The organism is Sideroxydans lithotrophicus ES-1 (genome assembly GCF_000025705.1).
In the GTDB taxonomy this organism is placed as follows: domain Bacteria; phylum Pseudomonadota; class Gammaproteobacteria; order Burkholderiales; family Gallionellaceae; genus Sideroxyarcus; species Sideroxyarcus lithotrophicus.
In genome coordinates, this window is the sequence record NC_013959.1 from 1982539 (window position 1) to 2039535 (window position 56997).

General features: G+C 56.6%; 57 protein-coding genes, 1 tRNA gene and 2 pseudogenes (2 of these 60 cut by a window edge). 37 read left to right on the forward strand and 23 right to left on the reverse strand.

The genetic code is table 11. The annotated features are described in order from the left end of the window. Nucleotides 1-1082 carry the 3' portion of a recombinase family protein gene (locus tag SLIT_RS16390; protein ID WP_013030095.1) on the forward strand. 493 nt of this gene lie to the left of the window's left edge, so 1082 of the gene's 1575 nt are visible here — the last part of the coding sequence; its start codon lies beyond the left edge, outside the window; its stop codon occupies nucleotides 1080-1082. Here the strand turns inward: SLIT_RS16390 and SLIT_RS09840 are convergent. Next, nucleotides 1039-1115: transfer RNA gene (locus SLIT_RS09840), tRNA-Met, on the reverse strand. The two genes, SLIT_RS16390 and SLIT_RS09840, sit on opposite strands and share 44 nt — an antisense overlap. Before the next feature lie 161 nt (nucleotides 1116-1276). Here SLIT_RS09840 and SLIT_RS15980 point away from each other — a divergent pair. The 8 genes from SLIT_RS15980 to acs all read left to right on the forward strand — a co-directional run bounded on the left by SLIT_RS15980 (nucleotide 1277) and on the right by acs (nucleotide 11043). Next, nucleotides 1277-1654 (forward strand): hypothetical protein, encoded by a 378-nt coding sequence (locus SLIT_RS15980; protein ID WP_150102993.1) that lies wholly within the window; start codon nucleotides 1277-1279, stop codon nucleotides 1652-1654. 139 nt (nucleotides 1655-1793) lie between these two features. Beyond that, nucleotides 1794-2882: an efflux RND transporter periplasmic adaptor subunit gene (locus SLIT_RS09845; RefSeq protein WP_013030097.1), complete on the forward strand. Its 1089-nt coding sequence runs from the start codon at nucleotides 1794-1796 to the stop codon at nucleotides 2880-2882. Further along, a complete protein-coding gene (locus SLIT_RS09850; RefSeq protein ID WP_013030098.1) occupies nucleotides 2882-5956 on the forward strand; it encodes an efflux RND transporter permease subunit in 3075 nt (1024 codons plus the stop codon). The genes SLIT_RS09845 and SLIT_RS09850 overlap by 1 nt, the downstream gene beginning before the upstream one ends. Further along, entirely contained in the window at nucleotides 5953-6264 is a 312-nt protein-coding gene (locus SLIT_RS09855) for a DUF3240 family protein (protein ID WP_013030099.1), read from the forward strand. Before SLIT_RS09850 ends, SLIT_RS09855 begins: the two co-directional genes overlap by 4 nt. Continuing rightward, complete coding sequence (locus SLIT_RS09860; RefSeq protein WP_013030100.1) at nucleotides 6261-7520, forward strand: TolC family protein; 1260 nt, start codon at nucleotides 6261-6263, stop codon at nucleotides 7518-7520. The genes SLIT_RS09855 and SLIT_RS09860 overlap by 4 nt, the downstream gene beginning before the upstream one ends. Beyond that, complete coding sequence (locus tag SLIT_RS09865) at nucleotides 7520-7774, forward strand: SemiSWEET transporter (protein ID WP_013030101.1); 255 nt, start codon at nucleotides 7520-7522, stop codon at nucleotides 7772-7774. Before SLIT_RS09860 ends, SLIT_RS09865 begins: the two co-directional genes overlap by 1 nt. A gap of 61 nt (nucleotides 7775-7835) precedes the next feature. Further along, nucleotides 7836-9047, forward strand: coding sequence for an HD-GYP domain-containing protein (locus SLIT_RS09870; protein ID WP_013030102.1), 1212 nt, complete (start codon nucleotides 7836-7838; stop codon nucleotides 9045-9047). Between the two features lie 28 nt (nucleotides 9048-9075). Then, nucleotides 9076-11043, forward strand: coding sequence for an acetate--CoA ligase (gene acs, locus SLIT_RS09875; RefSeq protein WP_013030103.1), 1968 nt, complete (start codon nucleotides 9076-9078; stop codon nucleotides 11041-11043). 209 nt (nucleotides 11044-11252) lie between these two features. Here acs and SLIT_RS16395 read toward each other — a convergent pair whose 3' ends face one another. Beyond that, nucleotides 11253-11504 (reverse strand): pentapeptide repeat-containing protein, encoded by a 252-nt coding sequence (locus tag SLIT_RS16395; RefSeq protein WP_502525950.1) that lies wholly within the window; start codon nucleotides 11502-11504, stop codon nucleotides 11253-11255. Between the two features lie 9 nt (nucleotides 11505-11513). Further along, nucleotides 11514-11579 (reverse strand): annotated as a pseudogene (locus SLIT_RS16440) (hypothetical protein); the annotation flags it as partial. A 222-nt stretch (nucleotides 11580-11801) separates the two neighbouring features. Here SLIT_RS16440 and SLIT_RS09880 point away from each other — a divergent pair. Continuing rightward, nucleotides 11802-12965: a lytic transglycosylase gene (locus tag SLIT_RS09880; RefSeq protein WP_502525951.1), complete on the forward strand. Its 1164-nt coding sequence runs from the start codon at nucleotides 11802-11804 to the stop codon at nucleotides 12963-12965. A 53-nt stretch (nucleotides 12966-13018) separates the two neighbouring features. On the opposite strand, the gene SLIT_RS09885 is transcribed toward SLIT_RS09880, so the two are convergent. The 6 genes from SLIT_RS09885 to SLIT_RS09910 form a co-directional block, all read right to left on the reverse strand. Continuing rightward, complete coding sequence (locus SLIT_RS09885; protein ID WP_013030105.1) at nucleotides 13019-13306, reverse strand: YqjK-like family protein; 288 nt, start codon at nucleotides 13304-13306, stop codon at nucleotides 13019-13021. Continuing rightward, the gene (locus SLIT_RS09890; RefSeq protein WP_013030106.1) at nucleotides 13299-13679 is read right to left on the reverse strand and encodes a phage holin family protein; all 381 of its coding nucleotides are present in this window, start codon (nucleotides 13677-13679) and stop codon (nucleotides 13299-13301) included. The genes SLIT_RS09885 and SLIT_RS09890 overlap by 8 nt, the downstream gene beginning before the upstream one ends. A gap of 1 nt (nucleotide 13680) precedes the next feature. Continuing rightward, on the reverse strand, nucleotides 13681-14010 hold the full coding sequence (locus tag SLIT_RS09895) for an ElaB/YgaM/YqjD family protein (protein ID WP_013030107.1): 330 nt from the start codon (nucleotides 14008-14010) through the stop codon (nucleotides 13681-13683). A 114-nt stretch (nucleotides 14011-14124) separates the two neighbouring features. Next, nucleotides 14125-16116 carry an ABC transporter ATP-binding protein gene (locus SLIT_RS09900; protein ID WP_013030108.1) on the reverse strand — a complete coding sequence of 664 codons (1992 nt, stop codon included), beginning with the start codon at nucleotides 16114-16116 and terminating at the stop codon, nucleotides 14125-14127. Beyond that, nucleotides 16113-17465, reverse strand: a complete 1353-nt coding sequence (locus SLIT_RS09905; RefSeq protein ID WP_013030109.1) for an ABC transporter permease — start codon at nucleotides 17463-17465, stop codon at nucleotides 16113-16115. The genes SLIT_RS09900 and SLIT_RS09905 overlap by 4 nt, the downstream gene beginning before the upstream one ends. Next, a complete protein-coding gene (locus SLIT_RS09910; RefSeq protein ID WP_013030110.1) occupies nucleotides 17462-18439 on the reverse strand; it encodes an ABC transporter permease in 978 nt (325 codons plus the stop codon). Before SLIT_RS09910 ends, SLIT_RS09905 begins: the two co-directional genes overlap by 4 nt. 143 nt (nucleotides 18440-18582) lie before the next feature. Between SLIT_RS09910 and SLIT_RS09915 the strand changes: the two genes are divergently transcribed. Both SLIT_RS09915 and SLIT_RS09920 read left to right on the forward strand, forming a co-directional pair. Then, nucleotides 18583-19221 (forward strand): NADPH-dependent F420 reductase, encoded by a 639-nt coding sequence (locus SLIT_RS09915; protein ID WP_013030111.1) that lies wholly within the window; start codon nucleotides 18583-18585, stop codon nucleotides 19219-19221. Nucleotides 19222-19248: 27 nt separating this feature from the next. Then, nucleotides 19249-19884, forward strand: a complete 636-nt coding sequence (locus tag SLIT_RS09920) for a DsbA family oxidoreductase (protein ID WP_013030112.1) — start codon at nucleotides 19249-19251, stop codon at nucleotides 19882-19884. Nucleotides 19885-19899: 15 nt separating this feature from the next. Here SLIT_RS09920 and SLIT_RS09925 read toward each other — a convergent pair. Beyond that, nucleotides 19900-22021 (reverse strand): annotated as a pseudogene (locus SLIT_RS09925) (ABC transporter substrate-binding protein). A gap of 78 nt (nucleotides 22022-22099) precedes the next feature. Here SLIT_RS09925 and ygfZ point away from each other — a divergent pair. Next, complete coding sequence (ygfZ, locus tag SLIT_RS09930) at nucleotides 22100-23152, forward strand: CAF17-like 4Fe-4S cluster assembly/insertion protein YgfZ (protein ID WP_013030113.1); 1053 nt, start codon at nucleotides 22100-22102, stop codon at nucleotides 23150-23152. Continuing rightward, entirely contained in the window at nucleotides 23149-23817 is a 669-nt protein-coding gene (locus SLIT_RS09935; protein WP_013030114.1) for an energy-coupling factor ABC transporter permease, read from the forward strand. Before ygfZ ends, SLIT_RS09935 begins: the two co-directional genes overlap by 4 nt. Here the strand turns inward: SLIT_RS09935 and SLIT_RS09940 are convergent. From SLIT_RS09940 to tadA, 3 genes are all read right to left on the reverse strand, one after another. Continuing rightward, nucleotides 23803-24240, reverse strand: coding sequence for a GNAT family N-acetyltransferase (locus tag SLIT_RS09940; RefSeq protein ID WP_013030115.1), 438 nt, complete (start codon nucleotides 24238-24240; stop codon nucleotides 23803-23805). The two genes, SLIT_RS09935 and SLIT_RS09940, sit on opposite strands and share 15 nt — an antisense overlap. A 64-nt stretch (nucleotides 24241-24304) precedes the next feature. Next, entirely contained in the window at nucleotides 24305-24784 is a 480-nt protein-coding gene (locus SLIT_RS09945; RefSeq protein WP_013030116.1) for a L,D-transpeptidase, read from the reverse strand. After that, entirely contained in the window at nucleotides 24781-25257 is a 477-nt protein-coding gene (tadA, locus tag SLIT_RS09950) for a tRNA adenosine(34) deaminase TadA (RefSeq protein WP_041421220.1), read from the reverse strand. The genes SLIT_RS09945 and tadA overlap by 4 nt, the downstream gene beginning before the upstream one ends. Before the next feature lie 132 nt (nucleotides 25258-25389). Between tadA and trhA the strand changes: the two genes are divergently transcribed. The 8 genes from trhA (at nucleotide 25390) to SLIT_RS09990 (ending at nucleotide 30816) form a co-directional block, all read left to right on the forward strand. Next, nucleotides 25390-26058 (forward strand): PAQR family membrane homeostasis protein TrhA, encoded by a 669-nt coding sequence (gene trhA / locus SLIT_RS09955; RefSeq protein ID WP_013030118.1) that lies wholly within the window; start codon nucleotides 25390-25392, stop codon nucleotides 26056-26058. Nucleotides 26059-26129: 71 nt separating this feature from the next. Next, the gene (locus tag SLIT_RS09960; protein ID WP_013030119.1) at nucleotides 26130-26585 is read left to right on the forward strand and encodes a peroxiredoxin; all 456 of its coding nucleotides are present in this window, start codon (nucleotides 26130-26132) and stop codon (nucleotides 26583-26585) included. Nucleotides 26586-26593: 8 nt separating this feature from the next. Next, nucleotides 26594-28006: a PhoH family protein gene (locus SLIT_RS09965; protein ID WP_013030120.1), complete on the forward strand. Its 1413-nt coding sequence runs from the start codon at nucleotides 26594-26596 to the stop codon at nucleotides 28004-28006. After that, nucleotides 28003-28611, forward strand: a complete 609-nt coding sequence (locus SLIT_RS09970) for a glutathione S-transferase N-terminal domain-containing protein (RefSeq protein WP_013030121.1) — start codon at nucleotides 28003-28005, stop codon at nucleotides 28609-28611. The genes SLIT_RS09965 and SLIT_RS09970 overlap by 4 nt, the downstream gene beginning before the upstream one ends. Nucleotides 28612-28613: 2 nt before the next feature. Continuing rightward, entirely contained in the window at nucleotides 28614-29006 is a 393-nt protein-coding gene (gene msrB, locus SLIT_RS09975) for a peptide-methionine (R)-S-oxide reductase MsrB (RefSeq protein WP_013030122.1), read from the forward strand. A gap of 47 nt (nucleotides 29007-29053) precedes the next feature. Then, nucleotides 29054-29599 carry a septation protein A gene (locus SLIT_RS09980; protein ID WP_013030123.1) on the forward strand — a complete coding sequence of 182 codons (546 nt, stop codon included), beginning with the start codon at nucleotides 29054-29056 and terminating at the stop codon, nucleotides 29597-29599. Between the two features lie 54 nt (nucleotides 29600-29653). Beyond that, entirely contained in the window at nucleotides 29654-29956 is a 303-nt protein-coding gene (locus SLIT_RS09985) for a YciI family protein (protein WP_013030124.1), read from the forward strand. Between the two features lie 74 nt (nucleotides 29957-30030). After that, on the forward strand, nucleotides 30031-30816 hold the full coding sequence (locus SLIT_RS09990) for a peptidylprolyl isomerase (RefSeq protein WP_013030125.1): 786 nt from the start codon (nucleotides 30031-30033) through the stop codon (nucleotides 30814-30816). 157 nt (nucleotides 30817-30973) lie between these two features. Here SLIT_RS09990 and SLIT_RS09995 read toward each other — a convergent pair whose 3' ends face one another. The 4 genes from SLIT_RS09995 to SLIT_RS15285 form a co-directional block, all read right to left on the reverse strand. Further along, on the reverse strand, nucleotides 30974-32440 hold the full coding sequence (locus SLIT_RS09995) for an efflux transporter outer membrane subunit (protein WP_013030126.1): 1467 nt from the start codon (nucleotides 32438-32440) through the stop codon (nucleotides 30974-30976). Beyond that, complete coding sequence (locus SLIT_RS10000) at nucleotides 32433-35579, reverse strand: efflux RND transporter permease subunit (RefSeq protein WP_013030127.1); 3147 nt, start codon at nucleotides 35577-35579, stop codon at nucleotides 32433-32435. Before SLIT_RS10000 ends, SLIT_RS09995 begins: the two co-directional genes overlap by 8 nt. Nucleotides 35580-35588: 9 nt before the next feature. After that, the gene (locus SLIT_RS10005; RefSeq protein WP_013030128.1) at nucleotides 35589-36737 is read right to left on the reverse strand and encodes an efflux RND transporter periplasmic adaptor subunit; all 1149 of its coding nucleotides are present in this window, start codon (nucleotides 36735-36737) and stop codon (nucleotides 35589-35591) included. Nucleotides 36738-36895: 158 nt separating this feature from the next. Continuing rightward, a complete protein-coding gene (locus SLIT_RS15285; protein WP_013030129.1) occupies nucleotides 36896-38641 on the reverse strand; it encodes a diguanylate cyclase domain-containing protein in 1746 nt (581 codons plus the stop codon). A 279-nt stretch (nucleotides 38642-38920) separates the two neighbouring features. Between SLIT_RS15285 and SLIT_RS10015 the strand changes: the two genes are divergently transcribed. Then, nucleotides 38921-39730: a hypothetical protein gene (locus SLIT_RS10015; protein ID WP_013030130.1), complete on the forward strand. Its 810-nt coding sequence runs from the start codon at nucleotides 38921-38923 to the stop codon at nucleotides 39728-39730. 54 nt (nucleotides 39731-39784) lie between these two features. On the opposite strand, the gene djlA is transcribed toward SLIT_RS10015, so the two are convergent. The 3 genes from djlA to SLIT_RS10030 form a co-directional block, all read right to left on the reverse strand. Further along, nucleotides 39785-40558, reverse strand: coding sequence for a co-chaperone DjlA (djlA, locus tag SLIT_RS10020; protein WP_013030131.1), 774 nt, complete (start codon nucleotides 40556-40558; stop codon nucleotides 39785-39787). A gap of 117 nt (nucleotides 40559-40675) precedes the next feature. Beyond that, entirely contained in the window at nucleotides 40676-43036 is a 2361-nt protein-coding gene (locus SLIT_RS10025) for a serine/threonine protein kinase (RefSeq protein ID WP_041420843.1), read from the reverse strand. A 383-nt stretch (nucleotides 43037-43419) separates the two neighbouring features. Then, nucleotides 43420-44187, reverse strand: coding sequence for a hypothetical protein (locus SLIT_RS10030; RefSeq protein WP_013030133.1), 768 nt, complete (start codon nucleotides 44185-44187; stop codon nucleotides 43420-43422). 179 nt (nucleotides 44188-44366) lie between these two features. Between SLIT_RS10030 and SLIT_RS10035 the strand changes: the two genes are divergently transcribed. The 3 genes from SLIT_RS10035 to SLIT_RS10045 all read left to right on the forward strand — a co-directional run bounded on the left by SLIT_RS10035 (nucleotide 44367) and on the right by SLIT_RS10045 (nucleotide 45741). Next, nucleotides 44367-44762 carry a hypothetical protein gene (locus SLIT_RS10035; protein WP_041420844.1) on the forward strand — a complete coding sequence of 132 codons (396 nt, stop codon included), beginning with the start codon at nucleotides 44367-44369 and terminating at the stop codon, nucleotides 44760-44762. A 149-nt stretch (nucleotides 44763-44911) separates the two neighbouring features. Next, nucleotides 44912-45427 carry a hypothetical protein gene (locus SLIT_RS10040; protein ID WP_013030134.1) on the forward strand — a complete coding sequence of 172 codons (516 nt, stop codon included), beginning with the start codon at nucleotides 44912-44914 and terminating at the stop codon, nucleotides 45425-45427. Beyond that, nucleotides 45424-45741, forward strand: coding sequence for a hypothetical protein (locus SLIT_RS10045; RefSeq protein ID WP_013030135.1), 318 nt, complete (start codon nucleotides 45424-45426; stop codon nucleotides 45739-45741). The genes SLIT_RS10040 and SLIT_RS10045 overlap by 4 nt, the downstream gene beginning before the upstream one ends. A 20-nt stretch (nucleotides 45742-45761) precedes the next feature. Here SLIT_RS10045 and SLIT_RS10050 read toward each other — a convergent pair whose 3' ends face one another. After that, the gene (locus SLIT_RS10050; protein WP_013030136.1) at nucleotides 45762-46037 is read right to left on the reverse strand and encodes a hypothetical protein; all 276 of its coding nucleotides are present in this window, start codon (nucleotides 46035-46037) and stop codon (nucleotides 45762-45764) included. 330 nt (nucleotides 46038-46367) lie between these two features. Between SLIT_RS10050 and SLIT_RS10055 the strand changes: the two genes are divergently transcribed. The 9 genes from SLIT_RS10055 (at nucleotide 46368) to SLIT_RS10095 (ending at nucleotide 53667) form a co-directional block, all read left to right on the forward strand. Beyond that, nucleotides 46368-46628: a hypothetical protein gene (locus tag SLIT_RS10055; RefSeq protein WP_013030137.1), complete on the forward strand. Its 261-nt coding sequence runs from the start codon at nucleotides 46368-46370 to the stop codon at nucleotides 46626-46628. A 239-nt stretch (nucleotides 46629-46867) separates the two neighbouring features. Further along, a complete protein-coding gene (locus SLIT_RS10060; RefSeq protein ID WP_013030138.1) occupies nucleotides 46868-47302 on the forward strand; it encodes a hypothetical protein in 435 nt (144 codons plus the stop codon). 105 nt (nucleotides 47303-47407) lie between these two features. Beyond that, nucleotides 47408-49831 carry a sensor domain-containing protein gene (locus tag SLIT_RS10065; protein ID WP_013030139.1) on the forward strand — a complete coding sequence of 808 codons (2424 nt, stop codon included), beginning with the start codon at nucleotides 47408-47410 and terminating at the stop codon, nucleotides 49829-49831. A 491-nt stretch (nucleotides 49832-50322) separates the two neighbouring features. Further along, nucleotides 50323-51000, forward strand: a complete 678-nt coding sequence (locus SLIT_RS10070; protein ID WP_013030141.1) for a hypothetical protein — start codon at nucleotides 50323-50325, stop codon at nucleotides 50998-51000. Between the two features lie 77 nt (nucleotides 51001-51077). Then, on the forward strand, nucleotides 51078-51686 hold the full coding sequence (locus SLIT_RS10075) for a PAS domain-containing protein (protein ID WP_013030142.1): 609 nt from the start codon (nucleotides 51078-51080) through the stop codon (nucleotides 51684-51686). 251 nt (nucleotides 51687-51937) lie between these two features. Further along, nucleotides 51938-52345, forward strand: a complete 408-nt coding sequence (locus SLIT_RS10080; protein WP_013030143.1) for a hypothetical protein — start codon at nucleotides 51938-51940, stop codon at nucleotides 52343-52345. Between the two features lie 25 nt (nucleotides 52346-52370). Next, nucleotides 52371-52634: a KTSC domain-containing protein gene (locus tag SLIT_RS10085; RefSeq protein WP_013030144.1), complete on the forward strand. Its 264-nt coding sequence runs from the start codon at nucleotides 52371-52373 to the stop codon at nucleotides 52632-52634. 76 nt (nucleotides 52635-52710) lie between these two features. Beyond that, the gene (locus SLIT_RS10090) at nucleotides 52711-53016 is read left to right on the forward strand and encodes a hypothetical protein (protein WP_049870987.1); all 306 of its coding nucleotides are present in this window, start codon (nucleotides 52711-52713) and stop codon (nucleotides 53014-53016) included. 75 nt (nucleotides 53017-53091) lie between these two features. After that, nucleotides 53092-53667: a rhodanese-like domain-containing protein gene (locus SLIT_RS10095; protein ID WP_013030146.1), complete on the forward strand. Its 576-nt coding sequence runs from the start codon at nucleotides 53092-53094 to the stop codon at nucleotides 53665-53667. Nucleotides 53668-53759: 92 nt separating this feature from the next. Here SLIT_RS10095 and SLIT_RS10100 read toward each other — a convergent pair whose 3' ends face one another. Continuing rightward, entirely contained in the window at nucleotides 53760-54191 is a 432-nt protein-coding gene (locus SLIT_RS10100; RefSeq protein WP_013030147.1) for a CBS domain-containing protein, read from the reverse strand. Between the two features lie 286 nt (nucleotides 54192-54477). Beyond that, the gene (pstS, locus tag SLIT_RS10105) at nucleotides 54478-55491 is read right to left on the reverse strand and encodes a phosphate ABC transporter substrate-binding protein PstS (protein ID WP_041420846.1); all 1014 of its coding nucleotides are present in this window, start codon (nucleotides 55489-55491) and stop codon (nucleotides 54478-54480) included. A gap of 375 nt (nucleotides 55492-55866) precedes the next feature. Here pstS and SLIT_RS10110 point away from each other — a divergent pair, with 375 nt between their 5' ends. Beyond that, complete coding sequence (locus tag SLIT_RS10110) at nucleotides 55867-56478, forward strand: porin family protein (RefSeq protein ID WP_013030149.1); 612 nt, start codon at nucleotides 55867-55869, stop codon at nucleotides 56476-56478. Between the two features lie 285 nt (nucleotides 56479-56763). Beyond that, a protein-coding gene (locus tag SLIT_RS15290; protein WP_013030150.1) for a bifunctional diguanylate cyclase/phosphodiesterase crosses the window boundary here: on the forward strand, nucleotides 56764-56997 show its beginning. It continues 2802 nt past the right edge of the window; the window shows 234 of its 3036 coding nt (coding positions 1-234); the start codon lies at nucleotides 56764-56766; its stop codon lies beyond the right edge, outside the window.

Genomic DNA, 56997 nt, shown 5'->3' on the forward strand with positions numbered 1-56997 from the left:
GCCACCGCAAACGCATCAATGAAGATCAGGCCAAGTGGGTGCGCTATGTGTTCGAACGGTATGCCGCCGGCGCCAGCACCCGTCAGATCGCTGACGAACTGAATGTTCAGAAAGTCCCAAGCCCGCGCGGAAGTTCCTGGTCGCATTCCGGCATATATCCAGATTCCAAAGGAGTCGGGATGCTGGGAAACCCGATATACAACGGGCGTCAGGTCTGGAACCGCACGGCCTGGGTGAAAGACCCCATCACCGGACGCAGATTGCGGACGATGCGGCCAAAGTTGGAATGGGTGATTATCGAATCACCAGAACTGACGATCATTGATGACGAACTGTGGAAGATATGCGAGGCAAGAACCATTGCCAGAAAGCGAGACACGGCTGGTCGCCGCGAAACAGGCAAGAATTCAGGGGGGCGCAACCCGAAATATCTATTTTCAGGGTTGCTTAAGTGTGGGGTATGTGGTGGGGCGTTCTCGCTGCGAGGGAGTCGGTACTACGGATGCTCCACCTATCTGAACCGAGGCCAGAGTGTGTGCAGCAACAGTCTATCGGTCAAAAAGGACACAATTGAGCGGGTATTGCTGGCAGGCGTGAAAGAATCCCTACTGTCTAACGAGGCTTTTAAGGCATTCGAAACGGAGGCGCGCGCCCTGCTCAAGCAGATGAAGCCAGATAGCGGGCAGGCAAAACGCAAGCTGGAAGGTGCGCGGAAGGAGCTGGACAACCTGATGACGGCCATCAAGGAGGGAATTATTACACCAACCACGAAGGCGGCTGTGCAAACTGCCGAACAGACGATAGCTGACACAATGGAAGAAATTAAGGCCGTGGAGCGCTTCGAGCCTACCCAGATGTTGCCGAGGGCGAGGGAAATATACAACGACCTGGTGACCAGGCTGGAAATGGTAGAGGACGTGGCAGCAGCCCGTGAGGCTTTGCGCGGCCTGATAGGCGATGTGATGCTTGTTCCAGAGGGCGGAAAGCTCACTGCGGAAATACAAAGCGCCGGACTGGCCGGCGCTCTATACGAAACGTTGGTTGCGGGGGCAGGATTTGAACCTACGACCTTCGGGTTATGAGCCCGACGAGCTGCCAGACTGCTCCACCCCGCGTCTGAGAAGGGGGCGAACTCTACAGAAATACAGTACAAACGTCAACATAAAGATTGCCCGTGCATTTATTAATGCATTCAATCCATGAATGATCCAGCACCAATCACTCAGCCCCCATGTCCTATGAGAAAAGTCGACTATGTTAGAATTTCAAGATGCATATGAAGAAACTCCTCCACATCCTCGCCCTGCTGTTGTTCACACTGATTCAGTGTGTTGCTCCGCTCGTGCATGCCCATGTGGATGGAATCCAGAGTAGCGCAACATTTCATGCTCATGGCATACCACACTATCAGTACCATATTTCAGCACAAGAACTTTCACGTAGCCATGTCGAATCATATGAATCGGCTGCGATCAGCATACCGCATGAGATTCAGCGCGATAACACCATAGCCATTCTCGATATCGCCTTCACACTTTCGCATCCGTCACCACCACAACAAGCGAAAGTCACACCATACTCACACGACTCGCAACACATCAGTACTTGCGCCTACCGAAAACCGCCAACACAAGCTCCGCCTCAATTTAGCTAAACCCCGCCCCCTCGACCTGCGCCTTCAAATTCTGTAAGGTTGCGTCAAGGAAGCGCAAAGCAATCGTTAAGGAACAGTTAAGATTCCGCTGGCAAAATAAATTAAGTCGAATGGCCCCACCATTCCGGAGGAAGTATCAATGCAAAAATTTCATTTGTTTTTACTAGGCCTTGTACTGACAACAGCATCCCAGGCTGAAGAGCTGACACTGAGTGCAAATCAATCGAAGACGTTAGGTATCGTCACCGCCCCGCTCCCCTCCAAGCAACAAGGAGAACTCGCAGGCATGCCTGCTCAGGTCGTCATCCCCGGCAACCAATTGTTCACGATCAGTACTCCGCTCTCCGCCATGGTCGAACAAACTTTGGTAGGGGTCGGAGATGCAGTAAAGAAAGGGCAACCCTTGGCCACCTTGCAAAGTCCGGCATTGGCGGAAGCTCAGCGCGGTTTGCTGCAATCATCAACCCAAGCGCAACTCTCCAAAGAGAATCTGGCTCGAGACGAGCAACTCTGGAAGGACGGGATCATTTCAGAAAGCCGCTATCGTGCAACACAAAGCCAATACCGCGAAACCAACGCCGCTCTTGCAGAACGCAAGCAGATGCTCAGATTATCCGGCATGTCCGATACCGATATCGCACGATTGCAATCAGACAACGTATTGAGCAGCCAACTTACCCTCAAATCCCCCATCGACGGCATCGTGCTGGAAAAGACAGTCAGTGCGGGACAACGTCTGGACGCCGCCATCCCGCTGTTCAAAGTGGCAAGACTGGAACCTCTGGCATTGGAAATTCAGGCTCCACTAGCCAGCACGCAAGAACTGAAAGTCGGGGCCAGCGTGGCCGTTCCGGCACATAATGCAAAAGGAAAGCTCACCGCTATCGGCCGCAGCCTTAGCGGCGGCAACCAAACGATCCTTTTGCGCGCAATGATTCAGGATGGCGCCAGCAACTTGCGCCCAGGCCAGTTCGTAGAAGCCACGATAAGTACTTCGGGTACGGCACTGGACCATTGGAATATCCCCAATAGCGCTTTGGCACGCATCGGCAGCAAAGTGATGATATTCATCGAGACCCCCAAAGGCTATCGCAGCGAGGAGGTGACTGTGTTGCACGAGGGTGCCGACAACAGCGTGATCACCAGCAAACTCAAAGGGAACGAGAAGATAGCTGTAAAAGGTGTCTCCGCTCTTAAAGCCAGCCTGATGGGCATCGGGGGAGAATGATGCTGCCCAAACTTGTCGAATTTGCGCTGACCCAGCGCATGCTGGTTGCCGTACTCACCCTGCTGATCATCGGCGCGGGCATCGTTTCATTCCGCGACCTGCCTATCGATGCGTTTCCCGATGTCTCTTCCACCCAGGTGAAGATCATCATGAAAGCGCCCGGCATGACGCCGGAAGAAGTCGAGGCACGCATCGTAGCCCCCATCGAGCTTGAGATGCTGGGAATTCCCAATCAGCGCATGTTGCGATCGATCTCCAAATACGCCATTGCCGACATCACCATCGATTTCAACGATGGTACCGACATCTACTGGGCACGCCAGCAGGTTGCTGAAAGATTGAACAACGCGTTGCGCGACCTGCCCGGTGGCGCGAGTGGAGGACTTGCGCCTATCACCACTCCACTGGGCGAAATGTTCATGTTCACAGTAGAAGGGGAAGGAATTTCGCTCGAGCAACGCCGCACGATCCTGGATTGGACCATACGCCCGGCCTTGCGTACCTTGCCCGGCGTGGCAGACGTCAACTCACTGGGCGGCCTGGCACGCAGCTTTGAAGTCGTGCCGGATCACACTGCGCTCGCCGCACGCGGACTCTCCATGCTCCAGTTGCAGCAGGCATTGGAAGCGAATAACCGCAATGACGGTGCCGGTCGATTGAGCGACGGGGATGAAGCATTGCTGGTGCGCGCCGAGGGCAGCATCAAGAATCTCCAGGACGTGCGCAACATCGTCATTGCCAGCCCGGGCAATAATCCGATCCGCGTCAGCGACATCGCCCAGGTTCGCATCGGCAGCCTGACGCGTTATGGCGTAGTGACCCAAGACGGCAAAAGCGAAGCGGTAGAAGGATTGGTGCTCGGATTGCGCGGTGCAAATGCACAAAAGGTGGTGGAAGGAGTACGAGCCAAGCTCGCAGAGCTTGCTCCTTCTCTGCCTCAGGGCGTGACCACCAGAGTGTTTTACGATCGCGGCAGCCTGGTGCAACGCGCCATCGGCACGGTTTCCAAAGCACTGACTGAGGCCATCGTACTGGTGGTCATCCTGCTGGTGCTGTTCCTCGGCAACTTCCGCGCCGCACTGGTGGTGGCGTTGACGCTCCCCCTGGCGGTACTGATCACCTTCATCTTGATGCAGCAGTTCGGCATGTCCGCCAACCTGATGTCGCTGGGGGGGCTTGCCATCGCCATTGGTATGCTGGTGGATGCGGCGGTGGTCGTGGTGGAAAACATCATCAGCCATCTCGGCAGGAAACGACAGCATATCCCGCATCTGCATGTAATTTACAGTGCAGTGAAAGAAGTCATCCCCCCGGTCGCAGCAGGGGTCGCCATCATCATCATCGTGTTCCTGCCGCTGATGACACTGCAGGGGCTGGAAGGCAAGCTGTTCATCCCGGTGGCACTGACCATCGTGTTCGCACTGACCGCTTCGCTGCTGCTGTCGCTCACCGTCATCCCGATGCTGGCATCTTTCCTGATCAAGAGTGCCAGCCACGAAGATCCCTGGCTGGTGCGAAAGTCGCTGCAGGTCTATACCCCCCTGCTCAACCTGGCCCTGCGCCGGGAACGAACCATACTCATCGCAGCCGTCGTATCGCTGTTGTTGACCGGTGTCGTCTACACCTTCATCGGCAAGACCTTTATGCCGGAGATGGATGAAGGGGACATCATCATGCAGACCACAAAACTGCCCTCCATCAATCTGGCGCAATCGGCCAACATAGACGAACGTGTGCAGGCGGCAATCCTCAAAGCCGTACCAGAAGTGAAAAGCATCGTCTCGCGCACCGGGGCGGATGAACTGGGTCTCGACCCGATGGGTTTGAACGAAACAGACAACTTCCTCGTACTCAAGCCCCAAGCAGAATGGCGAACGCCGGACAAGAACGCGATCATAGACGACATCCGCAAAGTGATGGGCGACTTTCCGGGACTGGAATACAGTTTCACCCAGCCCATCGCCATGCGCGTTTCGGAAATGCTCACCGGCACCCGTGGCGATGTAGCAATCAAGGTCTTCGGCACCAACATCAACAAGCTCAACGAACTCGCAGAGCAGATCGTAAAAGTGGTCGGAGGTATCAAGGGCAGCGAAGATGCCTACACGGTCAAGAATAACGGCGTTCAGTATTATCGCGTGATCATCGACCGTCTTGCTGCCGGACGATTGGGCTTGAGCGTGGACGACATCAGCAATACGCTGCGAACACAGGTGGAAGGCCGCCAACTCGGCATGGTGGTCGAAGAAGGTCGGCGTACGCCACTGCTGGTACGTGGCGATTCCGAAGTACAACAATCTCCTGCATTGTTCTCAGCGCTCACATTGCCGCTCACCAACGGACAAAGCGTACCGCTATCCGTGGTTGCCAGACTCGAACGCGCCGACGGCCCCGTGAACGTGAACAGGGAGAACGGAAAACGCATGGTGGTGATCCAGACCAACGTTCGCGACCGCGATCTGGTCGGCTTCGTGGATGAAGCCAAAGCCGCCATCGCAGCGCAAATCAAGATGCCCGAAGGCTACAGCATCACCTGGGGCGGGCAATTCGAGAACCAGCAGCGCGCAGCAGCACGTCTGGCCATCGTCATCCCGGTTGCGCTGGGCTTGATCTTCATGCTGCTGTTCGCCACCTTCGGCTCGGTACGACAATCGGTACTGGTACTCACCAACATCCCGTTCGCACTCATGGGCGGTGTTTTTGCCCTGTGGGTCAGCGGCGAATACATGTCCGTTCCGGCATCGGTCGGATTCATCGCATTGCTCGGTATCGCAGTGTTGAATGGCGTAGTGATGGTGTCCTACTTCAATCAGTTGCACGCCGAAGGCATGGACATCACCCAGGTCATCATGGAAGGGGCTAAGCGGCGGTTGCGTCCAGTGCTGATGACTGCCAACATCACCGCCTACAGTTTGCTGCCGGTATTGTTCGCACATGGACCAGGCTCCGAGATCCAGAAACCACTGGCCATCGTCGTGATGGGGGGGCTGATTAGCTCCACCACCCTGACCCTGTTTATGCTGCCGATACTGTACCGTCGCTTCGGCCTTGAGCCGCAGAGGAAAGCACTATGAAAGAAATGAATTGCTGCCTGACGATAGCCTGCCACCGCTCGCTGGAAGAAAGACTGGTCGGTCACCTGCTGGAACACCCGGAGTGGGTACACGGCTTCATCATGTTCAAGGCCGAAGGGGGCAGTCAAAAAGAAATACTGCCCAGCATGATCGAACAGGTGCGCGGGCGTTCGCAGCGCGTGTCGATCCAGGCCGTCATGAACCTGGAAGATGCGCGCGCGCTAGTCAATCACCTCAAACATGAAGAATGCAATCCGGAAATCGCCTACTGGATCACGCCCGTTATTGAATTCGGAAGGATGGAATGAGTAAATTACACATCATCGCCTTGGCACTCTCCCTCTATGCCGTCACGACATATGCCGCAGAGACCGACTACCCCGACCTGCCTCCGCATGGCCAGGTGGATACAGCTTTGAGCAGCCACATCAACGTGATGAACGCCGAAACCGGGGTCAGGATCGAAGAAGTCAATCAGCGCAAATGGGATAGCGGCAATTACGAATTCAATCTACGTGCCGGCTCTTCGCAACGCCAGATCGCCAACACGGGCCAGAAGCTCAAAGAATGGGATGTCACTCTGGAACGCCCGCTGCGTCTCATCAACAAGGTATTCATCGATAGCGATATAGGCGAAGAAGTCGTGGCACGTGCAAATTTTGCCCTGGGAGATGCGCGCCATGAAGCTGGACGCACGCTGCTACACCTGTGGTTCAACTGGCAACGGGAAGAGATGCAGGTGACACAGTGGCAGCAACAAGTAGAAAACCTCACACAGCAGGCGTTGACTACGGACAAGCGCCTGAAGGCAGGAGATGCCCCGCGCATGGAACTTAGCCAGGCCAATGCCGCCGTTGCCCAAGCGACCGTATCGTTGCAACAAGCCAAGATGCGCGCCGAACTGGCTGGCAACGAATTGGCACGGCAATTCCCGTCGATCACGTTGCCGGTTCAGCTATCTACATCGGTACCGCAACCCATCCCGGAGAATCTCGAATATTGGAAGCAAACCATAATCGGAGACAACCATGAACTGGAAATGGTGCGTTCGGAACGCCGCATCCAGCAAATGCTGGCACAACGCAGTCGCGCCGACCGCATACCGGATCCCACTCTCGGCATACGCTATTCGAACGAAATGGGGGGTAACGAAAGAGTAACGGGAGTCATTCTTTCCATCCCTATTTCATTCGGCTTGCGAAGTGCCAATGCAGAGAATGCCGAATATCAGGCCCAGATCGCCGGCGACCGCGAGAATGCCGTGCGGCGCCGGCTTGAGGGCGATATCTACGCTGCCTACACGCAGGCGATCAACAGTTACCAGATCTGGCAGCAGGCCAGTGAGGCCGCTGCCAGCATCCGTCAGAACGCAGACCTGGTAGCGCGTGCCTACAGCCTGGGCGAGAGCAGCCTGTCCGAGACACTCACCGCTCGCCGGCTGGCGCTCGAATCCACGCTTTCCGAAAACCTGATGCGTCTGGACGCCAATGAAGCGCGCTATCGGCTGCAGCTCGATGCCCATCAACTCTGGAAATCGGATACCGACCACGCCGGAGCGCACTGATGTCCGCCCAAGAATGGATAGGCAGTATCGCGGCCACGCTCACCACCTGCTCGTTCATTCCGCAAGTATGGCGTGTGTTGCGCAGCAGACACACGCAGGACATCTCGCTGCTCATGTATGCATTCTTCACCTTGGGAGTGGCACTCTGGCTGGCATATGGCATCCTGCTCGATGCCTGGCCCATCATCATTGCGAACGGTATCACCTTGCTATTGGCCGGAACGGTTCTGCTGCTTAAACTACGATTCGGTTGAATCCCCGTTTTGCTGGGTTACAATTCCCAGCCATAACTTACCTATAATTCCCCGATCTGCGATGCTGAAGAAGATACATGTACGCTCCGTTCGTTCCGGCATGTTCATCAATGAGATATGCGGCAGTTGGATGGAGCATCCGTTCTGGAAAAAGGCTTTTCTGCTCTCGACCGATGAGGACCTGAAAACCCTGAAAACCTGCGGCATACAGGAGGTATGGATCGATACCGAAAAGGGCCTGGATGTGGAAGGCGAAGTGCTCTCCCCCTCCAGGGAAGAAGAGCAGAAAAAGGTCGAGGCCGAACTCAAGAAAGTCGCCACTGAAAACAGAGTGGTGCAACGCGTCCCGGTCCAGAACGAGGTCCAGCGCGCACGCGCCATACTGTCCAAAGGCAAGGCAGCCGTCACCTCCATGTTCAATGAAGCACGCATGGGCAAAGCCATCAGCGTCAGCGAAGCCGAACCACTGGTGGATGAGATCAGCAACTCCATCGCACGCAATCCGGAAGCCTTCCTCAACCTGGCACGGCTCAAGAATGTCGACGACTATACCTATATGCACTCGGTCGCCGTTTGCGGCCTGATGATCGCACTGGGCAAGCAACTGGGACTCGACGGACGCGACCTGAAGGATGCCGGCATCGCCGGACTCATGCACGATGTCGGCAAGGCGTTGATCCCGAACGAAGTGCTCAACAAGCCCGGCAAGCTGACCGACGAAGAATTTGAAATCATCAAAACACACCCGCGCAGGGGCTGGGAAATACTGAACGTCGCCGAAGGCGCGAACGACGTTGCGCTGGATGTCTGCCTGCACCACCATGAGCGCGTTGACGGCACGGGCTATCCGGAGCGAATCTCCGGCGACCTGCTCACCCTGTTCGCCCGTATGGGTGCCGTATGCGACGTATATGACGCACTCACCTCCAACCGTTGCTACAAGAATGGCTGGGAACCCGCCGAAACGATCCGCAAGATGGCGGAATGGCGAAACGGTCACTTCGACGAAAGAGTGTTCCAGGCCTTCGTCAAAACCATCGGTATCTACCCCTCCGGCACCTTAGTAAGACTCAAGTCAGGAAGATTGGCTATAGTCATCGAGCAAACTGAAAAAAGCCTGCTGATGCCTATCGTCAAAGCCTTCTTCTCGACCAAGTCCAATGAGCCGATCATGCCGGAAATGATAGACTTGAGCAGATCCCGGGAAAGCATCGCCAGCGCCGAAGACCCAGCCCAATGGGGCTTCGATTTGAAACAGATCGCTGGTTTTTAGCAATCAATCACTACTTGGGGAGTTAACGATGTCCAATATCCAGTCCGTCCTGCACGAAACACGCGTGTTCAACCCTACAGACGATTTCGTCAAACAAGCCAATGTATCCGGCATGGCCAGTTATCGCGCGATGTGCGATGCGGCAGCAAAAGACTATGCAGGGTTCTGGGCAAATCTGGCACGCGAAACCATCCTCTGGCACAAACCTTTCACCAGGACACTGGACGAGAGCAAGGCCCCTTTTTACAAATGGTTCGAAGACGGCGAATTGAACGTTTCATACAATTGCCTGGATCGGCATCTGGCGACACAACCGGAAAAGAACGCCATCATATTCGAAGCCGACGACGGCAAGGTCACCAAGGTCAGCTACCGCGAGTTGCATGGCCGCGTCTGCCAGTTCGCCAATGGCCTGAAATCGCGCGGCATCAAAAAGGGCGACCGGGTGATCGTTTACATGCCCATGAGTGTGGAGGCGGTCGTCGCCATGCAGGCCTGTGCCCGTATCGGCGCGATCCACTCGGTCGTATTCGGCGGTTTTTCATCCAAGAGCTTGCATGAACGCATCACCGACGCACAGGCAGTGGCAGTCATCACGGCCGACGGCCAGTTTCGCGGCGGCAAGGCCATGGCACTGAAACCCGCAGTGGATGAAGCGCTCAGCCTGGGCGGATGCAAAGCGGTGCACACCGTCATCGTCTATCGCCGCACCGGCGGTGAAGTGCAATGGGACGACAACACCAATGTGTGGTGGCACGACCTGTTCAATTCGCAACCCTCGGCCTGCGAACCTGAATGGGTGGGGGCCGAACATCCGCTGTTCATCCTGTACACCTCCGGCTCAACCGGCAAACCCAAGGGCGTGCAACACTCCACCGCTGGTTACCTGCTGGGTACCATGGTTTCATTGCAATGGGTATTCGATTACAAGCCTTCAGACATCTTCTGGTGCACTGCCGACGTGGGCTGGATCACCGGTCACAGCTACGTTGCTTATGGCCCTTTGGCCATGGGTGCGACACAGGTCATCTTTGAAGGCGTGCCGACCTATCCCGATGCCGGTCGCTTCTGGAAAATGATCCAGGATCACAAGGTCACGACCTTCTACACCGCGCCCACCGCCATTCGCTCTCTGATCAAACTGGGTGGAGATTTGCCGAAACAATACGACCTGTCATCCTTGCGACTGCTCGGCACAGTCGGCGAACCGATCAATCCGGAAGCTTGGATGTGGTACTACACCGTTGTTGGCCAATCGCGCTGCCCTATCGTCGATACCTGGTGGCAAACCGAGACCGGCTGCCACATGATCGCCCCGCTGCCCGGTGCAATGCCGATCAAACCCGGCACCTGTACCCTGCCGCTGCCCGGCATCATGGCCACCATCGTCAATGAAGCAGGCGATGAAGTCCATGACCAGCATGGCGGTTTCCTCGTCATCAAAAAGCCTTTCCCGTCGCAGATCCGCACCATCTGGGGCGATCCGGAACGCTACAAGAAAGGCTACTTCCCGGAAGAGATGCATGGCGCCTACCTCGCGGGAGATTCTGCCCACCGCGATGAAGACGGCTACTTCTGGATCATGGGACGTATCGACGACGTGCTGAACGTCTCCGGCCACCGTCTGGGCACCATGGAAATCGAGTCTGCCCTGGTCTCCAACCCGCTGGTTGCGGAAGCTGCCGTGGTCGGCAAGCCGCACGAGATCAAAGGCGAAGCAGTGGTCGCTTTCGTGGTCTTGAAGGGTTCGCGCCCGGCCGATGCTGCTGCCGCAAAAAAACTGGCAGAAGAACTGCGCAACTGGGTCGGCAAGGAGATCGGCCCGATCGCCAAGCCTGACGAGATCCGTTTCGGCGAAAATCTGCCCAAGACACGGTCAGGCAAGATCATGCGCCGGTTGCTGCGTGCCGTCGCCAAAGGCGAAGAGATCACCCAGGATGTTTCGACTCTGGAAAATCCCGCCATCCTTGAGCAACTGAAGGAAGTCATCAAGTAATCAGGGATGAATTTCGGGGCAAGCTAAACATGGCGCTTCGGCGCCATGTTGTTTGCTATGGCCAGCATCCAGATCCAACCATCCTTGGAAAAATATAATACGGACGCTCGGATGCTGGAAAATTGCTTAATACAGTTCTGCAGTGTCATTACGCAACCCCTTAATTGTATTGACTCATCCAACCTCCTCCGCTACCATCGCGGCAGCTTTCAACCATCTGGTGCCGCATAGTGCCTTTCAAAAAACCGCTTCTGCTGATCATAACCGCCGTGCTCGGCTGTACCGTTGTCATGGCATCTCAGGCAGATACGGCTGTCGCGATGAATAGCCCAGATCTGTCTGTGCAGACCGCAATCCAGACTTTGCCTCAGGCTGCTACGCCTCAGGCTGCTACGCCTCAGGCTGCTACGCCTCAGGCTGCTACGCCTCAGGCTGCTACGCCTCAGGCTGCTACGCCTCAGGCTGCTACGCCTCAGGCTGCTACGCCTCAGGCTGCTACGCCTCAGACTGCTACGCCTCAGGCGAATGCTACCCAACCTATTAATGACCCAGAGACGCAGTCACCAGCTCCCATACGCGAGGCGATGATCGTCGCGCCCGAATCCCCTTCAGGTGACCTGTGGGAACGCATCCGCAGCGGCTTCGCCATGAAAGACCTGAAAAGCCCGCTGATCAAGCGACATGAAAAGTGGTACGCCAGCCATCCGGACTATGTCTTGCGCATGAGCGAACGTGCACAGCGCTACCTGTTCTATATCATGGAAGAAGTGGACCGCCGCGGCATGCCGTCCGAAATAGCGCTGTTGCCGATCATCGAGAGCGCATTCAATCCGACTGCCAATTCAATCGCGAGTGCTGCCGGCATCTGGCAATTCATCCCGTCTACAGGCAAACACTTCGGCATGGAGCAGAACTGGTGGCACGATGAACGACGCGACATCATCGGCGCAACCAATGGCGCGCTGGATTATCTGCAAAAGCTGCATGATCAATTTGGCGACTGGGAACTCGCCTTGGCCGCCTACAATTGGGGAGAGAACGGCGTAATTCGGGCGCAAGCCTACAACCGCAGGCACCACAAACCGACCGATTACGCCCACCTCAGGATGCCTCGCGAGACGCGCAACTATGTTCCCAAGCTTCTTGCCATCAAGAACATCGTGAACGACCCGGCGCATTATGGGCTGGTACTCAGCAAGATTCCGGATGAACCCTATTTCGCCACCGTCGCCACCACCAAACACATCGATGTCAAGGTCGCTGCCGAACTGGCAGGTATCTCGATGGATGAGTTCATGGCACTCAATCCCGGCCACAGCCGACCGGTTATTTTGCAGGAGCCTGACAATAACAATAACGTGCTGTTGCTCCCCGTGGACAAGGTCGAGACCTTCCGCACCAATTTGGCCAAGACCAATCAGCGCCTGGTCTCGTGGCAGCCCTATGAAAGCAAGAAAGGTGAGAGCTTCCAGCACATCGCTGAACATTTTGGCCTGACCCTGGCCGAGTTGCGTTCGGCCAACGGTTTGTCCAAATATGCACAAGAAAGCAACGGACAGACCCTGCTGGTTCCCATCGGGGATGACGAGCCTTCCGCCCAATTTGCAGCATTCAACATGCAGCCGTCTGCTATCGCCGAAATGTATGGGGCCGTCCGTTACACCGTTCGCAGGGGTGATACGATCTCCACCATCGCGCGCCGTTTCCATGTGAGCCAGGCTCAATTGCGAGAGTCGAATCGTGGCAGCACTCATCTTCGTGTCGGACAACACTTCAACATCGTGCTTGCCGACCATCATCGAGCCTACCGCAAGCGTCACCTGGTTGCGGTCAAGGTGAAATCAAGGAAACGCAACTCCGCCAGCAGTGCGAGCAACATGAAGTTCGCCTACACAAGACATCCGGCTTTGGCGTCAGACTGACTTCGCAAGTTGCGCGGATCGAGTAGGGAAGAAGCAGGCCGCGCATCACTGACTTACAGCTTTTGCCGGTAGCCAGTAAAAAGGCGATAGCCTTTCCACACCAATAACGCACTTCTGATCAGTCCGGCAACACCTCGCCTGCGCACTACGATCAATGCAGACAAGCCTGCAAGCAACAGAGGATGAGCGCGGAAAAAACGCACTATCGCAATCCCCCGATCGGCTGCAGCCAGCCTTCCTTCCCAAGTTGAAGCAATCTCGGTCAGTTGCCCCCGCTGCACATCGATTCTGGCCACCAACTCACCGCGGCGCAGTCTCAATGCGAGCATGCGGTCATTCATGATGATCCCCCAGCACTTCCCTGTCCTTTTGCAACTCGGCCAAACTGGCAGAGAACAATTTCGATCCGCTGCGTAATTTGCTTTGCAGCATGAGGATCAGCACGCCCCCGGTTATAAAAAAACCGACACTCAAGACAGCAAGTACCGTCAGGCGATGCTCATCCCAGAACAACACGACCAGAAAGAAAACCAGCAGCAGCACAGCCATGCATAAACTGAATACGGCAAACAATGCAAACAGAAGCAATTGCAGCAATCGCAAACGCTCCTCCTGCCACTCGTTCGACAACAGCTCAAGCCGTGTCGCCGCCACCTCGCTCAGGGTAGCCAGCAACCTCTTGATCGATCCCAGCAAACCGGGAGCCTCCGGCATTTCAACGTCCGCGCGAGATGAGCATCCCTACAACCAGACCAACACCAGCTGCGATTCCCACAGCTTTCCATGGATTCTCATGCACATATTCGTCGGTTGCTTTGGCCGCCTGCTTGGTTTTCTCGGCCATCGCATGTTCTGCGTCGATAAGCTTATCCTTGGCTACAGCGATATTTGCCTGGATACGCTCACGTGCTGCCGCCACCTTTTCACCTGCCTGCCCAGCGGTCGCTCGCAAAAGTTCCTCGGCATCAGTTACCACTGCACGCATGTCATGCATGAGTTTTTCGTTGCTGATGCCATTTCCTGCACTCACTGATCTCGCGCTCATGATTCTCTCCTTTTAAGAAAGATTACAAAGAGTTACAGCCGACACACCGCAGATCTGGATTCTGCGTCATCCTTGGTTCTTTTTAGTCCTATTAATCGGGTACGTCAACCGGTGTCACGTCGGATCGGGATACAGATGGCAACTCAAACTATGCGTATTCGAACATCGGCGAGCTTCGGGATAGATCATGCAGGCACTCATTGCCTGCGGGCAACGCGGTGCGAAATGGCAGCCCTGCGGTGGATTAGCGGATGAAGGCATATCTCCCTCAAGCCTGACGTACTTTCTGCCGCTGTCATCCATACGCGGCACGGCAGAAAGCAAAGCCTGCGTATAGGGATGTTTGGGGGAGCGAATGACCTCTTCTGTCGTACCGCGCTCGACGATGCGCCCCAGATACATCACACAAACTTCCTGGGCGAGATACTCCACCACGGCTAGATTATGCGTAATGAAAAGATAGCTCAGCCCCAACTCCTGTTGTAGTGATTTGAGCAGATTCAATATCTGCGCCTGCACCGATACATCCAGTGCGCTGGTAGGCTCGTCGCAGACCAACAGTTGGGGAGACACTGCCAAAGCGCGTGCTATGGCGATGCGCTGCCGTTGCCCGCCGGAAAACTCGTGCGGATAGCGCCATTTGCTGTCCCGGGACAGGCCGCACTTGTCCAGCAAGCCGTCGATATGCGCCTGCCGTTCGCTGCTACCGCCGCCAATGTTCAGCGCGCTCATGCCCTCCTCGAGTATCTCCGCCACCCGCATCTTTGGATCGAGCGAAGCATAGGGATCCTGAAACACCATCTGCATCGCAGCACGATATGCGCTCGAACCGATCAACTCGCGACCATCGAACCGGATGCTGCCTTGTGTAGGTGCGATAAGTTGCAGCAACGCTTTGCCCAACGTAGTCTTGCCGCATCCGGATTCCCCCACCAGCGCCAAAGTATGCTGTTGCGGTATTGTGAGTGATACGCCGTCAACCGCCTTCACCTGCCCGACCACGCGCTGCAAAATGCCTTTGCGGATGGGGAAATGAACTTGCAGTCCTTCAACCTGCAACAGGGGGCCAGGATGAGAATTAGGCACTGGGACGACTCCGGTCGCATGCCTATCCTCTCCGCCTTTCCGATCTTTCAGTGCCCTTTGCTCTATTCCATCCCTGCCGTACAGATGACACCTCACACCCTGCCCTTCGACCAAGGTCCAGCCAGGTGTCTGCTCTCGACACATGGACCAGGCCCGGTCACAACGCGCAGCGAAACGGCATCCCTGCTTGATGCTGCCCAAAGCCGGCACGTTGCCTGGAATGGCGTTTAAAGCTCGTCCGGCATGTGCCGCACTCGGCAAAGCAGCAAACAATTTCTGCGTATAGGGATGCAACGGCTGGGCGAACAACTGCGTGCGTGTAGCCTGCTCCACGATTTGCCCGGCATACATCACACCGACTCGATGCGCATTCTCAGCCACCACTCCGAGATCATGCGTGATGAGCAGCATCGCCATGCCCGTTCGAGATTGCGTTTCGCGCAGCAGTTGCAGCACCTGGGCCTGTATCGTCACATCCAGCGCAGTGGTAGGTTCGTCGGCGACAAGCAGTTGGGGACTTCCCGCCAGAGCCATTGCGATCATCACGCGCTGCTTCATGCCGCCCGAAAGCTGGAACGGATATTCATCCAGCCGTCGCGCCGCATCCGGAATGCCGACCTGATCGAGCAACTCGATACAGCGCTCTCGCGCTCCGGAACCCTTCAAATCCCGGTGCAGCGCTAACACCTCGGCGATCTGCTGGCCCACTGTCATCACCGGATTCAGGCTCAATCCCGGCTCCTGAAAGATCATCGCCATCTTGCCGCCGCGAAAATCGCGCATCGCGCGCTCAGGCAAGTCGAACAGCGCGGTGCCATCCATGTGTACGGCACCGCCCCCGTTCACCACGCCGTCCGGCAACAAGCGCATCAACGAGAGTGCTGTCATGGACTTGCCGCAACCGGACTCGCCCAGCAGGGCAAAGGTCTCCCCGGCAGCGATATCAAACGAAACATCATCAACGATATTGGCTCCCCCATGCAGACGCACGACGAGGTTCTCGACCCTGAGTTGCGTCATGGGTTGCCCTCCGTGCGGTTCAGTCTGGGATCGAACGCATCGCGCACGGCGTCGGCAAACAGGTTCGCTGCCAGCACCAGCACCAGCATGAAACCGAAAGCAGATGCCAATGCCCACCACACCACCGGTTCACGCCCCATCTCCAACCGCGCCGCATTGATCATGGTACCGAAGCTGATCATGGTGGGATCGACGCCGACACCAACATAGGACAGCACCGCCTCGGCCAGCACCAGTGCGGAGAAATCCAGTACCAGCGAGATCAGCACGATATGCATCACATTGGGCATGATGTGGCGCACCAGGATGCGCATCGAAGAAACACCAAACGATTGCGCTGCCTGGATGTATTCCATCTCGCGCAGTTTCAGCGTCTCGCCGCGCAACAGCCGGCATAGTCCGGTCCAGCTCGTCATACCCAGTATCAGGCACAGGAACACCAGCCTCAGGTCGGCACGCGAGGCAGTCGTTCCAAACCACTCCGGGTGTTGATCGATCGTCACCTGCATCATCAGCACTGCCGCCGCGATCAGCAGCACGCTGGGAATGGAGCTCAGCACGGTGTAGGTATACTGGATGACGTCATCCACCCAGCCGCGAAAATATCCGGCGGCGACCCCCAGGAATAAAGCCAGCGGCAGCGTCACCAGCGTAGTCACTGTGCCGATGATGAGCCCGGTGCGGATGCTCTTCAGCGAAAGATACAGTACATCCTGCCCGACCTTGTCTGTACCCAGCACATGATAGACGGCAGCGAGATTGGCGATCGCGCCGACGAGCGCAGCCACGACGAAGATGGAAACGAACACTGCACGTTGGCTGGTCCAACTCCTGGCCAGCAGCACCATCAATGCGCCAACCAGCGATCCTGAGAGCATTCCAAGCAATGCCCGTTTGGCCACGTCGGCATCACGCATTGAAATATCGGACAGGTGTGCACCCCCGTATTTCAGTCTCGGATATTCGCGCAGAATATTGCCCTGCTCATCCGTTACGCTCTCCTTTGCATACAGCGTCAAAGCGAAAGGCTCGGAATAGGTCTTCTCGGTATGCGTGCGCAGCGGTTCGACCAGCTTGTCGAACACGCTCAGCACTTCCGGCGAATACACCCTTTCGCCGCCGTTCGTTTGCGGCAATGCAACGCGAAAATGGAGCGTATCCAGCAGTCCGACCACCAGGAAGAACGACAGCACCACCAGCGACACCATCGCAATGCGGCTCCTGCCCACGCGCCGCCAGGGCAGCAGCAGATGTTCATGCCGCCGTATATACCAGGCGCTGGCGAAGCCGGCCGCGATCAGCAGGAACACCAGCCTGTCGCTCCACAAAAATACCGGCATGAAACTCATTGCAGCCTCACCCGCGGATCGACCATCGTGTAGGAGACATCGGTCAGGATCAGTCCCACGATGTACAGCACCGAACCGAGGAACACCATCGCGCGCACCACACTGAAGTCCTGCGAATTGATCGCGTCGATCGTGTAGCTGCCCAAGCCGGGGATGCCGAAGAACGACTCGGTCAACAGGCTGCCCATGAACAGCAGCGGAATGACCACCACCACGCCTGTCAGGATGGGGATCATCGCGTTCTTCAGTATATGCGTGAACAGCACGCGCAGTTCGGACACCCCCTTGGCACGGGCCGTGCGCACGTAGTCCTTGCCGATCTCCTCAAGGAAGATGGTCCGGTACCAGCGGCTGCTGGAGCCAACCCCGCCGGCCACACCGATGACGATGGGCAGCACCACGAACTTGAAACTGTCCAGCCCGCCGGCATAACCGGAGACCGGCACCAGGTGCCACAACTTGCTCACCAGGAACTGCCCGCCGATGATGTAGAACAGGCCGGAGATGGACATCAGGAACACGCACAGCGACACGCCCGCCGTATCCAGCGCGGTGGCCCGGAACAGCGTCATGATCAGAGCGAAGCTGACATACACGACCATCCCGATGAGGAAGGTCGGCAGCGCGATGGCCAGGCTGGGCCACATGCGCATGGAAATCTCGCGGCTGATATTGCGTCCATCGTCGGAATAGCCGAAATCGAACACGAACATGCTGACCGACTTGTGCCAGAAGATGGTGTCGGTCAACTTCCCGATACCGGGCGCGGAACCATTGACCATCAGGGGCTTGTCATAGCCATGCTGATGTTCCCATTTGGCGATGGCCTCCGGCGTCACGCGCTTGATGCCAAGCTGCATGCGCGCCATGTCGTCCGGCGTGTTCACCACGAAGAACAGTGCGAAGGTGAGCAGGTTCACCCCGATCAGGATGGGCACTGCGTACAGGATGCGGCGGACGAGGTAGGCAATCATGGCTGGGCGCTATTGTACGGGAAACGGCAGATTGCCAAACACCGGGACGAGGCAGAGAATGGCAGCTCTTCAGCGGCAGGACCGGTGCCGTTGTCCCTGTTCTGCCTGATGTCATTCAACACATTTCAGACAAGGAGAACATCATGAAAATCGGAATCCTCGGGTCGGGAGACGTCGCCAAGGCTTTGGCTGGCGGCTTCATCAAGCACGGCCACGACGTTGCATTGGGTACGCGCACTCCCGCGAAACTCGCTGACTGGGCGGCCAGGAATCCCAAAGCGAAACTCGCCAGTTTCGCCGATGCGGCCCGCTTCGGCGAACTGGCCGTGCTGGCGGTCAAAGGTTCGGCAGCGGCAGATGTGCTGCGCCTTGCCGGTGCGGCAAACCTTGCGGGCAAGCCCGTCATCGACGCCACCAACCCCATCGCAGACGCGCCGCCGGTCAATGGCGTGCTGAAGTTCTATACCAGCCTGGATGAATCGCAGATGGAACGCCTGCAAAAGGAATTCAGCGGCGCACATTTCGTCAAAGCGTTCAATTCCGTTGGCAATGCCTTCATGGTCGACCCGCAGTTCAAAGACGGCAAACCCACCATGTTCATCTGCGGTAACAACGAAGCAGCCAAGAAAACAGTGCGTGGCATCCTCGACCATTTCGGCTGGGACACGGCGGACATGGGCAGCATGGAAGCCGCCCGCGCCATCGAGCCGTTGTGTATGCTCTGGTGCATCCCCGGCTTCCTGCGCAACGAATGGTCACACGCATTCAAACTTCTGGCCTGAGCCTCGACAACGACAAGGAATATCACAATGCAAGTTGAAATATGGTCTGACGTCATCTGCCCCTGGTGCTACATCGGCAAGCGCCACTTTGAACAGGCACTCGCCGGATTCGTACATGGGGACAAGGTGAACGTGATCTGGCGCAGCTTCGAACTCGACCCCGATGCACCGCACCAGCGTGAAGGCACGCTGCAAGAATACCTGGCGAAGAAATACCGTGTCAGCCTGGAAGAAGCCGCGGCGATGAACGAGCGCGTCACCTCGGTCGCAAAAGAAGCCGGACTGGAATATCGTCTGGCCGCCGCAAGGCCCGGCAATACCTTCGACGCACACCGCCTGCTGCACTTCGCCGCTTCGCGTCAGCTGGGCGACCGCGCCACCGAGCGCATCATGCACGCATATTTTTCGGAATCCCTGCCCGTCGGGGATCGTGCGGCACTGGCGCATCTTGCACCGGAGTTCGGTATCGCAGAGACAGATGCCTTGGCATTGCTGGAAAGCAGCGAATATTCAGACAGGGTTCGGGCAGATGAAGCCCGTGCGGAAGAATTCGGCATCAAAGGTGTGCCGTTTTTCGTGATTGACGAGAAGATCGGCGTCTCGGGAGCGCAACCGGTGGATACCTTTACCAAAGTCCTGCAACAGGCGACTCAGGCTGCTTAGGCTTTACACTGTCGATCAATGGGCGTTATCCCGTTTCCGCAACGTGCGCCACATCCAAACGCCGAACAGCAGCAACAACAGACCACCCAGCCACATCGGCCACAGCACCGGCTGGTTCCATTCGCGCCGCATCCGGTCGCGAAGTCCGGCATCTACGCGCCAGTACTTGAGCTTGTTGAGCGCCATGATGTTGGATTTGACGTTGTGCAGCCACTGGTGCTGCAGCACATAGTTCTTGGGATGGTAGCCCCATAGCCAGGGCGAGTCGTGGCGCAGGATCTCGACCATCTTGTCGATGATCGCCTGCCGAGCCGGACCGTTGTCCATGTTCTTCATCTGGCCGAACAGGCGGTCAAATTCGGGGTTGCTGTAGTTGCTCGCATTCTCGCCGCCGAACTTTACCTTGCCTTCGGATCCATGCAGCAGGAAGAAGAAATTCTCCGGGTCGGGATAGTCGGCGTTCCAGCCGTAGTAGAACATCTGTGCATCGCCGTGGCGTATCTTGTCCTGAAAGCGGTTGTAGTCCGTGCTGCGCACGTCGAGCTGGATGCCAAGCTTGTCGAATTGCTTGCGTATCCAGTCCAGACGCGACTTGTCGCCGACCACCAGCAGCGGTGGTGTCGAGGTGGATCACCAGCGGCTGGTGGGTTTGTGCATCCACCCCGCCGGGATAGCCCGCTTCGGCCAGAAGATGCTGCGCTTCCGAAACAGGCTTGCGTTTGGGGGCGCCGTCCACCCAGTCGTAAACATATGGGTTGATGCCGGCTTTGCCGTCACGGTAACCGAAGATACCAGGTGGCAACGGCGACTGCGCCGGAATGCCACGGCCGTTGGCGAAGATGGAAACGAACTCCTCGAAGTCCACCACGATGGAAATCGCCTGGCGTAGCTTGCGCGCTCGTTCCCCGCTGCCGCCCACCACTGGATCGAGCCAGTTGAAGCCAGTGTAGAACGTCGAGGTCGCGACCGATGTTGAAAGAGTGATGCCTTTATCTTTCATTGCATCGCTGACATTGGTTTCGCCGCTGACGCTGATCCGCACCGCCTGGTCGAAACTGTCCGAGCTGATGCCGGAAGCATCGTAATAGCCCTGCAGGAATTTGTTCCAGTAGGGGATGGTTTCCTTTTCCAGCGAGAACACGATCTTGTCGATCAACGGCAACCGCTTGCCTGCGTCTGCCAGCAGGCCAGCCTGGGCATCGCCCGGTTCGCCCTCCACCGGATAGGTCTCGCTGTCGTAATACGGATTGCGCGTAAGCACCATGCGCCGGTTCGGATCGTTTTCCGACAGGTAATAAGGACCGCTGCCGACCGGCCACCAGTCCAGTGAAAAGTTGCGCTCCTTCATGCCCGGCAGTGCGTAGAAGCGTTCTGCTTCCTGCGGCATGGGCGCGAAGAACGGCATCGCCAGCCAATAAGCGAACTGCGGGTATTTGCCTTTGATGATGATGCGATAGGTCGTCGCGTCCACCACTTGCACGCCCGGCAGCGAATACTGGTTCAGGTCGAGGTATGCATCCGGGTGCGCGGCCGCCGCTGCCTGCAGTTTTTGCGCATACTCCTTGAGGCCGACGATGTACTGGGTCATCACGCCGGCGATCGGCGTATGCAATAGCGGGTGCACGAGTCGTTTGATCTGGTACGCGTAATCCGCCGCCGTGACCACGCGCGTGCCGGTCTTCGGAAAATCGCCCATGGCATGGATATGCGCCATGTCGTCGACCGACAGCTTGTGGTTTTCCGGGGCGAAGGCCGGATGCGGCTGGTAGCGCATGCCGGGTTTGATGTGTATCTCGTACACGCTGTAGGCGATGCTGCCTGGCACAGCATCCTTGGGCAGGACATGGTGGTTCTTGTCCTGGTAAGTAATGGTTGGCATAGCACTTGCAGCCAGCGGCACCAGTTGATACGGCCGCTTCAGGTAGTGGTACTGCAGCGGCGGCGCATAAACGAGCGCCAGAAACTCATACTCGTTTTCGCTGTAGGCCTGTGCCGGGTCAAGATGCTTGGGCCGTTCGGTGAATGCGGTATAAAAAACGGATCTGCCGTCGTCCGAAGCCGGATAGGGATTGTTCCAGAGACCACCGTCGCATGCGGCAAGCAACAGACATAACAGGGCGGTAAGCAGGGATTTCATGGCGCAAGAGTTTAGCCGAAAGACAGCGCTTCGCGGTAAGATTGCTCCACTATCCAACGATAACTTCCGGAAACCACAATGAACCAAGAATGGCAGACATTCCTGACGACGCAAGGTGCGCAGATACATGACGGCGTGGTGCAGCATTTCGGCGACGCCCCGGCAGAACGCGTGGCCGCGCGCGACAACACCATGCTGTGCGACCTGTCGCAGTTCGGCACCATCCGGGTTCATGGCGAAGAAGCGCAAAATTTCCTGCAGAACCTGCTCAGCAGTGATGTGAACGCCGTCACGCCAGCAGCGGCACAATTCAGCAGCTTCAACACCGCGAAGGGACGCGTGCTGGCGACCTTCCTGATCTGGCGGGGAGGTAACGATCACTTCCTGCAATTGCCGCGCGAACTGGTGGCGCCCATCCAGAAGAAGCTCTCGATGTACGTGTTGCGAACAAAGGCAAAAGTCGAGAACGCTGGTGATGCCTTCGTTTCGCTGGGACTTTCCGGGCCGAACGCCAACGCATTGGTGAAAGAGCTGGTCGGTCCTCCCCCCGAAGTTGTAATGGCTGTGGCTTCAACCGCTCATTTCGATACACAGCAGTCTCATTTCACTGTCATCCGGTTGGGTGAGCAGCGCTTCCAGATCAATGTCGCACCCGGCCACGCAGCTGACTTGTGGAAGAAGCTGAGCGGTGCGGCACGCCCGGTCGGCTCGCCCTGCTGGGACTGGCTCAACATCCGTGCCGGCATCCCGGTCATCCTGCCGCAGACCCAGGAAGCATTCGTGCCGCAAATGACCAATCTCGACCTCATCGGCGCAGTGAATTTCAAGAAAGGCTGCTATCCCGGACAGGAGATCGTGGCGCGCATGCAGTATCTCGGCAAAAACAAGCGCCGCATGTACCTGGCGCATGTGTTCAGCGACGCGCTGCCGCAACCGGGCGATGAACTGTTCAGTACCGAAATGGAAGGCCAGGCTTGCGGCACAGTGGTCAATGCGCAAACCGCGCCGGGCGGAGGATACGATCTGCTGGCCGTGGTGCAGATCGCCAGCCACGATGCCTATCCGGTGCACCTCGGCGCCCTCACCGGTGCGCGTTTGCAGTTCGAACCGCTGCCTTACCCATTGCCGTGAACCTGCCTGCGCAACTGTTCGCAAACGACTGGTTGTGGCTGGCTAATTTCGTATTCGGTTTTTTGCTGTATCGCGCCGTGCGTGAGGCATCTTGGCGCAACTTGCTGGATAACAGCATCATGGTGCATGCACTGACAGGCCTGCTGTTTGGCGCCTTCGTTTTCTGGCAATTCAACGCCGGCATCCGCCCTGGCTTCAACTTCCACATCCTGGGATCGACATTGTTCCTGCTGATGTTCGGCTGGCAGGTCGCCACTGTCTCGATCACGCTGGTGATGCTCGCCACCTGGCTGCGTACAGACATGGCGCTTGTCACCCTCGGCATCAACGGCCTGCTTATGATCGCCATCCCCGTGCTGTTCAGCGATTGGCTGCTGCGCTTCAGCAAACGCCACCTGCCGAAGAACCTGTTCCTGTTCGTGTTATGGAACGGATTCTTCTGCAGCATGCTGTCCATCGTGCTGAACGTATTGGTGACCACACTGTTGCTGCTGCTGTTGAGCCGCTATAGCTGGGAGCAGATACAGCATTATTACCTCGTTGCCACCCCCATCCTCATGCTCACCGAGGGTTTCGTCACCGGCATGCTGATCACTGCCTTCACCGTGTTCCAGCCGCAGGCAGTGCTGAATTTCAGCGACGCAGAATATCTAGAGGGGAAGTAGTTTCAATTTCATCTTCTTGTGCGGCAATCCGGCATCCATGAATTCCTTGCCGTGCTCGACAAAATCGAAATTGCGATAGAACGGAATAGCGAAGGTCTGTGCGTCTACATCCACCTGTTTATAGCCGCGCGCACGCGCCTCGTCGAGCAGCGCTTCCATGATCGCCGTGCCTACCTTCTGCCTGCGCCATTGAGGCAACACCGCGATGCGTCCGATGTGCCCGTTCGGCTGGATGCGTCCGCACCCGATGGCGTCGCCATTCAGGCTCAATGCCAAGGCATGGCGGCACTCCTCGTCCTTGCCGTCCCATTCCAGCTCTGCCGGAACGTTCTGCTCACGCATGAACACCGCCTCGCGTATGGCACGCAGCAACGGTTCTCCGTCATGCCAGCAAACCAGGCTGACCGTGAAAGGTGTAGTCATAACTCGTCTCCCGGCTTCCCCCTTCATCCTTGCGGGGAAAAGCCTTGTTGTTATCAGGACTGCCTCATGCCGCGATTTCGACCTCAGTACCCGTCTTCACCAACTCGAACAGCTCAACCATATCTGCATTTCGCATGCGTATGCAACCGTGGGAACCGGGTTTGCCCAGCGCGGTGCCATCCGGTGTGCCATGGATGTAGATATAGCGGCGCATGGTATCGCATGACCCACTGCGGTTGTAACCGCTTTCGCAACCGGACAGCCACAGGATACGCGTCAGTATCCAGTCGCGTCCGGGCTGTTGCCGCCCCAGTTCCGGCGTATATATCTCCCCCGTCGGCCGCCGCTTCACGAATACCGTGTTCTCCGGCTGTCCCGCACCGATCCTGGCACGAATGACGTGCTTGCCGCGCGGAGTGCAGAAACTGCCGTTCTCCTCGCCCACCCCGTTCGCACCTGTTGAAACCCTATAGCGACGCAACGGCTTGCCGTCGTCATCGAACAGCTCCAAAGTCTGCTCCGGAATGTGGATGGCGATCTTCATTGTGCCTTCTGCTGCGCCCGCCGCATGGCAAAAAAATCGCTCAGCACCTTGCCGCATTCCTCTGCCAGAACCCCGCCGTGGATGCGCGCATGATGGTTCAGGCGCGTTTCGTTGAACAGGTTGAACACACTGCCTGCCGCACCCGTTTTCGGATCCTGTGCGCCGAACACCACGCGGGCGATGCGGGCATGGAACATCGCACCGACGCACATCACACAGGGCTCGAGCGTAACGAATAATTCACAATCTACCAGACGATAATTACCGATATGTTGCGCCGCATCGCGAAGCGCCGCGATCTCCGCATGTGCGGAAGGGTCATGCCTGGAAATGGGCGCATTGCAGCCGTGTCCGATGATCAGGCCGTCCCTCACCACCACTGCGCCGACAGGGACTTCGCCTGCCTGCGCCGCCTGGCGGGCCAGATCTAGCGCTGCCCGCATGAAGACTGCATCCGCTTCGCTTGTTGGCATGTCAGGCTGGGATGGCATCTGGTTCGATGGATTCATGACCCGCATTGTACGGGCAAAAAATGGATTGCCAAACGATATGGCTGAGCACAGAATCCCCACGCCCAGTCACGGTACTTCCTCATGCGATCACCCATGGCCAGCACCATAAACCAATCGCAGATCACGCATGGCCGCGCGCAAACACGCGGAGAAGAGATCGCCAACAGCATCAGCCATGGAGCGGGATTGATCGCATCCATCGTGGCGGCGCCGTTCATCGTCCTGCATGCAGTAGAAAGCAGACAAGCCGGATACATCGTTGGCGTGAGCATCTTCGCCGCCACCATGATCGTGCTTTATCTGTCCTCCACCCTCTACCACTCGTTCCCTCCCGGCAGGCTCAAGCACATCTTTCGCATCATCGACCATTCCGCTGTCTATCTGCTCATCGCAGGCACCTACACACCGTTCACACTGGGCGTGCTGTACGGTGCATGGGGCTGGACACTGCTGGCATTGATCTGGGGATTCGCGCTGACCGGGGTGGCATTGAAGATGCTGCGGCGCATGACCCACCCCATCATCTCCACGATCCTTTACCTGCTGATGGGTTGGCTCATCATCATCGCTGCAGATCCGCTATTTACAAGGCTGCCCCTCTCCGGCATTTCCTGGCTGGTCGCCGGCGGTCTGGCTTACACGGCAGGCACGATTTTCTTCGTCGCCGATTCACGCCTGCGCTTTGCCCACTTCATCTGGCACTTGTTCGTGATCACGGGCACCACCTGCCATTATTTCGCAGCGTACTGGTACGCGGCCTGAACAAGCTCCAACTTGCTCTTGCCTAACTGCCCGATTTTGACAACAATGGCGGCCAGTAACCGGAGCCATAGATGCCAAAACAAGCTGTAGCCGATTTCACCCTGCCCGCCACTGGCGGTGCTGAATTCACGCTCCACCCCATCCGCAGCAAATCCTTGGTGATCTATTTCTATCCCAAGGACAATACGCCGGGCTGCACCACCGAAGCGCAACAATTTCGCGACCTGTATGCGGAATTCCGGACAGCGGGTAGCGAGATCGTCGGCATCTCGCGCGACAGCATCAGGTCGCATGAGAATTTCAAAACCAAATTCACCTTGCCGTTTGCGCTGCTCGCAGATGAAGATGAAGCGGCATGCAACCTGTTCGGGGTGATGAAGCAGAAAATGATGTACGGCAAACAGGTGCGCGGCATCGAACGCAGCACCTTCGTGCTTGACTCGAAAGGCATCATCCGCAAGGAATGGCGCGGTCTCAAGGCGGACGGCCACGCTCAGGAAGTACTCGACTTTGTTCAAACTATGTAAAGGACGACATGAACGCACGTAAAGCAACGACGGACAAAGACACCAAACTATTCGTGCTGGACACCAACGTGCTGATGCATGACCCGACCAGCCTGTTCCGTTTCGAGGAACACGACGTCTATTTGCCAATGTTCGTGCTGGAGGAGCTGGACAACAACAAAAAGGGCATGACCGAAGTTGCCCGCAATGCCCGTCAGGCCAGCCGCTTCGTCGACAATCTGATCAGCGAAAGCGAAGCCCAGATCGAGGAAGGCGTGCCGCTGAGTGCCCTGGGTAACAAGAACTCGACCGGCAGGCTGTTCCTGCAGACCGAGTTCATCACCAGCCATCTGCCGGAAAATCTGGCCAGCGGCAAAGCCGACAATGCCATCCTCGGGGTGGTCGCCTATCTGCATAAGACGTTCCCGAAACGCCAGGTCGCGCTGGTCAGTAAAGACATCAACATGCGCATCAAGGCGCGCGCGCTTGGCCTGTCGGCACAGGATTACTTCAACGACAAGGTGCTGGAAGACACCGACTTGCTCTACACCGGCGTGCGCGAATTACATCCGGATTTCTGGGAGAAGAACGGCAAGGATATGGTATCCGGCACCCAGGGTGCCCACACCTTCTACAACATCAAAGGCCCCGATTGCCGCGACCTGCTGGTGAACGAGTTCGTGTATCAGGACGATGCGAACAATCCTTTCTTTGCCGTGGTCGCGGCACAGGAGGACAACAGCGCAACGCTGCGCACACTCACCGACTATACCCACAGCAAGAATGCCATCTGGGGCATCACCGCGCGCAACCGCGAGCAGAACTTCGTGCTCAACCTGCTGATGAATCCCGAGATCGATTTCGTCACGCTGCTGGGCCAGGCCGGTACCGGCAAGACCCTGCTCACGCTGGCTGCCGGCTTGATGCAGACGCTGGAGCACAAGCTCTATTCCGAGATCATCATGACGCGCGTCACCGTATCGGTAGGCGAAGACATCGGCTTCCTGCCGGGAACCGAAGAAGAAAAGATGTCGCCATGGATGGGAGCGCTGGACGACAACCTCGACGTGCTGAACAAGTCCGACGAAGAAGGCGGCGAATGGGGACGCGCCGCGACGCGCGACCTGATCCGCTCACGCATCAAGATCAAGTCGCTCAACTTCATGCGTGGCCGCACCTTCCTCAACAAGTACCTGATCATCGACGAGGCGCAGAACCTGACGCCCAAGCAGATGAAGACACTGATCACCCGTGCCGGCCCCGGTACCAAGGTGGTATGCATGGGCAACATCGCACAGATCGATACGCCCTACCTCACCGAAGGCAGCTCCGGCCTGACTTACGTGGTGGATCGATTCAAGGGCTGGGCGCATAGCGGCCACGTCACGCTGCAACGCGGCGAGCGTTCGCGTCTGGCGGATCACGCGGGCGAAGTGCTGTGAAACTGATCGGTTCGACCACCAGCCCCTACGTGCGCAAGGCGCGCCTGGTGCTGCTGGAGAAGAACATCCCGCACACGTTCGTGATCGACCCGCCCAGCGAGCCAAACAGCCAGGTCACACGGTTCAATCCACTGGGACGCATCCCCGCATTGATCCTCGACGACGGCAGCTGCATATTCGATTCCACCGTGATTGCCGAATATGCCGACACACTCAACGACACCCCCATCCTGATCCCGCGCGGCGATGCATTGGCGCGGATGCGCGTCCGGCGCGGCGAGGCACTGGCGGACGGCATCATGGATTCCGCCATCGTCGTGCGCATGGAGCGCATCCGTCCGGCTGAGAAACAGGAACAGGGCAACATCGACCTGCACAACGGTGCCATCGCCCGTGCGCTGGAACATATCTCGGCCCAGCTCGGACAACGCGAATGGTGCGAAGGCAATGGCATCTCGCTGGCCGACCTTGCACTGGTGAGCGCACTGGCCTATCTCGACCTGCGCCAACCCGAACGCGACTGGCGTAGCGCACATCCGAACCTGGCAGCGTGGTTCGACCGGCTCCGCACGCGACCCAGCGTGCAAACCGCACTGGCAGGCTGATCATGGACAACCACGAGAAAACCGAAGATGAATGGCGCGAAGAGCTGACCCCGGAGCAATACGAGGTCTGTCGCGAATGCGGAACCGAACCAGCCTTCACCGGCGAATACTGGGATTGTCATGACATCGGCGTCTACCGCTGCGTCTGCTGCGGTCAGCCGCTATTCGATTCGGAAACAAAATACGAATCTGGCACAGGCTGGCCAAGCTTTTGGCAGCCGATCAGCGAAGACGCGGTAGAATACCGGGAGGACGATCCGACCGGCATGGACCGCATCGAGGTTTGCTGTGCATCCTGCGATGCCCATCTCGGCCACGTATTTGAAGACGGCCCCGATCCGACCGGCCTGCGTTATTGCATCAATTCGGCGTCGCTTGCGCTGGATAGAAAATAATAATGAACATCGTAGCCCGCAGCAGGGCTTGAAACGAGTGAGTCTCCATGAAATTACTTTTTGACCTGTTCCCAGTCATACTGTTTTTTGTCACCTTCAAATTCGCCGGCGTATTCACAGCCACGGCTGCATCCATCCTGGCGACCTTTGCCCAGGTGGGCTGGGTCAAATACCGGCATGGCAAGGTCGATACCATGCTATGGGTCAGTCTTGGCATCATCACGGTTTTCGGCGGTGCAACACTGTTGCTGCACGACGAAACATTCATCAAGTGGAAGCCGACCGTCTTGTATTGGGTCTTCTCCAGCGCCCTCCTGCTCTCGCCACTCCTGTTCAAGAAAAACCTGATGCGCACCATGCTGCAGGACAAGCTGCCCCTGCCCGACTCTGCCTGGGCGAACCTCAATCTTGCCTGGGGCGCATTCTTTGCGGTACTTGGAGCGATAAACCTGTATGTCGCATTCAATTTTTCGACCAACATATGGGTCAATTTCAAACTGTTCGGCGTAACCGGGCTGATCTTCCTGTTCATCCTTGGGCAGGCAGCGATGCTGTCAAAATACGTCGAAGCGGACAAGAACAAAGATGAATAACCAGATATTCATCTTCAATAAATAAGTCCGGAACAAATTCATAAGGAACTTTCCATGCTTTACGCCATCTTTGGTCAGGATGTCCCCGATAGCCTGGAAAAACGCCTGGCGGCACGACCGGCACACCTTGCGCGCTTGCAGACTTTGCAGGATGAAGGCCGTCTGTTGCTGGCCGGCCCCTTCCCCGCTGTGGATGCTGCCGATCCCGGATTGGCAGGTTTCACCGGCAGCCTCATCGTCGCGGAATTCGCCTCGCTCGAAGCTGCCGAATCATGGGCAGTTGCCGACCCGTACAAGGCCGCCGGAGTCTATATGCATGTCGCGGTCAGGCCTTTCAAGAAGGTCTTCCCGGGCTAGGCATCAGGCATGCTATATTGCACCCTGGATAATTTTGAACACCATCCAAACTTCAACTCACAAAGGAAAGAAACATGCTGAAATTTTCCAGATTCGCCCTGTTGTCCGCATTGCTGGCTATCGCCGCAGTCGCGCAGGCTGCCGATGAAAAAGCCGCAGCAATAGTCAACGGAGTCTCCATCCCGCAAGCGCGCGTAGACATACGAATCAAGGTGGCTGCACAGCAAGGCCAACCGGACAGCCCGGAGTTTCGCAAGGTGATCCGCGACGACCTCATCAACCTTGAAGTCATTTCGCAGGCAGCCGTCAAGAATGGCCTGGACAAACAACCCGATGTAGCGCAGCAACTGGAACTGGCCAGACAATCCGTGCTGGCCGGCGCTTTCGTTCAGGACTATGCAAAGAGCCACCCCATTGGCGACGATGTGCTGCAGAAAGAATACGAAGCCCTGAAGGCGCGCGTTGGCAACAAGGAATACAAACTCTCGCATATCCTGGTCGGCACTGAAGACGAAGCCAAGAAGATCGCAGGCCAATTGAAGAAAGGCGCCAAATTCGCCAAGATCGCCAAGGCACAAAGCAAGGATCCCGGCTCCAAAAACAATGGCGGCGATCTGGGTTGGGCCGTTCCTTCCAACTTTGTGCAGCCGTTCGCTGAAGCAGTGGCCAAGCTGAAAAAAGGCGAGGTAAGCGCCCCGGTCCAGACCCAATACGGCTGGCACATCATCAAACTGGAAGACACTCGCGAACTGAAAGTGCCTACCTTCGAAGAAATGAAACCCAATCTGGAAAAGCGCCTGCAGCAACAGGCCATCCAGAAGGAGATCGAAGATATGCGCAGCAAGGCAAAGGTCGAATAAGCAATATCCCCGCTCCAGCAAAAAGGCGACCGGATGGTCGCCTTTTTTATATCACTTGATACACAAAACTCTTTCTACATCTGAACCGGCAGATCGCCAGATCCGTACGCTGCACTTTTCGGACTGAAACTGGGTCTGTCCGAATACCTGATGAGCTTCACGGCGCCTTGGCAACGTCCTGTTTTTGCCATCCTCCGCCCAACGCCTTGAACAGATCGGCAACCGCACTGCGCTGCGCGCGTTCTGCATCGAGACGGTTCAACTGGGCTTGCAGATAGTTGCGCTCCACATCCAGCAACTCCAGCCGGCTTGCGATACCCGCTTTGTAACGCAGCTCGGCCTGTTTGTAAGCCGACTCCAATGCCTCGCTGCGTGCGGTTTCGTAACTCAGCACCTGCCGCGCGGAATCCTGCGCGGCCAGGGCATTGCGCACATCGCCGAATGCGTTGGCGACCGCCTGTTTGTACTGGATCAGCGCCTGGTCACGGCGCGCTTCAGCCGCATCCACCAGGTAGCCCAGGCGGCCGGCATTGAAGATAGGCTGGGTGACATTGGCAGCGAACTGGAATATCCGCGCCGGTCCCGTGAACAGATCGGAGAATGCGACGCTTTCTCCGCCCACATATGATGTCAGGGAGATCGAAGGAAAATATTGGGCCCGCGCCACGCCGATGCGCGCATTCAGCGACACAAGACGCTGCTCGGCATCTTTCAGGTCGGGTCTGCGCAACAGCAGGTCGGAAGGCAGGCCGTCGGGCACCGTGGTCGCCGGCAGCAACGGGCTGCCCCGTTGCACGCTGGAAGACATCACGTCACGCGGCGAACGCCCCAACAGCAGGGTCAGTGCGGTTTCCTGTTTGTTGCGGGCCAGATCGAGCGAGCTGAGCTGCGATTGCACGGCAGCGACATCGGCTTCAGCCTGGTGCAGGTCGTATTCGGAGATCACTCCGACTTCGAGCTGCTTCCTGTTGAGTCCTATCCTTTCCTGCCGACTTGCCAGCAGGCGCTGCAATGCCACTTCCTGCGCGTCCAGCGAGACCAGGGAAAAATACTGCTGGGCCACTTGCGTGGTCAGCGTCAGGCGCACCGTATCCCTGGCCGATTCGGCTGACAGCAGATCTGCGCGCGCCGCCTCGCTGGCACGCCTGAGTTTGCCCCACAGATCCAGTTCATAGCTCGCGTCCAGCGATGCGTGCGACAGATTCTGGGTGCGCGGTAAAGTCGCCGGACGCGGGAAAGCACCGGCCAGCGTGTTCTCTGTTCGGCTCTGCAGCACATGGGCGCTGACCGTTGGATATTGATCCGCTCCCGTGATGCCCGCTTGCGCCTGCATCTCCAGCACCCGTGCTGCCGCAACCTGGATATCCGAATTGTGCGCCAGCGCTTCATCTTCCAGCTGGTCGAGAGTGGTGTCTGCATACAGATGCCACCATTGCTCGCTCGCACTGCTCGTTTTCACGGCAGCCTTTTCATCCTGGTCATTCTGCCCGGCTTGTTTGGCCGGCCAGCTTTCCGGCAGCACCATGTCCGGACGCTTGTAGTCCGGCCCGCTGGCACAGGCAGCCAACACACAGGCCGTCAAAAACACCCCGCTTCTTTTCATCGTTCGCACAGCCCTACTCATGTTTGCCTCCCTCATCCTCACGCTTGTCCTCTGCAAGATGGCCCGGATTACCCGGGAAGAGACGGCGGATGACGACAAAGAACACCGGCACGAAGAACACCGCCAATACGGTCGCGGAGATCATGCCGCCCATGACTCCGGTACCAATGGCATGGCGTCCGTTCGCCCCCGCTCCCGTAGAGATGACCAGCGGCATCACGCCCAGCACAAACGCGATGGAAGTCATCAGGATAGGCCGGAATCTCAGGCGGCTCGCTTCCAGCGTGGCCTCCAGCAGATCATGCCCTCTGCGCTGGAGATCGAGTGCGAACTGGATGATCAGGATCGCATTCTTCGCCGCAAGACCGATGATGACGATCAGGCCGACCTTGAAATAGACATCGTTGGTCAAGCCGCGCATATAAACGGCAGACAGTGCCCCCAGGATACCGATGGGCACAACGAGAATGACTGCAACCGGGATCGACCAGCTTTCATATAACGCCGCCAGGCACAGGAACACGGCCACGACCGACAGCCCGAAAAGGAAAGGCGCCTGATTGCCGGAAAGACGCTCTTCCCTGGATGTGCCGGACCATTCAAAACCAAAGCCTGGCGGCAACTTGGCGGCGATCTCCTCCATCGCCGCCATCGCTTCGCCACTGCTGCGACCAGGTGCAGCGCTGCCGGCGATCTTCATCGCAGGCAGGCCGTTATAGCGGTCCAGCTTCGGCAGATCCACGATCCAGCGCGCCTTGGCAAATTCGGACAGCGTCACCATCCCACCCTGCAGATTCCTTACCGGGATCTGCAAAATCTCCTGCGGCGTCGAACGTGTGCGCGCTTCGGCCTGCATCTGCACGCGCAATATGCGCCCCTGACGCACGAAGTCGTTGATGTAGGCCACACCCAGCACAGACTGCAAGGTATCGTTCAGATTGGCGATGTCTATGCCTAACGCGCGCGCCTTCAAACGATCGATATCGATCAGCAGTTGCGGCCCCGGCTCCTGCCCTTCCGGCCGCACACCCACCAGTACCGGGCTCTTGCTGGCCATACCCAGCGCCATATTGCGCGCTTCGAGCAATTTGGCACGCCCCTGGCCGGAGCGGTCCTGCAAGCGGAAATCGAACCCGCCTACGGCTGCCAGCTCGGGTATCGGCGGCACGTTGACGGCAAAGATGAATGCCTGCTTGATGCGGAACAGCATCATGTTGGCGCGTTTCACAAGCGCCGGTGCAGAACTGTTCGGATTGGGCCGTTTATCCCAGTCCTTGAGCCGGACGAAAGCGAGTGCGGCATTCTGCCCACGCCCGAAGAAAGAGAAACCAAGCACGCCGATGACATGTTCCACCTCCGGCTGCTTGAGATAGAACTGCTCCACCTGCTTGAGCACTTCCTGCGAGCGCTCCCGCGTGGCACCCGGCGGCAGCTGGATCATGTTGATGAAATAGCCCTGATCCTCTTCCGGCAGGAAACTGCTCGGCAGATGCATGAACAACCATCCCAGCCCCCCAAGCAGAGCCGCGTAGAGCAACATATAGCGACCGGTGCGCTTCAATACACCATCCACGCCGGATCTGTAGCGTTGAGACGTCCTGGCGAAGAAACGATTGAACCAGCCAAGAAAGCCTTTCGTCGGCACCATCTCATGCCCTGCATCGTTCTTCAGCAGTACCGCACATAACGCTGGCGTCAGGGTCAATGCCATGAGCACCGAGAACAGGATGGTCAGGATCAGGGTGACTGCGAACTGCCGATAGATCGCGCCGACGGAACCGCCGAAGAAAGTCATCGGAACAAACACGGCACACAACACCAGCGTGATCGCGATGATGGCGCCGAATATCTGCCCCATGGCCTTGCGCGTGGCATCGCGCGGCGAGAGCCCTTCCTCAGTCATGATGCGCTCGACGTTCTCCACCACCACGATGGCATCGTCAACCACGATACCGACCGCCAGCACCATGGCAAACAGCGTCAGGGTATTGATCGAATAGCCGACAGCATACAATCCCACCAGACCGCCGACCAGAGCCACCGGCACAACGATGGCGGGGATGAAGGTCGCACGCAGGTTACCCAGGAACAGGTAAATGACGATGAACACCAGTACCATTGCCTCCCCGAGCGTCTTCACCACTTCGTGGATCGAGATCTCGACGAACTTCGAGGTGTCGTAGGGAACCAGCCAATCTATCCCTTTGGGGAAATATTTGGCCAGTTCCGTCATCTTGTCCTTTACCGCCTTGGCGGTATCCAGCGCATTGGCCGAAGGAGACAGTCGGATCGCAATCGCCGAAGCCGGTTGCCCGTCGATGCGTGCCGCAATGGAATAGTCCTGCGCACCCAGTTCTACCCTGGCGACATCCTTGACGCGCACGGTGGAACCGTCAGGATTGGCGCGCACGATGATGTTGCCGAACTCTTCCGGCGTCGACAAGCGGCTCTTGGTGACGATTACCGCATTCAGCTGCTGGCGCGGTTCGGCAGGCAAGTCGCCGAGCTCACCTGTCGCCAACTGGGTATTCTGGGCACGCACCGCCGCGCTGACATCGCCCGGGGAAAGGTTGTATGCCTGCAGTCTTTCCGGCTTCAGCCACAGCCGCATGGAATATTCGGTACCGAACAATACCGCCTCGCCTACGCCAGGCACACGCTGGATATTCTCCAGTATGTTGGCTGCCATATAGCTGCCGAGTGCGACGTTGTCGCGGCTTTTGTCCGGCGAGATGAGTGCGATGAACATCAGGTAATTGCGCGCCGACTTTGCCACGGTGATGCCCGCCCGGCGCACTTCGTCCGGCAGGCGCGCTTCGGCGCGCTTGACGCGGTTCTGTGTTTCGACCGAAGCCACGTCGAGATCGGTGTCGGCCTCGAAAGTCAGCGTGATGGTGCCGCGTCCCTGCTCGGAAGACGAGTCCATATAGAGCAGGTGCTCGATACCGTTCAGCTCCTGCTCGACCAGTGCAACTGCAGTCTGCTCAACCACCTGCGCCGAAGCGCCGGGATAACTGAGCGTGATCGCCAATGCGGGAGGTGCCACCGACGGATACGATGCGACCGGCAGGTTGCGCAATGCCAAAATGCCGCTCAGCAGAATGATGAGGGCGATGACCCAGGCGAAAATGGGGCGGTCGATGAAGAATCTTGGAAGCATGTTGCCCCTCTATTTCTTTTCAGGAACTGCGGGAGCATCCGCCGGTGGATTTCCTTCCGGATTCCACTCGACTGCTTTCACCGGCGAACCGGGGCGAACCTTCTGCAAGCCATTGACGATCACCTGGTCGCCGGGCTTCAAACCTTCTTCGATGATGAAGTTTTCACCAGACATGTCGCCCGCCTTGACCGGTCGGACTGCGACTTTGTTTTCAGCATCCACCACCATCACGAACTGGCCTTGAGGATTCATTTGTACCGCGCGCTGCGGCACCAGAATGGTGTTGTCGACGCTACCCTCGGGAAAACGGATGCGCACGAACATGCCGGGCAGCAGTTCGTGTCCGGAATTCGGAAATTCCGCACGAATCGAAACGCTGCCCGTGCTGGCATCGACAGCAAGGTTGGAGAACAGCAGCTTGCCGGAATGCGGATAGACGCTGCCATCTTCCAGCATCAGCTCCACCTTCGCCGACTCGGCGGGCTTCATCTTGCCGGACTTGATCAGCTGCTGCAGCCGCTGCACCTCGGTTCCCGGCTGGGTGAAATTGGCATAGATGGGATCGATCTGCTCGATGGTAGCAAGCAAGGTGGCTTCACCGCGTCCGACCAGAGCCCCTTCGGTCACCTGCGCCCGCCCTATGCGCCCGGCGATAGGTGCGGGCACACTGGTGTTATCGAAATCGAGTTGTGCCCGCGACATGGCTGCTTCAGCCTGCTTGAGCTTGGCCTCGGCCAGGTCGAAATCCTGCTGGCTGACCGCCTTGGCTTCGAGCAACGGCTTGTAGCGCTCGACTGTCTGGCGTGCCACACTCAAGTCGGACTTGGCTGATTCGTACGCAGTACGGTAATTGCGCGCATCGATCCGGAACAAGGTAGCGCCCGCCTTCACGTCGCTGCCTTCGGTGAACAGCCGCTTTTCGACGATACCTTCGACCCGCGCGCGTACCTGTGCGCTCTTGTATGCCTCGAGGCGTCCAGGCAGATCCTGGGTCAGCACCACGGAACCCGCGGCAACCGTCACTACATCTACCTCCATCGGAGGAGGGGCATTGCCGGCGGCTGCCTGCCCGCCCCCCCCTTTTGAGTCGCAAGCGGAAAGTGCGAACATGGCCGCAAGGACGGTCATGGCAGTCAGGGAATTTGTTCTTTTTTTCATCGAAAATCTCCGGCCGGATTCTTAATTCTTAACAGATGACAGATTAGCATTATAGTTAGCAGGATAATAGTTAGCAGCATAACATTTTTTGATGATTCCGCCAGACGAGCATTGCCAGTAGGAGACACGGAAATGTGGTTTAGGTCCGAACATATTCCTTATCTGCAGTAGGTGTTTGCTCCCTTGTGCTTCGCCTTGTACATGGCGGTATCGGCATTGCTCAATATCGTTTCCATGTCCATGCCATCGTCCGGATAGATCGCGATGCCCAGACTGCCCGAGATGTTGACCGTATGGTTCTCAAGGACAAAAGGCGCTTTCAATGCCGCCAGTATCTTCTCGGCCAGAGCCGTCACATCTCTCTGCGTCACGACCTCCGAAACCAGGATCGCGAACTCGTCCCCGCCGAACCGGGACACCGTGTCGATCTCCCTGACCTGCGATTTCAGCCTGTCTGCGACAGCCATCAGCAGCAGGTCGCCGACCTGATGTCCCAGCGTGTCGTTCACCGGTTTGAACCGATCGAGGTCGATATACATGACCGCGAACTTCTTTGAGTACCGCTTAGCCAATGCCAATTGCTGGTTGAAACGATCGCGGAACAGCAAGCGGTTGGGAAGGCCGGTCAGGAAATCGTGCTGCGCATGATGTGCCACGGTCTCCTGTTCGACCCGGCTTTGCGTGATGTCGGAAAAGACGCCGACGCGGTTGACTACCTTGCCTTGCGCATCCTTCAGCGTATAGATGGAAAGCTTTTCCAGGTAGATTTCGCCATCCTTGCGCCGGTTCCATATCTCGCCTTCCCAATGGCCAACTTCGAGCAACGACTTCCACATGTCCGCATAGAATTCATGGCTCTGCTTGCCTGCGGACAAGAAACGCGGATTCCTGCCGATCGCATCTTCGCGTGTATATCCGGTCAGTGTGGTGAAGGCCGGGTTGATGTCCTGGATGTAGTTATCTTCATCCACGATGACGATGCCGTCGTTACTGACCTCCGACACCTTGGCATTCAAGGCGATCTGATGCATCGCCTTGCGTTGCGCCGTAGCCAGGATCGCCAGAGCCATGCCTGCGACTGCCAGCAACATCGCAAACAGCCAGAAATTGGCCATGCCGTAGCGGGTGAAATCATCCGAGAAATATCCTTTCTGCAGATAGGCGCCAGCCAGGACCTGGGACATGAACATCAGCTGGAGCAGCCCGGTGTTCCGCCTGCCGGTGCGCAGACCAGCCCAGATCAACAGCGGGAACAGCCAGGTAAGCCCAAGTTCTTCATTGAGCATGATACCCAGAGGTTGCCACCCCAGAAAGACACTTTGTCCGACTGCAAATGAAATCGCCCACAGGGCGCCCATCTCCCATGCCCCGCGAACCTTGAAGAAACTCGATTTTTTATTCACGAACACCAGGATGATCGGCGTGACAAATGCGATCCCCAGCACATCGGCTCGCCACCATTGCCACATCGCGTCCGGCACGATGTCCGGCGTGACCATGTCGGACGCCCATAGCGAGAGTGTGCCGAGGACGGCACTGGCAACTGGCGGGATCAGCGCACCGAGCAGGATAAGAATGAAAAGATCGCGCAGGCGGCACAATGCAAGATCGGCATTGCCGAAACGCCTGAGCAGGAAATACCCGATGTAGCTTTTCAGCGTGTTGCCAACCGAGAATCCGATGGCAAATATCACCGGGGCATCCACCATCACGGTGGTGAGGTAGGCACCAACGAACACGGCCGGGAGATAACGGAGACCGCCCAGCAGCAACGCTGCCAGTGCAATGCCTCCCGGAGGCCAGAATATTGTGGCACTGCTGCTCAGCGTGCCAAATACCAAACCGACCTTGGCGGCGGCAAGATAGGCAAGGGCCAAGCCTGCAGATTTAACGATGTATTGCACTTTATCCCTCTGGAATCAATGTGCCAGCCACATACATCCCCTCGCCGAAATGATTTTTTACCTGCTTGTATGCGGCTTATATATTCGGTTAGTTCGGATAAGTCAATTCGGCGATGAACACTATCTGGAAAAAGGTATTGCGGGTATAAATCGGAATGCATGCAACCATGTTTATTTCAAAAATTCGGGATATTTGTCTGGTGTGCCCGCTCTAAGCCTTCGCAATAGCCCAAACTTATTCGCATGGCATGTGAATATCGACTGCAAGGAGAAGTGAAAATGAAAAAACTGTTCATCTTGCTGACATTTGCTTTGCTGACTGGCTGTGCCGCATTACAGCATCAGGCGACTTACGAACAATCCGCCCCCACCAGGTTCCCCAAGACCTCGAATGTCTTGGTCTTTGAATACCGCAATGTCAATATCCGCGACATATACGACCTGCTGTACGGCGACTTCCTCATCATCGGCAAGTCCGAATTCACCGGGCCATATGAAGATCCCCGGGCGTCCATCGAGTTTGCCAAATCGATAGGTGCCGATGTGTTTATCTCCGCTTCGCAGTTCAAGGAGACACGGACCTCCTTTGTGCCCATGGTCACGCCGACGACTGACACTTCATACGTCACTGGCACCGCCGCGACCGGCCCTTTCTACGGTACCCTGAACAGCTACGGAACGAGAACGACGATGATCCCGGTATATATCGACCGCTATGCCCAAAGCGGTCTCTACCTGAAGAACGTGAATCATGTCTCCCCGCTGTGGGAAAAGAAACGCCAGGATTACAAGGAGACCGGTACCAATCCGCTGTCAGGAATCTGGTACAACGAACACTATGATCTGAAGCTGTACAGATCGGGCGCCCAGATGGTCGCTTTCTTTGACAGCACGCCGAGGGGCGGCAAGGCAAAGGAAACGGGACAGGTCGGTGACATCAAAATGATCTTCAACCCGGAGACCGGCGCGGGCATCTACATGATGGCGGACAGGACGCCGCAACCTGCAGAGATCAAACTGAACAAATTCGGAAATCTGCAGGTCGACGTCACATCGCTGAACGAATCCGTGTCATTTGCGCGCAGGTAGACCGAACCGGATCTGATGGCATAACGTCGTCCTGCCGTGAATTCGCCCAACAGTTCAGATATTCCGGCTCTTCTTGATCAGATCGTAGGCCACCTGGATTTCTTTGGCCTGCTCGGTCGCCATGGCAACCATGTCTTCCGGCATGCCCTGCCCGATCAGCTTGTCCGGATGATATTGGCTCATCAGCTTGCGATAGGCACGTTTGATCTCTGCGTCGGTGCTGTCCTTGCTCACACCCAACGCCTTGTAGGCATCGTCCAGAGCTGCCGCGTGATCGACTTGCTGTCCGGCGAAACGTCCCTGGTTCAGCACCATGTCCATCATCTGCCTGAATGACGCCTGGTCATAGCCGAGACGGGCTGCGATATCTATCAGCAACGCCTCTTCGGCCGGATGGAAATGTCCGTCCGCCAAGGCCATCACGATGAGATAGACCAGCAGCACATCCTTCAGATTCCTGGTATGGCCGCACACGGACATGAACCTTGCATAGGTCGGCGTGATATCGAACGCCGCATCGGCCCCCTGCTTGAATAATGCGATCGCACGCAGGCGATGCTCCGCGGACATGCCCAGCTTCTGCATGAATTGCTCGACATGGTCTATCTCGTCCTGCGAGACGTGCCCATCGGCCTTGGCCAGCTTGCCCATGGAGATGAACACCGTCTCCAGGAACACCGCCTGACGCAGTGCATTATGCAGCGGGTTCATCCCGCCGGTACCGTACGCCCGCATACGATCGAAGAACGAACCGATGAAGAAGCCTGACAACCCGCCCCAGAACCCGAACAGGAAGTAACCAACCACGATGCCGATAAGCTTGAACAAGATGACTCCAGAAGAAATTATGCGGAACTCAGCCGCCAAAAACGGCGCGCATTATACAGGCCAGATCGCTCTTTGCCCTCCCGGTCCGGTACAGGAAGACGCACAGATCCAAGCCAACTACATCTTCTGCTTGATGGCTAAAACAGCCTGGTTGCGCAGGGTGCGCAACAGCGACAGCTGGCGTTCGGAAAGTTTAAGGCCATTGGCCTGCTGCATGTCGGCATAGAAGAGGCCCAGCGTCTTCTTGTTGATGACGATGGGCAACAGGATGAAACTCTGGGCATCGCTCAATTCCCGGTACCAGCGGGGAATCTTGTTTGCCATGCTCTCTGCCCGCAGATCCTCGATCACGATATCGACGCCCTTGTCGGCGGCAAGATGGAATACGTCAGGCTCGAACGTCAAATTGAAACGAAAACGCGGGATCATGCCATCGACCCCCTCCCCAAGCCCCATGCGTGCCACCATGGCATTCTGCTTGTTGTCCCGGATGCAAATCACGGCCCGCTTGAAACCAAGCCCGCGATAAATCGTTTCCAGCACCATCAATAACAAATCGTTGAGATTGAAATCTTCCACCAGCGAATTGGTCACATCCTGGATGCCCGCACCCATGACGGTCTCGGGGTCCGGCCTGATCGATGCATCTTCCTGCGTATTGGAATCCAGTGCCGATTCGATGCCATGTACGCCGTTCATTCCTTCCGCCGGTTCGCAGCTCGCGGCGGGCTGCTGCTCAACGGGAAGCCCGCTCCATTGACGCACCTTTTTCACCAGCGGGCTGCGCGAAGTATTGATCTCGAGGGTCATCGCCCGGCGCGACAGTTCCTTCATGCCGCTTTCCAGCGCTTCATTCAGCTTTCGTTCAGAGACTTCGACTGCATCCTGGTAGCGCAGGCGTAGCCGGTTCAGGGCCTGGGATTTCTCTTGGGGGGCATTTGCTGCGATCTCGCATAATTCGTTCGCCATGCTGACCGTGGCTTTCATGTGTTCGGCCTCAGTCTTGGGCCTCTTCACCGGTTCGCCCAGCGGTAGTTTTTCCATACCGTCCAGCAACCTCTTCGGGAAGCTCCAACTCTTGGCGACCCCTATCCCGATCTGGTTATAGGTCAGCCCCAGCACCTTGATCGCGGCCTGGTCCTCGTTCTGCCCCTGCTCGACGAGTTTGGCGATCTCCTGGCTTTCCTCGAAGAAATAGTAGGTCACCAGCATCCTTCCGAGATTCTGGAACATCGCGCAGATCATCAACTCCTCAGAGTCGCGGATGTTGCGCCCCACGGCCAGTTGCGTCGCCACCACGCCCGAGAAGAACGCAGCGACCACCTCATCCTTGAGCTGATGGGCCAACGATTTGTTCTGCATGAATTCGAGCATGATCAGCGACATCGCGATGTTGCGTACCGTTTCGAAACCCATGATCACGACTGCTTTCGAGATCGTGCTGATGTTGCCGCCAAATTGGCCATACGAGACCGTATTGACCAGTCGCAGCAGCTTGTTGGTCAGCGCAAAGTCTTGCAGGATCACGCGAGCCAGTTTGTTCGCACTGTCCGATTCCGAAGCGACGATCTGATTGATCTCCGTGATGATGCTGGACAGTGCCGGAAAATCGCTCTTGCTGCGCATGCGCCGCAACAGGAAATCCAGCGTGCTGTGTGCATCGTTCGCCACGGCATCGCCGATCCCCCCCAGATATTCCTTAAGCGCGGAACGCATGGCCGCCGCATCCGGGTAGCGTTCTTCCTTGCGCTTCCCGACGGACTTCAGAATGATCGCTTCCAGTTTCTCATCCAGTTCCGGATTGTGAATCGAAGGTGCCGCCACAGGTTCATGCGCGACCCGGTTCATGATCTGGAACACGTTGTCGCCATCGAATGCCGGGATACCGGCGACCATCTCGTACAGCACCATGCCCAGCGAATATAGGTCGGAGCTTGCATTCATCGCCTCATTGGAGATGCATTCCGGGGACATGTATCGCGGTGAACCGATCACCTCCTCGCGATTCTCGACCTGCTCCTGCATCAGCCTGGCAATACCGAAATCCATCAGCATCGGCTGGCCGCGGTGACCGATCATGATATTGCCGGGTTTTATATCGAGGTGCATCACACCCTGCTGGTGCGCATATTCGAGGGAATCCAGCAAAAAGCAGGCGATCTCTGCGGACTTGACCGAAGGGAGCGCTCCCTGTTGCAGCATCTTCTCCAGCGTGCCGCCTTCGACATAGGCACAGACCAGATAGGGCTGCCCTTCGTACTCGCCGGCATCGTACAAAGGCACGATGTTGGCATGCTGCAATTTGCTGACGATACGCGCCTCGCGCAACAACCTTTCAGTTTGAGTCGCTCCGGGACGCAGCGTCTTGATGGCGACCTGGCGTTCCAATTGAGGATCCTGGGCGAGATAGACCGCGCCCTGCGCTCCCCTGCCAAGTTCGCGAACGATATTGAAACGACCTATTCTTTTTGCTGCCATAAAATGTACATATCGGCCATGAGGCTCACCCCTTATGGGCATCATGATAACAGCACGACCGTTTGAATCTCCACCGGTCAGAACAATCCGGGCTACATGCAACCGCGCCCCGCTTCGGCATTCGATGAACTGCCTGAATTGGCATACAGTTTTCACGCTCCGGACAGAATCAGCTCTGGCGGCGCCCGATCATGCGATAGAAAACTGTCTCTCCCTTGCCCTTGCAGCCAGAGCTGCAGGCTGTGCATAGCGGAAATTGCTACCCGGCAGCCACCGATCCACCAACAAAAAACGGCCTTGCGGCCGTCTCTTGCTGTCCCGGTGGGAGCTTCAAGTCATACAGGTTCCCTGCATCCGGACGTGGGCCGCTCCATCTCCATCCTTTATTGCAGCGTTGCCTCTTCGATGAGTACTTTGTAGGCATAGCCAGCGCCGAAGTCCTTGTTGGTGTGAACGACGCCTTTTGCTGTCACGATCTCCCCGAGTTTGGTCTGGTCTGAAGTCGTCACGAGGATATCGTTCGTATAGTCCGTCGCCGAGCCGGAACCATCACGCAGATGCACCCAGTTCCTGCCCATGATATCCGGATTGTATTTGACGACCCGGCCGCGAATTTGCACCGTCTTGTCCTTGAGTTCTGCTCCCTTGCTCATGACCTCCCCGACAGTATAGGCGTTCGAGCCAGTAGCCTTGGGTACCGGTGCCTCGTTGATCGAATCCAGCTGCCTGGAGGGCAGTAACGGGTACGAAGAACCCATGACCCGCTCATTCGAGGTGTCCGGCTCGCCAGATTCCACAGATGCAGCCGATGCCGCAGGTGCGCTCGGCGACATGGCACCCGCGCTGCCCGCCAGATTACCGAACACGATCGTCGGGAAAGTCTTGTTCAGCGTCTTGCTCCTGAAATCTTTCATGACGATCGCATTCTCTATTGTGACTGTGGCACCTTTCTTGACTGGCGTCTTGTTGATCGCGGCCCAAATGTCGCCGTCCTGGGTCTTGAGACGCAGGTAGGTATAAGTTTCGACGTTCTTTATCTCAAGCACCTTGCCTTGCAAAACTCCGGTCACCGGCGGGTGGGTTGCGGGCATGTCTGCCGCCAGAGCGAATGCAGCAGTGAACATCATGTATATCGCTAACAAAACTTTCATGGTCTGGATGCTCCTTCGTTTTAGGTGCGCAAAGTGTAACAGGACGGTAGCGCGATACGGGCACAGTAGCTTCTTTCCACAAGTGGTTATTCCTGCTCCGACCATCCGCAACATATTGAATCCGTTTGCATAGAGGCGTATGCTTTATCGAGAGAAAGCAAAGGAAGGCGGGTAAAGCCATGGCAATCCCAGCATCTATTTCCAGCTCCACTTCCCTGTGGCAGCAAAGCCAGGTGCAACAGACGCGCCGTGCAGCAGATCAAGCCACTCAGGCAGCCCAATCGCTGCAAGCTCAAGCCAGGGATGCAAGAGCGGCGGCCGACCACGCAGAAGCAGACGCACGAGCGCTTGAGGGACAAGCCAACCAGGCACAAGCCGCTGCTGCCCAGATCAGTTTGAGTGCGCAATCGACAGCTTCATTCCTTACCTCACAGGCTTCATCGAGCGATGTCTATACCGTCTTGCCCAAGGCGGTTTCGCTCAACAATCAGCCTCCCACCCAGATACCGACCTCCCCGGCAAATCCATCAAGTACGGGACAGATAGTCGGAACAGTGATCAACACGATAGCCTGAGCTAGCGAATATAGTGCGAAAACAACCAGGGCGGTCGCAAGGCTGCCTTGGTGTTTCGCAGGGCAAAATAACCCTACCACGAGAATTGACACTGTCCGGTCAACTCAATACAGTTCATCACTCCTGCATCTGCTGCCCGGAGTGATCGAATGAGAAACCTCATATTGCTGCTGGTACTTGTTTCCGGCCTGCTGGCCGGATATCTGATTGGCGACTACCGGGGCAGGAATGCGCGCGAAGCGCTGAACAAGGCCATCGAAACCGGCAAGATGCTCGATGCCGAGCGCGAAGCCACCCTCGCCAGCCTCAAGAACGAACTGGACGGCATCAACGACAAACATCATCGTGAACTCGAAACGATGCGCAGGGAAAATGCATCCAGAATGGCCGCATGGCAGCATTACAGAAACGATCTGGATGGCACGATCAGACATTCGAGCGTGCAGCTCGCCGAATCTGACAGCAAACTGAAAGCACTCGTCGCCCAACACCAACATGCGTCTGCAGCGGACAAGACAAGACTCGCTGCCGAGATCGAACATCTGCGCAAAGGGCGGGAAGGCCTGCGCCGTGAGATCGACGCCAGCGCGTGCCTGCAAGAGCAGGTTCCACATGACGTATTCGAAGCACTGAATGAAACGGATGCGACGGGGAGACAACAGTGAAAGGGTTGCGCTTGAAGCTTGCACCGATTCTGCTGTCCGGCCTGTTCGTTACCGGATGCCAAACCGTGCCGGTCGTCCCCCATGCACTCAACTGCGATGTGAGCCCGGAACTGCTGGCAGGCAGATGCGCAACGCCCGGTCCGGTCACCAGCGACACCACCTATGCCGCACTGGTCGGCATCATGCAGGAGGATCGTCAAGCCTTGCGGGAATGCAGCAACGCGGCAGACGCATTGCGCGACGCCATCAAACGCTGCAATCAGGCCGCCCTCGAGTACAACCGAAAGATCGATGCAATCAACAAAACCGATTAGCACCCTGATCGCGGTCTGATCTATCGCACCTCACCCGCAACCGGTGCAGCAGACGGTTCCAGCGTAGCGCCTTCCCCCGCAGCGGAAACTGCAGGCTCATCGAAGGTCGTTGCGGCATCGGAAACAGGGATTGCCGCCTGCCGTTCGGCGGACTGCTTGGCGGCGGCTTGCTTCTTTTCCACGGCGACTTTGTTCAGGCTGATGATGGTCCTGGACATCATCGACTTGAACAGCCAGATGGCGACAAGACTCACCGCGACGATGGCCAGCAGACGTTTTATAGCACGCTCATTCATGCTGATCAGTCTAGCAGAACCCTGTACCCAATGAGTTGTTGCAAACAAACAACAGGGTGCAGCCCGCAAAAAAACAGAATTCTCTCCACCGCGTGTTCTTCATGCCACGCGCCACTGCTGATTCCTTTCCCCATCCACTTGAATTGACATAAAAGGATTTCACGCTAGCCAGCGTTTTCTTGACGCTTTCTTGACGAAGTAATTGCTAGGATTGCACAAAATAAAAGCAGTTTGCTGAGGAAGCAGCAGGCCGGATTTCACAGTCCAGGCTCGCAGATGCAGTGAGTGATTATCGATATATCAATGTACGAACTTTAGGGGAGTTGAAACATGGAAAAATACATCTTGTTGGCAGCACTGGTATTCGCTTCGACAAATGCATTGGCAGACCGGGCAGTGACCGGAACCAACGGAAATGGCGAGAAAAAGGGCGGCAGCGAAGCCGAGGCTTGTGCAGCCGCCAAGGAAGACGTGTTGTCGAAAAGAACCTACAACGAACAAGTGGCAAAGTACATGCCTTGCGAATGCAAGCAGAACGACAAGGGAAACTGGTCCTGCACCGTTGATGCAAGGCTGCAGAAGGTTCGCTAAATTAATCGGAGTATGCGCAAGAAAGGCGATCATCCGGTCGCCTTTTCTCTATGCAACTCGGCTCGCCTGAGTTCAGACACCGTTCTTCCAGCCTGTCAGCCACGCAATAGCTGCGTTGATGTGGCTTGCGAGTGCGCTACAGAATATTCTTTGTCCTGCGCAACAAAACACTGGGCGCATGATCACCGCCGGCAGACGCGGCGATCAAGGCGAAAGTTGTCCAAAGGAGCAGGAGTGCAATGATAAAGACCTTCATTATCCGCGCCAACAACGACCTGGACATCCGGCATGGAACGCTGTTCCTGATGCTTGCTGCCGTCGGCCTGCTTTCAGGTTTCACCGGCACTGCATACGGCAAGGAATATGACTGCGCAGGAAAGGGCGACAACGGCATGGTTGCTTCCCGCGAATTCCCCTCGCTCCATTTCGACGGTCGCCGCCTGAAGATCTCCGGTTCCGATATCTTTTCGACATACAGCTACGAAATCTGCGCGGAAAGCGCCACCCTCGTCACCTTTACTGCGCATCAGGAAGCATGCCGCACAGGGGCTGCAGAAATAAAATCCATGAATGGCTCGAATGGCACTTTCAACAGGGTCTCGGGAGCCTTGCAGCTGGATGCCGCGCAAGGCTTGCATGGGGAATACCAATGCCAGGAAGCCGCAAAAAAATGATGGGCCGGCGATCCCGCCCCTTCCGATTATCTTGCGGACATCAAGCGCGCATTCGTGCCGGAAACCATATGAAATCTTGCCAATCATTACTCTTCAGGTGATCGCGTGCCAGAATCGGAACGATACAAGCGCCTGATAGAAGATTCCGGCGACGGCTACTGGGTAGTCGACCTCAAAGGCAGACTGCTGGAAGTCAATCAGGTCTATGCCAGGATGGCCGGCTACTCCGCCGACGAGCTCGTGAACAGGCATGTCTCCGAACTCGATGCGCAGGATGACGAAGAAGCAGTGAAGGCACGCATGGAAAGACTGCTCGCCCAGGGCCACGACCGTTTTGAATCGCGGCATCGCCACAAGAAAGGACATTTGTTCGAGGTCGACGTGGCGATCAATTTCATACACGAATCGAACCGATTCCTCGTCTCGTTCCGGGACATCTCGGAACGGAACATGTATGAACAGGCGTTGCGCGAGAGCGAAGAAAAATACCGCAGATTGTTCGAGAACGCGGGCGATCTTGCTTACGGCACCGATCTCAATGGCGCATTTACCGCGGTCAGCGAGTCGCTGCTGACGGTAACCGGATATGGCCGCAACGAATTGATCAATGCCCCGATCAGCAAGATTCTGACGCCGGAAAATCTCGAACTGGCGCGCCGCATGACTGCCGCGAAACTCGCTGCCGAAAAACAGGTGACTCGCTACGAACTGGAGATCACCAGCAAGGACGGACGGCAAATACCGCTGGAACTCGTCACCACCCTCACCTACCGCAACGGGGTGCCGGTCGGCGTGCAGGGCATCGGTCGCGACATCAGCGAGCGCAAACGATTTGAAACTGATCTTCGTATTGCCGCGACCGCCTTCGAATCGCAGGAAAGCCTGATGATCACCGATGCCAATAGCGTGATCCTGCGTGTCAACAATGCATTCTGTAAATGCACCGGATATACGACAGAGGAAGTCGTGGGGAAAACGCCGCGCATATTCAAGTCCGGGCGCCATGACAAGGAGTTCTATCGCGCGATGTGGGACAGTATTAATCGCACCGGAAGCTGGAAGGGAGAGATCTGGGACCGGCGCAAGAATGGCGAGACCTATCCAAAATGGCTCACCATCTCGGCGGTCAGGGGAAACGACGGCTGCGTCACCCATTACGTCGGCTCGCACGTCGACATCACCGAGCGCAAGGCAGCGGAGGAACAGATCCGGCGCCTGGCATTCCACGACCCGCTCACCCACCTGCCCAACAGGCAACTGCTGCTGGACCGGCTGCAGCAATCGCTGATCTCCACTGCCCGCAACGGCAAGAAGGGCGCATTGCTGTTCATCGACCTGGACAACTTCAAGACCCTCAACGACACGCTGGGCCACGCCATGGGAGACATGCTGCTGCAACAGGCTGCCGAGCGGTTGACCAGTTGCATGCGCGAAGGCGACACCGTGGCACGGATCGGCGGCGACGAATTCGTGGTGATGCTGGAGGAGCTGAGCGGACAGGCCATCGAGGCGGCAGAACAGACCGAAGTGGTAGGCGAAAAGATACTTGCCGCCCTGAGCCAGCCGTATCACCTGGACAACCATACTTTCCGCAGCTCCGGCAGCATCGGCGCCACCCTCTTCAGCGGCGACCATCAGGAGGCCGAGGAACTCCTGAAACAGGCGGACATTGCCATGTATCAGGCCAAGAAAGCCGACCGCAACACACTGCGTTTCTTCGACCACAAGATGCAGGATGCCATCAATGCCCGGGCTGAACTCGAAGCAGAATTGCACAAGGCACTCGAACACCAGCAATTCGAGTTGCACTACCAGATCCAGGTAGACTGCGCGAGCCGCGCATTGGGAGCCGAGGCATTGATCCGCTGGAACCATCCCACGCGCGGTCTGGTAGCACCCGCACAATTCATTCCGCTGGCTGAAGAAACCGGACTGATCCTGCCCATAGGCCTTTGGGTGATCGAGACGGCCTGCGCCCAGCTCCATGCGTGGGCGCGCGATGAAAAGACACGACACCTTGTGCTGGCGGTGAACATCAGCGCCCGCCAATTCCATCAGTCCGATTTCGTTGCCCAAGTGCGCGCGGCGGTGCAGCGAAATGCCATCGACCCGAACCTGTTCAAGCTGGAACTGACCGAAAGCCTGCTACTGGATGACACGGAGAAAACCGTTGCCACCATGAACGCACTGAAGGCAACCGGTGTCCAGTTATCGCTGGACGATTTCGGCACCGGCTATTCATCCCTGCAATACCTCAAGATATTGCCGCTGAACCAGATCAAGATCGATCGCTCCTTTGTCAGGGACATCGCCACCGACCCCAACGATGCCGCCATCGTGCAGACCATCATCGCGATGGCCGGCACGTTAGGCCTGGACGTGATCGCGGAAGGGGTCGAGACCGAAGCGCAACTTGAGTTCCTTGATTTGCGCGGCTGCCATGCCTGCCAGGGTTACCTGTTTGGCAAACCGGTGTCGATCAGGGAATTCGAGTCATCGCTGGGCCAGAGTTCATCTGCCACAAGCTGACAGCCACTTATCCGCGCGGTAGATGCGGCTAGCCGCGACCCGGTATTGCCCATGTGCAGTCCTTATCTGAGTACAGGTAGGTGAATTACTCCTTCGCAGGTATACCTCGACGCAGCCGATTGGCGTATTATCAGGCCGGGTTCTTGTTTGCATTCCTGAACTTTCCGAACAGGAGCCAGTGGCGGCAGGACTATCACCATCAGTCAGAAAGTTCGACTACGGGAGGTCGCTATCATGAGCTTAGGATCATCATATGAAGAGCAAGACATGGATGAGCTTGAATTCAACATTGAGCTTAGCTGGCTGGCAGCACTTTCGTTTGTAATCGCCGATATATGCCTGTCCATGCCTTGGTCGTAGCTGGTTCGTTCCACACAGTCTTTAACAGAAAACTCCGCCCCCTCAAGGGCATTCATTAAAGGCGATCGCCAATCGCCTGGACTGCCCTCACCCGTACAAACCGCAAGCAATCAAACCAGGGAGACTTCAGGTTGAACGTAAGCCATACCGGCAGATGCCTGATTGCAGCTCTCGTCCTGCTTGCCTTGCCGTTTCATGGCGTGTACGCCGACGACTTCGATTCCTGGAACGAGTCCGGCTTCCAAAGCCACCCCGTCCGCAACAAACCAGGCTTCCATGCGGTAGAACGTCTGGGCATCACAGTTGGCGGAGACGTCATCTCCAAAGTCACCCGTGCGGATGGAACGTTCCGGGAGATCAGCGCTGGCGGACTGTATCAGGCAGGCTTGGGCGCGCTCTATCGGTGGGATGCCATTCCGTTCTCCGCCGAACTGACCATCAACTACCACGTCAACTCCGACTACAACGGCAACGACAATGCCTCGTTCCGGCGCAACCCGCTCGAAGCGCTGGTGTATTTCAACGGCATGGATCGTTTTCGCATCGGTGCAGGCATGCGCTATGTCTATGCGGCAAGGGCGATTTCCGTCCTCAACGGCGTGACGGAAAGGATCGCCTTTGCAAACGCAAGGGGCAGCATCGTCGAGATCGGCTACGAAGTGACGCCCTACGGATGGATCAACCTGCGCTACGTAAAAGAACACTACACGATCGCGGCCTACTCCACCACAGCCACCATTTCCGTCCCGCCAAACACCGCACCATACGACGGCTCGCACTACGGCTTTTTCATCAGCTACGAATACTGACCCATAGCGTGCGGTAACGCACAGACATCAAGACTCCGTTGACACCATCCAGCCAACTCCAATAGAGTTCGTAAACCATGTCGAATCTGTTAACAGCGATACAAGAGAAACAAAAGCAGGAAAACTACCGATCGGTGCGAAGGCTGCTGACCATATTGATCGGCTCGGTATTTTTCATCGAAATGGTTGTGATGGATATTCTGCTTTCGTTCACGCATATGTCCAAAATGGCAGATACCCTGGTGGATGCCACACTGCTTTCGCTGCTGCTGTTCCCCATCTTCTACTTCCTCATTTTTCGCCCCCTGACCAGGAACATCGCCGAGCGCGAAAAAACCGAGGCCGAATTGCGCATCGCCGCTGTCGCGTTCGAGATCAAGGACCCGACCATCATCACCGATGCCAGTGCAAACATCATCCGAGCCAACCAGAAGTTCCTGGAAAGGACCGGATATAACATTGATGAGATCGTCGGCAAGAATCCCCGCATCTTCAAATCCGGGCTGCACAACAAGAAATTCTATGAACGGATGTGGCACCAGCTATTGCAGGAAGGCGCCTGGAGCGGCGAGATCCGCATCGCAACCAAGGAGGGGCGCATCCTCCACCCATTCTGGCTGACCATAACCGCGGTCAAGAATGCGCAACAGGAAACCACCCATTACATCGGCATCTACAATTTCTGACAAAACAACCCGGCTTGTTAACCAAAATTTAACGCCTGTCTGGCAAGCACAAATTCCGCAGTCAACTTCATTGACACCCCCCGACCAACTCAAATAAAGTTCGTCCCACTTGCAGATCCCGCACACGCACATCGCACCGCAAGCACGGTGCGAGGCTCACGGCGGAATTCCCGGAACAGGAGGCTGGCGCAAGTCGACACCCGCACGAGCGGAAGGATGTCGACACCAACACATGTTCAAAAGGGAGAGCAATGCAGCGAATATTGTTGTCGAGCATTCTTGCACTGATAGCCGCAACAGCACAGGCAGACATTTTCAAGTGCAAGACACCTGAAGGCTTCGACTATTCGGAACAACCATGTCCGGCAGGCAACTCATCCGGCGCGGTTCGAACCATACAAGCCACCAGCCAACGACAATCAACAGATTCAGGCGACAGCAATGTCGATAACGTTCCCTTGCCCGTTCCCGCTACCCAGCGCAGCACCTATATCGCATACCAGCCCAAACCCAACCCAAAGGCTTTTGTGATTTACGACGATGGACGCGTGATGAACATCTCCGGCAATTCGCAGCAATTCGTCGATCAAAGACTGGCTGCATTGGATGCCGGATGCTCACCCTACTCGGTAAACGGCAATGTCGTGAGGTTGAAATGATGGAACCAACCTGCGCCCAATAGATATGGAAATAAAGAAGATCAATTCCGGCAAGCTGCGCGCCATCGGCTACGACACGAGAGCGCGCATCCTGCAGGTGCAACTCGACAACGGCGACACGCTGCAATACAGCGGCGTTGGTGAAGACATTTGGCGTCGGCTCAGCAGCTCCGGTGCGGCCTGGAGTTTTTATCGCGACAATATCGAAGAGGAATTCACCGTGAAGAAAGTTTCAGGCGGCACATCTGCGGGAAAAAATCCGCTGGATGATCTGTTTGGTCAAAAATAAAGCGTTGATGCCCATGAAACCAGCCAAGGATATTCCGGATAGTTACAAAAGCCCATCGCTCCGCCGCTGGCGAGTGATGGAAACTTTATCGCACAGGGGAGCGGTCAAGCGCCATGTCTATGGGCATGACATAACGAATGACACTGCCCGTGTATCCACCAGCATCAAAGAGTTCGATCGGGAATCCATGACTATCACCACTCACAGCGGCTCGATATACAAGTTATTGGGCGCGCCCGGCCACTCTCGCGGAGGTACGATCGCCTGGAAAGTTTGGTGCAGCAATAATGATATCCACGCAGAGAAGGACGTGACCAGGGAATATTTTGACATCGACAAGTTGTTCTCCAATGGATCGACCAACGACGTCATCCCCAAGTAGATTGCGCACTGATGGCATCAGCATCGACTCCGGTACAATCGCAGCCTGCACGTTTTTCCAATCTGATTATCCAACATGACCGATTACAACATTTGCATCGGCATGCCGACGGTGGAAGCACTCCATCTTGGCAAACCCGTCACCATCCAGCGCGAACAGAACCCTGCCGCAATCATTCGGGCCGACTATGCCCCTACTGCACGCAAGTGCCCGCCCTACTGCATCCAGCCGATGCAGCTGGCGCCGGGAGTGGAGACACTGGGCGAACTTGAAGTGCTGGACTGCCTGAAGCGCATACGCGAGGGCGAACGCAATCTCATGGTCGTCGATTCGCGCACGCCGGACTGGTATGCGAAAGGCACCATTCCCGGTGCAGCCAACATCCCTTATGCGCAGAACATGGCTGGAGAAGCCACCGACCTGCCCGGCCTGAAAAGGACGCTGATCGAATCGTTCGGCGTGAAGGAGACTGCCGGGGCTTACGACTTCAGCAACGCTTGCACGCTCGCCGTCTTTTGCAATGGCCCTTGGTGCGGGCAGACACCGAACTATATCCGCACCCTGCTTTCTTTGGGTTACCCGGCAAGCAAATTGAAATGGTATCGCGGCGGCATGCAGGACTGGTGCTCACTGGGACTCACGGTGATCTGACCTCCACATGCGGGAGCGGTCGATATCACAACACCTTTTCGCCAAAGACCGAAGAACGTCGGGTCAAGCCGACAAAGGCTCCCTGCCGTCTTTCAGGAAGTGATGTAGCGTTCCATCTGCTCGATGATGAAATCCTGGTCGGAAAGCCTTGCCTTGACCAGGTCTCCGATCGAGACGATACCCAGAATGTTCTTCTGGTCGTCCAGTACCGGCAAGTGGCGGAAGAACCTCTCAGTCATCAACGCCAGACATTGGGAAACCCCCATTGCCGTCGTCACATAGCGCACTTTCGTGGACATCACCTCTCTCACCAGGACTTCTTTCGGATTCAGGCATAGCGACGAGACCTTGTGCAGACAGTCGCGTTCGGTAAAGACGCCAATCAATTTGCCCTGCTCAACGACCATGACGGCGCCGATATCCCGTTCGCGCATCAGCACCAGCGCATAATGTACTGTGTCGTCGGGGGATACGGTGGTTAGAGGTTTGGTCTTTTCGGCAAGTATCTGTGCAATCGTTTTCATGATGCCCCCCAATCTTGTTCTGATTATTGGTTAGCCAACTCATCAGGCCGATCTTTATTGCCCGATGCAAATGCAAGGTTATTTCTACGCTTAAGCAGCATGTTTGTCGAGCAATTTGCAAGTCAAACAAAAGCCCATGAACTGTGTGTCGCAAAGACTCTGCATTGGCGATGCAGCATACCGGTGCCGAATAATTCGAATGCCGAACCGATTTCGCAACTGGAATAAAAAAGGGCCGCAACGCGGCCCTTTTCATTACTGCTGGCAACAAATCTGCTGCTGCGGATTAAACGCCCAGCTTGGTCTTGGTGTAGCTTTCGATCAGCTTGATAGTGGCTTCCGGCAGCGGCACGTAGTCAAGCTTGGCAGCCTGCTCTTGGCCGTTGTGCAGGAACCATTTTGCAAACTTGACCACCTTCGCATTGTCCTCTTTGGCAGAGTCAGTGCGCAGCAGGAAGTAGGTCGTGGCTGTCAGAGGCCAGCTTTCCGCACCCGGTGCATTGGTCATGATGGTGTAGAAGTCGCTGGCGTGAGCGAAGTCTGTCTTGGCCGATGCTGCCTGGAAGTGCTTGGGTGCTGGAGAAACGATCTTGCCTGCGCTGTTGACCATGCGTGTCCAGGTCAGGTGCGTCTGCATCGCGTAAGCGTATTCGTCATAGCCGATGGAACCCTTGACCTGAGCAACATAGGATGCAACGCCTTCGCTGCCCTTGCCGCCCATGCCTGCTGGCCATTGCACGGAAGTATTGGAACCCACTTTGTCCTTCCATTCCTGGCTGACCTTGGACAGGTAGTCGGTGAAGTAGAAAGTGGTACCGGAACCGTCAGCGCGATGCACAACGGTGATGTCCAGGTCAGGCAGGTGCAGTTTCGGATTCAGGGCTGTGATAGCCTTGTCGTTCCACTTGGTGATCTTGCCCATGTAGATGTCAGCCAGGACCTTGCCGTCCAGGATCATTTCGCCGGGCTTCACGCCAGGCACGTTCACGATCGGGGTGATGCCGATGATCACGACGGGGAATTGCACCAGATTGGCTTCCTTGAGCTGATCAGGTGTCAATGGCATGTCGCTGTCGCCGAAATTGACAGTCTTTTCCTTGATCATCTTGATGCCGCCACCGGAGCCGATGGACTGGTAGTTGATCGAATTGCCGGTCTTGTCCTTGTAGGTGTTAGCCCATTGCGACAGAACCGGGTAGATCGCCGTGCTGCCTGCGCCAGTTACGTCATCTGCCATTGCGCTTGCGCTGATAACCAGTGCGCATACGCCCAGTGCTTTGGAAAGTGCTTTCAAGTTCATTTTCATTCCGAGTTGTCCTTGTGTTGGAAGTGGAGGCGGCATTCTTGCATCGAATTGTTGCAGAAATATTTCATATAACTCCGCACACCAAATTAAGTTCGAATTTAACTCAGTCTTAACGCTCGATTGAGGCATGCCATAACAAATGGCCGCAAGTCCAGACAAGCCAGAAATAGACTGGTGTCCTAGCCAATACGAGACTTGCATGGTCGAGTATCTGCCCCAAAGGCATATGGACATTCGGCCGGTAAAGTCATATGTTGCTTTCAGGGCTGGCGGTTGATACAGGTTTTGTCCAGATATGTACCACACGGATTCCTCGACGCAACATGTCTGGCACGGCGTTTCATTTTAATAATCACTTCGGGAGTTATCATGAAACTGAAAGCAAAATCATCGGCAGTGGCACTGGCTCTGTTCGCCATGACCTCTTCGGCAATGGCAGAAGGCTTTTACGTAGCGGTTGACGGTGGCGCAATGGGTTACAGCAATTCGCATATCCTTTCAGCCTGGGGTATCGACTTCAACGCGGGTGGCGCCATCACCTTGGGCGGCGGTTACAACTTCAATAACTATTTCGGCTTGGAAGCCGGGTTCACCAACACCGGCGATTCGACCATCACCACTTACGGTTTTTACTCAAAAGAGACGTTGAAATCTTCCGCTGCACAATTGGCTGCTGTCGGGACCTTCCCTATCAACGATCGTTTCAGCATGTTCCTCAAAGCGGGAGTGGCGAATACCAGGATCGATTACACGTATTGGTCGTTCGGCACTACCGCTTCTGCCAGTGCATCGAAGTCCCACGCAATGATAGGCTTCGGCGGTCAATACAACTTCAACCGGCACTGGGGCCTGCGCGTCCAGTACCAGGACTATGGCAAGACCCAGGTGGGGCCGGTCATCGCCAACGGTGTGCCGCAAGCGGGAACCACTGGCGACATCGGCATGGCGTTGTTCTCGGTCGGCGGCGTGTACAACTTCTGACCTGAGCCCCTGCCGCAGGCAGATTCCGGTTACACCTCACTCTGCTGCGCAAATTTTAGAAGGCGACCATCCGGTCGCCTTTTTTCCGCCTCTGATTTCCCCCGATCCGCTGCCAACCATTGCAACAGCAATACCTATATGCCGAGTGGGTGAAAGTTAAATTAATGTAAAGAAATCGTCTCCGTTCACCATAGAGTTATGCCAGAATTTGGTCGGAGGAGTTGTATGCGACGTTTGGTGATGAAGCTGACCTCATCGTCATGTCAACAGCCTAATTAAAAAAACATGATCGCCCCGATACGTGTCAGAAAGATCGCAATGCTGGTTACCCTGTTGTCGCTGGTGGCCACAGGATTCTATTGGTGGCAATTATCCAAGGCAGGCGACCAGCTCCGATCCGAAACACTCGCCCAGGCAGAATTGCGTGCCCGGCAACTGAACGACTCAGTCGCCCAGCAGGTCGCGATACTGATCCGCTATGTCGATTTCGCCGCGCAAGAACTCGGCGAAACCTATATC

Excerpts from the sequence above, each read along its gene's own strand:
- SLIT_RS09995 (WP_013030126.1), bottom strand. The coding sequence starts at position 32,440 with ATGAGTAGGGCTGTGCGAACGATGAAAAGAAGCGGGGTGTTTTTGACG.
- SLIT_RS09960 (WP_013030119.1), top strand. The coding sequence starts at position 26,130 with ATGCCAAAACAAGCTGTAGCCGATTTCACCCTGCCCGCCACTGGCGGT.
- SLIT_RS09900 (WP_013030108.1), bottom strand. The coding sequence starts at position 16,116 with ATGACGCAACTCAGGGTCGAGAACCTCGTCGTGCGTCTGCATGGGGGA.
- ygfZ (WP_013030113.1), top strand. The coding sequence starts at position 22,100 with ATGAACCAAGAATGGCAGACATTCCTGACGACGCAAGGTGCGCAGATA.
- SLIT_RS09915 (WP_013030111.1), top strand. The coding sequence starts at position 18,583 with ATGAAAATCGGAATCCTCGGGTCGGGAGACGTCGCCAAGGCTTTGGCT.
- SLIT_RS09850 (WP_013030098.1), top strand. The coding sequence starts at position 2,882 with ATGCTGCCCAAACTTGTCGAATTTGCGCTGACCCAGCGCATGCTGGTT.
- acs (WP_013030103.1), top strand. The coding sequence starts at position 9,076 with ATGTCCAATATCCAGTCCGTCCTGCACGAAACACGCGTGTTCAACCCT.
- SLIT_RS09880 (WP_502525951.1), top strand. The coding sequence starts at position 11,802 with ATGGAAGAAGTGGACCGCCGCGGCATGCCGTCCGAAATAGCGCTGTTG.
- SLIT_RS15980 (WP_150102993.1), top strand. The coding sequence starts at position 1,277 with ATGAAGAAACTCCTCCACATCCTCGCCCTGCTGTTGTTCACACTGATT.
- SLIT_RS09990 (WP_013030125.1), top strand. The coding sequence starts at position 30,031 with ATGCTGAAATTTTCCAGATTCGCCCTGTTGTCCGCATTGCTGGCTATC.
- SLIT_RS09860 (WP_013030100.1), top strand. The coding sequence starts at position 6,261 with ATGAGTAAATTACACATCATCGCCTTGGCACTCTCCCTCTATGCCGTC.
- SLIT_RS09940 (WP_013030115.1), bottom strand. The coding sequence starts at position 24,240 with ATGACTACACCTTTCACGGTCAGCCTGGTTTGCTGGCATGACGGAGAA.
- SLIT_RS09865 (WP_013030101.1), top strand. The coding sequence starts at position 7,520 with ATGTCCGCCCAAGAATGGATAGGCAGTATCGCGGCCACGCTCACCACC.
- SLIT_RS09890 (WP_013030106.1), bottom strand. The coding sequence starts at position 13,679 with ATGCCGGAGGCTCCCGGTTTGCTGGGATCGATCAAGAGGTTGCTGGCT.
- SLIT_RS10015 (WP_013030130.1), top strand. The coding sequence starts at position 38,921 with ATGAAAAAACTGTTCATCTTGCTGACATTTGCTTTGCTGACTGGCTGT.
- SLIT_RS10030 (WP_013030133.1), bottom strand. The coding sequence starts at position 44,187 with ATGAAAGTTTTGTTAGCGATATACATGATGTTCACTGCTGCATTCGCT.
- pstS (WP_041420846.1), bottom strand. The coding sequence starts at position 55,491 with ATGAACTTGAAAGCACTTTCCAAAGCACTGGGCGTATGCGCACTGGTT.
- SLIT_RS09980 (WP_013030123.1), top strand. The coding sequence starts at position 29,054 with ATGAAATTACTTTTTGACCTGTTCCCAGTCATACTGTTTTTTGTCACC.
- SLIT_RS10025 (WP_041420843.1), bottom strand. The coding sequence starts at position 43,036 with ATGGCAGCAAAAAGAATAGGTCGTTTCAATATCGTTCGCGAACTTGGC.
- SLIT_RS10090 (WP_049870987.1), top strand. The coding sequence starts at position 52,711 with ATGGAAACTTTATCGCACAGGGGAGCGGTCAAGCGCCATGTCTATGGG.
- SLIT_RS09905 (WP_013030109.1), bottom strand. The coding sequence starts at position 17,465 with ATGAGTTTCATGCCGGTATTTTTGTGGAGCGACAGGCTGGTGTTCCTG.
- SLIT_RS09855 (WP_013030099.1), top strand. The coding sequence starts at position 5,953 with ATGAAAGAAATGAATTGCTGCCTGACGATAGCCTGCCACCGCTCGCTG.
- SLIT_RS10005 (WP_013030128.1), bottom strand. The coding sequence starts at position 36,737 with ATGAAAAAAAGAACAAATTCCCTGACTGCCATGACCGTCCTTGCGGCC.
- SLIT_RS09965 (WP_013030120.1), top strand. The coding sequence starts at position 26,594 with ATGAACGCACGTAAAGCAACGACGGACAAAGACACCAAACTATTCGTG.
- SLIT_RS09910 (WP_013030110.1), bottom strand. The coding sequence starts at position 18,439 with ATGATTGCCTACCTCGTCCGCCGCATCCTGTACGCAGTGCCCATCCTG.
- SLIT_RS10060 (WP_013030138.1), top strand. The coding sequence starts at position 46,868 with ATGATAAAGACCTTCATTATCCGCGCCAACAACGACCTGGACATCCGG.
- msrB (WP_013030122.1), top strand. The coding sequence starts at position 28,614 with ATGGACAACCACGAGAAAACCGAAGATGAATGGCGCGAAGAGCTGACC.
- tadA (WP_041421220.1), bottom strand. The coding sequence starts at position 25,257 with ATGCCAACAAGCGAAGCGGATGCAGTCTTCATGCGGGCAGCGCTAGAT.
- trhA (WP_013030118.1), top strand. The coding sequence starts at position 25,390 with ATGGCCAGCACCATAAACCAATCGCAGATCACGCATGGCCGCGCGCAA.
- SLIT_RS09920 (WP_013030112.1), top strand. The coding sequence starts at position 19,249 with ATGCAAGTTGAAATATGGTCTGACGTCATCTGCCCCTGGTGCTACATC.
- SLIT_RS10035 (WP_041420844.1), top strand. The coding sequence starts at position 44,367 with ATGGCAATCCCAGCATCTATTTCCAGCTCCACTTCCCTGTGGCAGCAA.
- SLIT_RS10000 (WP_013030127.1), bottom strand. The coding sequence starts at position 35,579 with ATGCTTCCAAGATTCTTCATCGACCGCCCCATTTTCGCCTGGGTCATC.
- SLIT_RS09885 (WP_013030105.1), bottom strand. The coding sequence starts at position 13,306 with ATGAATGACCGCATGCTCGCATTGAGACTGCGCCGCGGTGAGTTGGTG.
- SLIT_RS10100 (WP_013030147.1), bottom strand. The coding sequence starts at position 54,191 with ATGAAAACGATTGCACAGATACTTGCCGAAAAGACCAAACCTCTAACC.
- SLIT_RS10110 (WP_013030149.1), top strand. The coding sequence starts at position 55,867 with ATGAAACTGAAAGCAAAATCATCGGCAGTGGCACTGGCTCTGTTCGCC.
- SLIT_RS10085 (WP_013030144.1), top strand. The coding sequence starts at position 52,371 with ATGGAAATAAAGAAGATCAATTCCGGCAAGCTGCGCGCCATCGGCTAC.
- SLIT_RS10040 (WP_013030134.1), top strand. The coding sequence starts at position 44,912 with ATGAGAAACCTCATATTGCTGCTGGTACTTGTTTCCGGCCTGCTGGCC.
- SLIT_RS09870 (WP_013030102.1), top strand. The coding sequence starts at position 7,836 with ATGCTGAAGAAGATACATGTACGCTCCGTTCGTTCCGGCATGTTCATC.
- SLIT_RS09845 (WP_013030097.1), top strand. The coding sequence starts at position 1,794 with ATGCAAAAATTTCATTTGTTTTTACTAGGCCTTGTACTGACAACAGCA.
- SLIT_RS09985 (WP_013030124.1), top strand. The coding sequence starts at position 29,654 with ATGCTTTACGCCATCTTTGGTCAGGATGTCCCCGATAGCCTGGAAAAA.
- SLIT_RS10095 (WP_013030146.1), top strand. The coding sequence starts at position 53,092 with ATGACCGATTACAACATTTGCATCGGCATGCCGACGGTGGAAGCACTC.
- SLIT_RS09945 (WP_013030116.1), bottom strand. The coding sequence starts at position 24,784 with ATGAAGATCGCCATCCACATTCCGGAGCAGACTTTGGAGCTGTTCGAT.
- SLIT_RS10055 (WP_013030137.1), top strand. The coding sequence starts at position 46,368 with ATGGAAAAATACATCTTGTTGGCAGCACTGGTATTCGCTTCGACAAAT.
- SLIT_RS10050 (WP_013030136.1), bottom strand. The coding sequence starts at position 46,037 with ATGAATGAGCGTGCTATAAAACGTCTGCTGGCCATCGTCGCGGTGAGT.
- SLIT_RS10075 (WP_013030142.1), top strand. The coding sequence starts at position 51,078 with ATGTCGAATCTGTTAACAGCGATACAAGAGAAACAAAAGCAGGAAAAC.
- SLIT_RS10080 (WP_013030143.1), top strand. The coding sequence starts at position 51,938 with ATGCAGCGAATATTGTTGTCGAGCATTCTTGCACTGATAGCCGCAACA.
- SLIT_RS09895 (WP_013030107.1), bottom strand. The coding sequence starts at position 14,010 with ATGAGCGCGAGATCAGTGAGTGCAGGAAATGGCATCAGCAACGAAAAA.